This window comes from Thermomonas sp. (genome assembly GCF_041905325.1).
Lineage (GTDB): Bacteria > Pseudomonadota > Gammaproteobacteria > Xanthomonadales > Xanthomonadaceae > Thermomonas.
In genome coordinates, this window is record NZ_JAYRLK010000012.1 from 1 (window position 1) to 56426 (window position 56426).

Consider the following 56426-nt stretch of genomic DNA (forward strand, 5'->3'; position numbering starts at 1 on the left):
GCGTATACGGCGTTTTCGCCGTCTACTTCACGTTATGCTATAAGAGAATTTGGCTATCCCAACAAGGATAAGGTATGACCAATATAACGCTATCAGTTCAAAGATTAGTCGCATACAGAGAAGCAATAAAACAAATCAAAGATGGCAACTGTTCATTATCTTTTCCTAAAGATACTGATATAGAACCTATACTTGATTTTGAATCTGAGTTTATTCAGTTGGCTGCGTGGCTTGATGTTCGCTTTGATGAGTTCAATAAAATTCAAGAGATATCCACTGAAATCAACAAAGGCAGTGTACTTGATGATGTTCTAAATCGCATTTATGATACATTTCATATAATAATACCTTATGACAGAATCGGCTACGCATTAATATCTGATGATCATGAAAAAGTTATAGCTCATTGGACAAAAACCAATTATCCAGAAAAAACAAGAATAAAAAAAGGATACACTGCATCATTAGCGGGGAGTAGTTTGGAGAAAATTCTAACAACACAACAACCCCGCATTCTTAATGACCTACACTTATATTTAGCTAATAACCCAAAGTCTTTGTCCACTCAGTTGATAGTTTCTGAAGGTATTCAATCAAGTTTAACCTGTCCACTTATTGCAGATGATAAGCCTATTGGATTTATTTTCTTTTCTAGCAAAGAAAAGAACACATACATTGACGCTCACCAAAAGGTATTTATTAGTATTGCAAGGCAAATATCTGTTTTAGTCGAAAAAAGCCGCCTTTATCAGCATATTTATGACTTAAATAACCAGTTGATAACTGCGTTATCGCAACTCAAAGAGCAATCTTCTCGTGATGCACTTACTAGCATCTTTCATCGAGGTGCCATCATGGGATTTTTAAAAAACACTCTCGAAAAAGACGCAAGAAAAAATCAACCTACCACCGTAATACTTGCTGATATAGATCATTTCAAACATATAAATGACACATATGGTCATATCACTGGTGATACAGTTCTGAAAGAGGTAAGTAAAAGTTTAACTAGTCACTTAAGAAGTTATGACTGTGTTGGGCGTTACGGCGGTGAAGAATTTTTAATTATATTGGGTGAAACTAATACTACAGATGCGCTGCTAATTACAGAGCGTATTCGCCAAGCGATCTCTGAGCTCAAATTTGAGAGAGATAATGATAGATTCTCTCTCACCATGAGCTTTGGCGTTTCCTGTTCAGATAATATTTTACATAAAAAAACAGAAGAAACATTACTTCTAGAAGCAGATAGTGCTTTATATCATGCGAAGAATGACGGTAGAAATCGAGTGTGTATAGCATAACAAATAATTCAACCTCGTTCGCATTCGCTCACTGGACGGCACTACGTGCCGCCGGTTAATTAGAAGTTATGCCCCACGACAACGAATCCCAGCCCGCTGTCGCAAAGAGCGTTGAGGTTCTCGCGGCCGTAGGCCACAAGCGCAATCGGTGCCCCGGTGGATTCAACTCCGATTCGCAACAGTGACTGACAAGTCTTCGTTGAAGACGGCGATGGGGGTTTTGTATCCAAGCACCTTGCGTGGGCGGTTGTAAAGACGTTGCTCGACCCAGCGCAAGTAATCATCGGTGTGAGCTCAACTGCGTAACGCAACACCATCGATGATAAATGGGCTCAGGCGGTTTAGCCTGAGCGAATTCATTGCCAAGTGGAGTTGCCCATGGCCACAAGCCGCCTGAACCAGCGAAAACCCGGTCGAAAACCCGGGGCAGAGTCGACTTTGTAATAACACCCAAGACGCTCGCTTCTCTACAGCCTGCAATCCCGAAGAATCACAGGCTGCGGCACCGCTCCTTCCGGGCACAACGCCTCCACCACCGCCATCAGATCAAGCCATGCATCGGCGCCATCGCCCTCGGGCACAGCATGGAACGGCACGCCGGCTTCCGCCACCAGCACGGGTTCACGCGCATTCGCGGCAGGTCGCGTTGTGTTATCCGCCAACGAGTTCATCGAGCAACGCCTCGCGTTCGAAGATCGCAAAGTAGCGCCGCACCCGCGCCATGTCGAGCGAGCCGGCGTTGTTGCGCAGCAGCGAACGGATGTCGTCCAGATCGCGTCCCCGCGAGGGATCGTTGACCAGTGCCTGCAATTTGAACGCGATCAATCCTTCAGCGTCGATCACGCGCAGTCGCCCCAGTCCGGTTTCCCGGGTTTCGGCTGTAGCGAGCAAGCGCAGCGCCTCAGATCGATGGGCAAACAGCACATCCAACCCCTCGTCCCCGCGCAGATAATTTGCCGCATCGACGCTGCGGTGCAAGCAGCGATATCCCAGCCCAAGCAGCAGTCCGTGCAGGCGGTCAGCATCTTCGGCATCGACCAGGAAATCCACATCACGGGTAGCGCGCACCACCTTGTGCATGGCCAACGCCAAACCACCGATCAGAGCCGGTGGCGTTCGCAAATCGGCAAACGCGGCCAAAGCTTCACGAATCTGGGCGGCAAGACTGGGCATGGCTACATATTCCTTCGATACTCCCCACCCACCTCATACAACGCATGGCTGATCTGCCCCAGCGAGTGCGTCTTCACTGCCTCCACAAGCGATTCAAACACATTCCGCCGTTCGCGCGCGGTGGCCTGCAGTGACCTGAGCCCATCGGCCGCGAACTCGTTACGGTTGCCCTGGTAGCCCGCCACGTTCGCAATCTGCTGCCCCTTCTCCTCTTCCGTGGAGCGGATCAGCTCGATCTCGGTGACGATGTCGCCGCCGTGCTCCTTGGGCAGGAAGGTGTTGACGCCCACCAGCGGCAGGCTGCCGTCGTGCTTCTTGTGCTCGTAGTACAGGCTCTCTTCCTGGATCTTGCCGCGCTGGTACATGGTGTCCATGGCGCCCAGCACGCCGCCGCGCTCGCTGATGGCCTCGAACTCCTTGTAGACGGCCTCTTCCACGATGTCGGTGAGCTTGTCGACGATGAAGCTGCCCTGCCACGGGTTCTCGCAGAAGTTCAGCCCCAGCTCCTTGTTGATGATCATCTGGATGGCCACGGCGCGGCGCACGCTTTCTTCGGTGGGCGTTGTGATGGCTTCGTCGTAGGCGTTGGTGTGCAGGCTGTTGCAGTTGTCGAACAGCGCGTACAGCGCCTGCAGCGTGGTGCGGATGTCGTTGAACTGGATTTCCTGCGCGTGCAGCGATCGGCCGCTGGTCTGGATGTGGTACTTCATCATCTGGCTGCGCGGGCTGGCGCCGTAGCGCTCGCGCATGGCGCGGGCCCAGATGCGGCGCGCCACGCGGCCAATCACCGTGTACTCCGGGTCCATGCCGTTGCTGAAGAAGAAGCTCAGGTTGGGCGCGAAGTCGTCGATCTTCATCCCGCGCGCCAGGTAGTACTCCACGATGGTGAAGCCGTTGGACAGGGTGAAGGCCAGCTGGCTGATCGGGTTCGCCCCGGCTTCGGCGATGTGGTAGCCGGAGATGGACACCGAGTAGAAGTTGCGGACGGCGTGGTCCACGAAGTACTGCTGGATGTCGCCCATCATGCGCAGGGCGAACTCGGTGCTGAAGATGCAGGTGTTCTGCGCCTGGTCTTCCTTCAGGATGTCGGCCTGCACGGTGCCGCGCACGGTCTTCAGCGTCTCCGCCTTGATGCGCGCGTAGGTCTCGGCATCCACCAGCTGGTCGCCGGTCACGCCCAACAGGGCCAGGCCCAGGCCGTCGTTGCCCTGCGGCAGCGCACCGGAATACGCCGGGCGCTGGCGGCCTTCGAACAGCTGTTCGATCTTCTGCTGCGCCGCCTGCCAGCGGGCGTCGTCGGCCTTCAGGTATTTCTCCACCTGCTGGTCGATGGCGGTGTTCATGAACATCGCCAGGATGATCGGTGCCGGGCCGTTGATGGTCATCGACACGCTGGTGGTGGGCGCGCACAGGTCGAAGCCGGAGTACAGCTTCTTCATGTCGTCCAGCGTGGGGACGTTGACGCCGGAGTTGCCGATCTTGCCGTAGATGTCCGGGCGCGGCGCCGGGTCTTCGCCGTACAGGGTCACGCTGTCGAAGGCGGTGGACAGGCGCGCGGCCGGCTGGCCCAGGCTGAGGTAGTGGAAGCGGCGGTTAGTGCGCTCCGGCGTGCCCTCGCCGGCGAACATGCGGATGGGGTCTTCGCCGGTGCGGCGGTACGGGTACACGCCGCCGGTGTAGGGGTAGTAACCCGGCAGGTTTTCCTTCTGCAGGAACACCAGCAGCTCGCCCCAGGCCTTGTAGGTGGGCGCGGCGATCTTGGGGATCTGCTGGTGGCTGAGCGACTCGCGGTAGTTCTCCACCCGGATGGTCTTGTCGCGCACCTGGTATTCGTTGACCGGCTCGGTGATGGATTTGAGGCGCGCCGGCCAGTCACGCAGCAGCTTCAGCGCCTCGGAATCCAGCGACTGGATGGCGTCGTTATAGCGCTGGCGCAGGGTCTTCAGGCTGCGGTCGTCGCCCTCGGTGAGGGCTTCGGCCGGGTACAGGTCCAGCGCCTTGGGCAGCGCGGCGTCGCCCAGTTCCTTCAGCGCGTCCCACAGCGACTGCGCACGGTCGGCGATCTCCGCCTGCGACTCGATGCGGGCGTTGATCGCCCTGCCCTGCTCGGCGATTTCAGCCAAATACCGCACCCTCGCGCCGGGGATGAGGACGGTGGCGCGGGGTTCCTTCAGGGTGGTGTCCAGCGCCGGCTGCAGCACGTCGGCCGGCAGCGCCAGCTTCTCGCGCAGCAGGCGGCACAGGTTGGCGAACATCCAGTTCAGGCCGGGGTCGTTGAACTGGCTGGCGATGGTGGGATAGACCGGGACGTCCTCGTCCTTGGTCTGGAACGCCACGCGGTTGCGCTTCCACTGCTTGCGCACGTCGCGCAGGGCGTCTTCGGCGCCGCGCTTGTCAAACTTGTTGAGCACCACGAGTTCCGCGTAGTCCAGCATGTCGATCTTCTCGAGCTGGCTGGGCGCGCCGAAGTCGCTGGTCATCACGTACATCGGGAAGTCGACCAGGTCGACGATCTCCGAGTCGCTCTGGCCGATACCGGCGGTCTCCACGATCACCAGGTCGAACGCCAGCGAGCGCAGGTAGGCGATGCAGTCCTTCAGCACCACGTTGGTGGCCATGTGCTGGCGGCGGGTGGCCATGGAACGCATGAACACGCGCGGGGAGCGCAGCGAGTTCATGCGGATGCGGTCGCCCAGCAGCGCGCCGCCGGTGCGGCGGCGGGTGGGGTCCACCGAGATCACGGCGATGCGCATCTCCGGGAACTGCGCCAGGAAACGGTTCAGCAATTCATCGGTCACCGACGACTTGCCGGCGCCGCCGGTGCCGGTGATGCCCACCACCGGCGTCTTGCCGCCGGCCAGCTGCCACTGCTTGCGCAGGTGGGCCAGCTCGGACTCGGCCAGCGCGGATTCCTCGATGGCGGAGAGCATGCGGCCCACGTGGATCTCGGAGGCGGCATCGAAATGGGGGTCAGAGTCGCCTTTCCCACCGTTTTGACTGGCGCCCGACGGCCCGGAAACGGAAAGTCGACTCTGACCCCCATTTCGATCGCGGGCGGCGCCCGCGCGATGGATGACATCCTCGATCATCGCCACCAGCCCCATGTGCATGCCGTCGTTGGGGTGGTAGATGCGTTCGACGCCGTAGGCCTCCAGCTCGCGGATTTCCTCCGGGGTGATGGTGCCGCCGCCGCCGGCGAACACGCGGATGTGCGCGGCGTCGCGCTGCTTCAGCATGTCCACCATGTACTTCAGGTATTCCACGTGGCCGCCCTGGTAGGACGACAGCGCGATGGCGTCGGCGTCTTCCTGCAGCGCCGCGCGCACCACGTCTTCCACGCTGCGGTTGTGGCCCAGGTGGATGACTTCCGCGCCCTGCGCCTGGATCAGCCGGCGCATGATGTTGATGGCGGCGTCGTGGCCGTCGAACAGGCTGGCGGCGGTGACGAAGCGCAGGGGGGTGGCTTCGGGGTTCAGGTGGGTCATCGAGGGGGCCGGGCTGCTCATGCGACTGCATCCACAATTCTGGAAATGGCAATCGCCGATTGTAACGCGCAAGGTAGGATGCCCCCGACGCCTCCGTATCCAGCCGCCATGACCCGACGCCTGCCCACCTTGCTGGTTGCCGCCACGCTTGCCACCTGCACGCTTGCCGCCTGCACGCACGCACCCGCACGCCCGGCACCCCCGGTGCTGCTGCTGGGCGAAGTGCACGACAGTGCCGCCGGTCACGCCGCACGCGCGGCGTTGCTGCGCGGAAAGATCGAAGCCGGCTGGCGGCCCGCCATTGCGATGGAGCAGTTCGACACCGCCCAGCAGCCGGTGCTGGAAGCCGCCATGGCCGCGTGTGCCGATGCCGACTGCGTGCTCGCCCGGGTCGCGCCCGCCAAGGCAAGCTGGAACTGGGATTTCTACAAGCCGGTGATCCAGTTGGCGCTGGAGTTCAAGCTGCCGCTGCTGGCCGCCAACCTGTCGCGCGGCGATGCCTCGAAGGTGGTGAAGGACGGCTTTGCCGCCGCGCTGCCGGCCGAGTTGATCGCCCGCTACCGGCTGGACGCCCTGCCCGCCGCCGTGCTGGCCGCGCAGGAAACCGAGGTGCGCGACAGCCACTGCGGTGCGCTGCCGGAGCCGTTCGTCAGCCCCATGGCCAAGGCGCAGATCGCCCGCGACGTGGTGATGGCCGAGACCCTGCGCACCCACGCCGCCCGCGGCGTGGTGCTGATCGCCGGCAATGGCCATGTGCGGCGCGACATCGCGGTGCCCTATTGGCTGCGTCTGGCCGGTTTCAATCCGCGCAGCGTGGGGTTCCTCGAGCCGGCGACGGAGACGTCCGCATTCGATGAAACCCACCGCATCCCGGCCAGCGTGCGCCCCGATCCCTGCGCCGGCTTCAAGCCGCCGCAGGCGCGCGACTGACACGGCAAGCCGCAAACGATACGCACCCGTATTCAAGCGCCCCGCGGAGGTTGGCATTAGAATGCCGGCCCTGCATTGCCGGCCCTGCCGGGACGCAGGCCCGCTCGCCCCCATCCCGCCTGCCGCCGCCTCCGGTTTCCACCTCCGGTCGCGGCCGGAGTTTTCGCAATGATCTTCGAAACGCTCGACACCTACGGCCACGAACAGGTCGTGTTCTGCCACAACAAGGACGCCGGCCTGAAGGCGATCATCGCCATCCACAACACCGTGCTGGGCCCGGCACTGGGTGGCACCCGCATGTGGCCCTACCAGAGTGAAGCCGAAGCCCTGAACGACGTGCTGCGGCTGTCGCGCGGCATGACCTACAAGAACGCGGTGGCCGGCCTGAACATCGGCGGCGGCAAGGCGGTGATCATCGGTGACCCGGCCAAGGACAAGTCCGAGGCGCTGTTCCGTGCCTTCGGCCAATTCGTGGAATCGCTGGGCGGGCGTTACATCACCGCCGAAGACGTGGGCATCGACGTCAGCGACATGGAATATGTCTACCGCGAAACCCAATACGTGACCGGCGTGCACCAGGTCCACGGCGGTTCCGGCGACCCCTCGCCGTTCACCGCCTACGGTGCGCTGCAGGGCCTGATGGCCACGTTGAACAAGAAATTCGGCAACGAGGACGTGGGCAAGTATTCCTACGCCGTGCAGGGCCTGGGCCACGTCGGCATGGAATACGTGAAGCTGCTGAAGGAACGCGGTGCCAAGATCTTCGTCACCGACATCAACCCGTCGCTGGTGGAAAAGGCCACGTCGGAATACGGTGCCGAAGCCGTTGGCCTGAACGAAATCTACGACGTGCCGGCCGACGTGTATTCGCCCTGCGCGCTGGGCGGCACCGTCAACGAACAGACCCTGCCGCGCCTGAAATGCAAGGTGATCTGCGGTGCGGCCAACAACCAGTTGGCCAACAACGAGATCGGCGACGAAGTGACCCGGCGCGGCATCCTGTACGCGCCGGACTACGCAGTCAACGCCGGCGGCGTGATGAACGTGGCGCTGGAACTCGACGGTTACAACCGCGAGCGCGCCATGCGGATGATGCGCACCATCTACCACAACCTCACCCGCATCTACGAAATCGCCGACCGCGACGGCATCCCGACCTACCGCGCCGCCGACCGCCTGGCCGAAGAGCGCATCGAGAAGATCGGCAAGCTCAAGTTGCCGCTGGGCCGCAGCCAACCGCGCTTCCAGGGTCGCGTGCGCGGAAGTTGATGCGCCGCGCCGCCTTCCCCCGCGCGGGGAGGGCTTGAAGTACCGCCCCCTCCACCCTCACGAGCCCCCCCATGCGCCCATTCCCCCTTGGTGAAGACCTTGATGCCCTGCGCGACGCCGTTCGCCGCTTTGCCGAAACCGAAATCGCGCCGCGCGCGGCCAAGGCCGACGAAGACAACTGGTTCCCGCAGGAGCTGTGGCCGATGCTGGGCGAGATGGGCCTGCTGGGCATGACCATTCCGGGCGAGTACGGCGGCAGCGGGCTGGGCTACCTGGCCCATCTGGTGGCGATGGAAGAGATCAGCCGCGCCTCGGGTGCGATCGGCCTGTCCTACGGCGCGCATTCCAACCTCTGCGTCAACAACCTGTACGCCAACGGCAACGACGCGCAGCGGGCGAAATACCTGCCCAAGCTGTGCAGCGGCGAGTTCAAGGGCGCACTGGCGATGAGCGAACCGGGGGCCGGTTCCGACGTGGTGGGCTCGATGGCCTGCCGCGCCGAACTCAAGGGCGACGTGTGGGTGGCCAACGGCAACAAGATGTGGATCACCAACGGCCCCGAGGCCGACGTGCTGATCGTGTACATGCGCACCGCCAGCCGCGAGCTGGGCAGCAAGTGCATGACCGCCTTCATCGTCGAGAAGGGCATGAAGGGCTTCAGCACGGCGCAGAAGCTGGACAAGCTGGGCATGCGCGGCAGCAACACCTGCGAGCTGGTGTTCGAGAACTGCGAGATCCCGCAGGAGAACGTGCTGGGCGAGGTCAACAACGGCGTCAAGGTGCTGATGAGCGGCCTGAACACCGAGCGCCTGGTGCTGTCCGGCGGCCCCATCGGCCTGATGCAGGCGGCGCTGGACATCGCCCTGCCCTACGTGCGCGAGCGCCGCCAGTTCGGCCAGGCCATCGGCACCTTCGAGCTGATGCAGGCCAAGATCGCCGACATGTACACGGCGCTGCAGTCCAGCCGCGCGTTCGCCTACCAGGTCGCGCGCGACTATGACAATGGCCACAAGAGCCGCATCGACGCCGCCGCCTGCCTGCTGCATGCCTCCGAAGCGGCGGTGCAGGTGGCGCTGGAAGCGATCCAGTCGCTGGGCGGCAACGGCTACATCAACGAATTCGCGACCGGCCGCATCCTGCGCGATGCCAAGCTGTATGCAATCGGTGCCGGCACCAACGAGATCCGCCGCATGCTGATCGGCCGCGAGCTGTTCGCCGGCAATCACTGAGGCAGCGTCCCGGCGGCGGTAACGGCCGCTGCCGGCGCTGGGCGCACCACCCCGCCTGCAACCGGCAGGGTGTTCGCGCTCAGAACCGGTAGCTGGCCCACAGCGTGGCCAAGCCGGTCTTGCCCAGGGTGCCGCCGTACCGGCTCAGGTCGAAGCGGAACGTCGCGCGGTCCTGCCAGACCGCCGCCAGCCCCAGCCCGAGGGTTTGCCCGCGCGGTGCCAGCTGCATGCCCTGCAAGGGAGCCCATTGTTCCAACCCGACGTAGCTGGCCGCGAACGCCATTCCGTGCGTGGCCAGTGCTTGTTGCCATTCGGCCCGTGCATCGGCGCGCAGCACGGCAGTCCCCCAGCGCCATTCGCGTGCGGCCCGCAGCCCCGCCAGCATCTGCCAGCGGCTGGCGTCCCACGCATTCGCGCGCAGGCCGAAGCCGGTGGCCCCCGTTTCCGAGAATCCGGCATTGGCCACACGCATGTACTGGCTGCCCAGATAGGGGGTCAGTGCGATGCCGTGCAGCTGCACGCGCCCGCCCACCTCGGCATAACCCCCCAGGTAGTGGCCGGAAAGCTGCGTGGCCACCGCGTCTTGCATCTCACCCAGCAGCAGGTTGCGCTGCAGCTGCCGCTGGAACGCCCCGTGGGTGAACTGCGCCTGCCACTGCCACGGCCCCCGCATGCCGGCCGCGTACACCCGCACCTCGCGCTGGTGGCCACGGCTGCGGTCGCCGAATGCCCCCAGCCAGCTGCTCTGCTCCAGCTTGTGCATGGCGATGCCGGCCACCGCATCCGTGCCAACCCGCCAGTCGTTGCCGATCATTTCACCCGTGGAATCCAGCCCCACTGCATCCTGGCCCGCCTGCGCCAGTTGCCCATCGCTGGCCAGGTCGCGATACCAGCCACCCGCACGCGCCGGCGTTGCACGCAGGGTGTCGATCCGTTGCCCCAGCGCGCGCCGGCCGGCATCGGCGGCTTCCAGCGTCAAGGCCGTGGACGCCCCGTGCATTTCCCCCGCCAGGCTGCGCAGCGAACGCTCCGCCTGCGCCACGCTGCCGGCTTGCTGGAAGGCACCCGCGGCCTCGATGAAGCTGGCACCGATGCCACCCGGCACGCTGCCGCCCAGCTGCACGTCGATGGCCTGCATCGCCGCTTCCACGCGCACGGCGGTCGGCACGCTGATGCCCTCCAGCCCCATGCCCGCCACCGCCTTGGTGACGTCGATGCGATTGATGTTGAGGAAGACGTTGTTGGGGTCGTAGGCCAGCGCGGCATCCAGGAAGACGTTCGGTGCCGCCTTCAAGGACGAAAACGTGCCACTCACCCCGCCTGCGGCATTCAGCAGGGTTTCCCTGGCCGTGGTGGTGTAGCCGCTTTTCACCCCGAGGATGGAGAGGGTGCCGTTCAAGGTCGCGCTGCCGGACACGCGCAGCGCGCTGCCCAGCCACACGCCCAGATTGCCCGTGGAGGACTGGCTGAAGTTGCCGCCGATGCTGGCCGGCGTGCTCGCCCCGCTGAACAACCTGCCGCTGTTGGTGACATGGCCGGCAAGCGCACCACTGGCCCAGACCGTGGCACCGTCGGCGATGGTCAGGTTCGAACGCAGGCCCTTGCGCACGTCCAGCCCGCCCGCATTGACGACGGTGGCACCGGTGAACTTGCCGGCTTCAAGCAAGGTCAGCGTGCCGCTGCCGTTCTTGACCAGCCCGCCACTGCCGACGATTTCGTTGCGCCACACCGAGTTGCCGGAAAACGCCACGCTGAAATCGCCCCAGGCGAAATTGCTGGGCCCCATCGCCGCCTTGGTCACGTCCAGCAAGCCCCAGCCGAACACCGGGTCGACGCCTGCCGCGCCCAGGTCCCTGGCCCCGCCCAGCAGCGCCTGCCGGACCTGGTCGTTGCTGAAATACGGGAACGCCGACCACACCACCGCCGCCGCGCCGGCCACCTGCGGTGCCGCATACGAAGTGCCGCCCCCTTGGTACAGGGCATAGCTGGCATCGCCCACCTTGGCCTGCGGGTCGATGAAGATCACGTTGCCGGGTGCCACCAGGCAGTAATGCATCGCCGAACCGCATTTTTGCGAATACGCCGTCAGCTGCGTCGGATTGTTCGGGTCCAGCGCCCCCACCGTCAGCCAACCCTTTTCCAGTTGTGCATCACCTGCCAGCGTGGGCAGGCGTGCATTGTCCGAAGGCTCGCTCGCATAGCGCGGGTCGCCGCCGCTGTTGCCATTGGCGAACACGATGATGCCGCCGCGGGTCACCACGAAATCCTTCCAGGCGTTGGCCAGCTCGGTGGTCAGCGCCGGATCGTTCCAGTACAACCCGCCCCAGGAGTTGTTGATGATCTTCGCCCCGGCATCGGCCAGTTCGCCGTTGATGCCCTTGAAGAAATCCCCGTACCCCTCGCCGGCATGGATCTCGGTGCCCGCCCCGGAACCATCGTCCACCGGCGGCGTGTCGCTGATGATGCGCGACGAGGCGATGTTGGCACCCTGCGCCACGCCCCCGCCCCAGTTGCCGATGCCCTTGCCGGCCGCCATCTGCGCCACCGTGGTGCCGTGTCCCACCACGTCATCCACGCTGGTGTTGTTGGTGTTCGGATCGACGTGGATGAAGCTGGCGGTGACGCGCCCGCTGAGCGCCGGGTGGCTGCGGTTGACCCCCGTATCGATCAGGCCGATGGTCACCCCCCTGCCGATCAACCCCGCCCCCAGCGCGCCGGCGGCATTGGTGAGCTGCAAATGCTGGCTGTATTGCGGCAGCGTGGCCGGCGCGGCCAGCGTGGGCACGGCCGGCGGGTTGACCACCAGGCTGGCATCGTTGGCCACGGTGGGGGTGAACCCCGGGCCGGTAGGCGTGACCGGCGGCGGATCGGAACGCACGCTGCCCCCGCCACCACCACCGCACGCGGCCAGCGTCAGCGCGATCGCGCAGGGCAACAAGGCGACGGGGGACGAAGGCAGCAGGCGGCGCGAAGACGAAGGCGACATGGCGGGCTCCCGGCAGGCATCAGGCATTGCCTCCCGTTGTAGTCCGCACCGCTTGTTCATGCAATGCCTGCGGGCCTGTTTGCGGCGGCGCAGCATGCAGCCCCGATTCGCGCGATAATCGGGGCTTGCCGGCCTGCCCGGCCCCACATTTCCGGAGCTTCCCATGAGCGACGTCGTCATCGTCGGTGCCAAGCGCACCGCCATCGGTTCCTTCCTCGGCCAGTTCACCGGCACGCCCACGCCCGTGCTGGGCAGCGCCGCCATCGCCGGCGCACTGGCGCAATCGGGGCTGGCCGCCGAGCAGGTGGACGAGGTGATCATGGGCTGCGTGCTGCCGGCCGGCCTCGGCCAGGCACCCGCGCGCCAGGCTTCGCGCAGTGCCGGCATCCCCGATGCCGCCGGCTGCACCACCATCAACAAGGTCTGCGGCTCGGGCATGAAGGCGGTGATGCTGGCCCACGACATCATCAAGGCCGGCTCCGCCAAGGCGGTCGTCGCCGGCGGCATGGAGTCGATGACCAACGCCCCGCACCTGCTCAACGGCTCGCGCACCGGCGTGCGCTACGGCAGTGCCGAGTTCCTCGACCACATGGCCTACGACGGCCTCACCAACCCCTACGACGGCAAGGCGATGGGCATCTTCGGCGATGCCGCCTGCGCCAAGTACGGCTACGACCGCGCCACCGTCGACGCGTTCTCCGCCGAAAGCGCCCGCCGCGCGCAGGCCGCGCAGGCCGCCGGCGCGTTCGCCGCCGAGATCGTCCCGGTCACCGTCAAGACCCGCAAGGGCGAAGTGGTGGTCGACAAGGACGAGGAGCCCGGCAAGATTGATTTGGGCAAGATCCCCGAACTGCGCCCGGCATTCGGCAAGGACGGCGTGCTGACCGCCGCCTCGTCGTCGAAGATTTCCGATGGTGCCGCCGCGCTGCTGGTGATGTCGGCCGAGGCCGCGGCCGCCGCCGGGGCCAAGCCGCTGGCCCGGATCGTCGCCCACGCCACCCATTCGCAGGCACCGGAATGGTTCACCACCGCCCCGGTGGCGGCCGTGCAGTCGGTGCTGGCCAAGGCGGGCTGGAACGTGGCCGACGTGGACCTGTTCGAAGTCAACGAGGCGTTCGCCTGCGTGGCGATGGCGCCGATGAGCGACCTCGGCATCGCCCACGACAAGCTCAACGTCAACGGCGGCGCGCTGGCGCTGGGCCACCCGATCGGCTGCAGCGGCGCCCGCCTGCTGGTGACCCTGATCCATGCCTTGCAGGCTCGCGGCGGCAAGCGCGGTGTGGCTTCGCTGTGCATCGGCGGCGGCGAAGCGACGGCCGTGGCCATCGAGCTGACGTAAGCCGGGCTAACGCTGAATCGAAAAAAAATCGGCCAAACCCTTGACACTGGCCGCAGGCGCGGCATCATGTCAGGGCACGCAGTTTTGCGTTGCCAAGAATTCAAGACGAGGAAACCGCATCATGTCGATCAACAAGATCCTGCTGGCGATGGCACTGGGCCTGGCCCTGACCGCCTGCAGCAAGTCCGAGCCGGCTGCCGATACCGCTGCCAGCACCGAGGCCCCGGCCGCTGCCGATCAGGCCGCTGCGGACCAAGCTGCCGCCCAGGCTGCCGACGCCACCGCCCAGGCTCCTGCGGCCGAAGCACCGGCGGCTGATGCTGCTGCCGCTCCGGCTGATGCCGCTGCCACCCCGGCCGACGCCCAGAAGGCTGCGGACGACGCCGAAAAGGCTGCCACCTCGGCGGAAGCCAAGCCGGAAGCCAAGAAGTAATCGGATAGGCCAAGCACACTTGCCGATCCGATTGCTTGAAAGAATCGGAGACGCCGTCGGCAGGCCGACGGCGTTTTCGTGTCCCGGGCGACCGGGAAAGACGAAAGTCAGTGAACGACCCGCCGGCCCAAACCGGTTCGCTAAGCGCACTGGCGTTGCCTGATCCACATCCACGTTCCAATTCAGTCAACCCTCTCTGGAGATTTCCATGAACAACAAGCTTTTCGTGCTCCTCGCCGCTGGCGTCCTGGCCCTGTCGGCCTGCAAGAAGGAAGAAGCCCCGGCCGCCGACGCTGCTGCCCCGGCTGCTGACGCCGCTGCTGCTCCGGCCGACGCCGCTGCCGCTGCCCCGGCTGCCGACGCTGCTGCCGCTCCGGCCGCCGACGCCGCTGCCGCTCCGGCTGCCGACGCCGCTGCCGCTCCGGCTGCCGACGCCGCCGCTGCTCCGGCTGCCCCGGCTGCCGACGCTGCTGCTGCTCCGGCTGCCCCGGCTGCCGACGCTGCCAAGAAGTAATTCAAGGCACATCAGCTGCACCACAAGGCCCGCCAATGGCGGGCCTTGTTTTTTTCAGCAACTTCGAACGCCCCTAGCAACCGCAAAAAACCCCGCGCGGGGCGGGGTTCGAAAATCTTGCGGCACGCACTCACCGCATGACCACCTTCAGGTCACGGGCTTCACGCCCGCCGCCTGCGCCCCCTTGGCACCCTGCTGCACTTCATAGCTGACCCGCTGGCCTTCCTGCAGGCTGCGAAAGCCACTCGCGTCGATCGCGGAGAAATGCACGAACACGTCTGCACTGCCATCCTCGGGCGCGATGAAACCAAAACCCTTGGCGTCGTTGAACCACTTCACGGTGCCGTACTGCATGGTTGCGAAGACCTCTTGCGGATGTGTGGAAAAAGATACCGTCTGCATGGCGTGCGCCGCATGCGGCGACACCGCGCGAGTATGCAACAACCGGGCTGCGGTGCAATGCCCCGCCTCAATCCGCCAGCAGCGCATGCAGGATCCGCGGCACCCCGGCCATCGCCACGGCCACGTTGTCCAGGACGTCCTGCAAGGTGATGACTTCCTCCACGTCCGGCCCCGCCCCGGCCGCCCAGTTGGCCACGATGCACAGGCAGGCATAGTCCAGGCCCAGTTCGCGCGCCAGGCCGGCCTCGGGCATGCCGGTCATGCCCACCAGGTCGCAGCCATCGCGACGCATCCGCGCGATTTCGGCCCGGGTCTCCAGCCGCGGCCCCTGGGTGGCGCCATAGCAACCGCCATCCACCAGCGCAACGCCGGCCTGCGCGGCAGCGGCAACCACCTGCCGGCGCAACGCCGGGGTATAGGGGTCACCGAAATCCACATGCAGCACCTCGCTGCCCGGCTCTTCGCACAGGGTGGCGATGCGGCCCCAGGTGTAGTCGATCAACTGGTCCGGGCAGGCCAGCACACGCGGACCGCAGGCGGCACCGATGCCGCCGACGGTATTGAGCGCAAGCACCCGCCTCGCCCCCACTGCCCGCAGGGCGGCCAGGTTGGCGCGGTAGTTGATCTTGTGCGGCGGCAGCGAATGACCTTCGCCATGGCGGGCCAGGAACGCCACCCGCTTGCCGGCCAGGGTACCGATGCGAATCGGGCCGGAAGGCGTGCCGTAAGAGGTCTGCGGCTCCACCGTTTCGACATCCGCCAACGCCCCCAGCGCGTACACGCCGGTGCCCCCGATCACCGCCAGATCCAGCATGATGCCCTCCTGCATGGAATACGCCTCCGTCAGAACCCCAGCCGGGCTCCGGCACCCAGCAATGTCGCCACGCCCAGCACCGCGAACACGGCGGCGGCCACCGCATGCACCAGCCGCATCGGAATCTTCGCCGCCAACTTGTCACCCACGAACACCGCCGGCACGTCCGCGATCAACATGCCCAGCGTTGTGCCGGCGATCACCAGCAGCGGCGTCCCGTAATGCGCGGCCATCGCCACCGTGGCGATCTGGGTCTTGTCGCCCATCTCGGCCAGGAAGAAGGTCACCAGCGTGGCGCCGAACACGCCGAACCGCTGCGCCACCTGCGCCTCCTCTTCCTCGATCTTGTCGGGAATCAGCGTCCAGACCGCCATGCCGATGAACGACAGCCCCAGCACCCAGCGCAATGTCGACGGGCTGACGGTGGCCGTGATCCAGGCCCCGAGCGCACCGGCAAGCCCGTGGTTGAGCAAGGTGGCCACCAGGATGCCGAGGATGATCGGCAACGGCTTCTTGAAGCGGGCCGCCAGCAGGAACGCCAGCAACTGGGTCTTGTCGCCGATTTCGGCAAGCGCGACGACGCCGGTGGAGACGAGCAAAGCTTCCATGTGTGATCCCGGGCCGGGCAACGGAGAACCGAACGTGCACCCTCCCGACCCAATCGGAGGTGCCATTCACGATCATGCAACGCACCCGGCCGGGGGGCTCAATCCACGCGGAAATGCGCGCCCAGGCTGTCCTTGCGTTTCCACGCGGCGTCCAGCAACGCCGTCGCCAGCGTGGCCTGCCACCCCTGCAACCCGGCACAGGCCTGAAGTCCCTCCCGCAACCCGCTTTCCGTGCGCAACGGCCCCATCGCCTGCATCAGCCACGTCCGCACCGCCACCAACTCGGCATCTGCCAGTGCGGGCGGACGGTGCAGCAAACGGTAATGACCGCCATCCACCGCCTCCGCCGACAGCCCCCGCAACAACGCCCCCAGCCGACGCCCGAACACCACCCCTTCCAGCAGCGAATTGCTGGCCAGGCGGTTCGCGCCATGCACGCCGTTGCAGGCCACTTCGCCCACCGCGTACAGGCCCGGCAGCGAGCTGCGGCCATCGGCATCGACCGCGATCCCGCCCATGTGGAAGTGCGCCGCCGGCGTCACCGGGATCGGCTGCACGCGCGGGTCGATGCCATGGTCCATGCAGGCATGGAACACGGTCGGGAACTTGCGCGGGAAATCGGCACCGACCACGGCCGCATCCAGCAACGCGCCACCGTCGCGGCAGGCCTGCCAGACTTGCCGCGCCACGATGTCGCGCGGGGCCAGGTCGCCCAGCGGGTGCACGCCGGCCATCAGCGCGCGGCCCTTGCTGTCGCGCAGGGTGGCACCGGCGCCGCGCAGCGCCTCGGTCACCAGCGGCAGGCTGTGCAGGCCGGGCAAGGCCAGTGCGGTGGGGTGGAATTGCACGAACTCCAGGTCACGCAGGGCGGCACCCGCCGCCTGCGCCAGCGCCAGCCCGCTGCCATCGGCATCGGCCGGGTTGCTGGTCTGCGCGAACAGTCCACCGATGCCACCGGTGGCCAGCACCACGGCACGGCCATGCACCACCGTGCGGGTGCCGTCGGCTTCGGTCAGGCAGACACCGCAGGCGCGGCCGTCGCGCAATACCAGGCCGTCCACTTCGACACCGGCGCGCCGGGTGATGTGGCCGGCGGCGCGCGCGGTGGCCACCAACGCCTCCATCACCTTCGCCCCGGTGGCATCGCCCCCGGCGTGGACGATGCGGGGGCGGTCGTGCCCGCCTTCGCGCCCGAACTGCAGGCTGCCATCGGGTTCGCGGTCAAATGCCACGCCGATCTCCTGCAGCCATTGCACGGCATCGGCCGCGCAGGTGGTCAACAGGTCGACGATCGCCGCGTCGTTGTGGAAGCTGCCGGCCACGCAGGTGTCATGGGCATGCGCCTGCGCGGTGTCGCCGGGATCGATCGCCGCCGCGATGCCGCCCTGCGCCATCGCGCTGGCGGCACCGCGCGCACCGGGCGCACGGGTCAGCAACAGCACCGGCGCGGGCGCGGCCGCCAATGCGGTGGTCAATCCGGCAATGCCGCCGCCGACGACGAGGATGGGGTCCGCCGTGTTCACACCTTTTCGCCGCGCCCGACCGCCAGCATGCGATCCAGCGCGCGCCGCGCCTTCACGATCACGTCCGCCGGCACGTGGATTTCGTTGCGCATGTCGCGCAGGCAGGCATGGATGTTGGGCAGGGTGATGCGCTTCATGTGCGGGCACAGGTTGCAGGGCTTGATGAACTGCACCTGCGGGAACTGGTTGCGCAGGTTGTCGGCCATCGAGCACTCGGTGATCATCGCCACCCGCTCCGGCTTTTCCTTCTCCAGCCACTTGCCCATGGCACTGGTGGAGCCGACAAAATCGGCCTCGGCCAGCACCTCCGGTGCGCATTCCGGGTGCGCCACGATCTTCGCGTCGAAACGCTCGCGGGTGTGGCGGGCCTCCATCGCGGTGAATTTCTCGTGCACCTCGCACACGCCGTTCCACAGCACCAGCTCGATGTCGGTCTGGGTGGCCACCCACGACCCCAGGTAGCGGTCGGGCAGGAAAATGACCTTGCGCACGCCGAACTCCGCGGCAATCGCGTTGACCACCTGCACGGCATTGGCCGACGTGCAGCAGGCGTCGGATTCGGCCTTCACCGCCGCGCTGGTGTTGACGTAGCTGACCACCGGCGTGCCGGGATGCTGCGCACGCAGCGCGCGCACGTCGGCGGCGGTGATCGAGGAGGCCAGCGAGCAGCCGGCTTCCAGGTCCGGGATCAGCACGGTCTTGCCGGGCGCGAGGATCTTGGCGCTCTCGGCCATGAAGTGGACGCCGCACAGCACGATCAGGTCGCTGTCGCATTGGGCCGCGGCCTGCGCCAGCGCCAGTGAATCACCGGTGATGTCGGCCACGCCGTGGAAGATCTCCGGCGACTGGTAGCTGTGCGCCATGATCACCGCGCCGCGTTCGCGCTTGAGTTCCTCGATGGCGGCCACCCACGGCAAATGCAGCGGGACCTCCATGCAGGGCATCAACTGTTCAAGCTTTTCGACCAGTGGTGCGTAACGGGTTTCGAGTTCGGGGGACCAGGCCGGTACGGAGAATGCGTTCATTTCAGCTCAAGGGGGGAATACGCAATGCCCGCGCGGCGTGGCCGGCGCGGGCAGGTGCAGATTCTAGCGAAACTCAGGCTTTGGCGTGGTAGGCCGTGCGTGCGGCACTGGCGAAACGCGCGCCGCGATTGAGGGCGATGCGCAACCCCAGTGGCACTTTTTCCCACGGCAGGCGGTCCAGCAGGTTGCGCGCGGTCAGGCCCAGCTCGACATCGCCGGTCAGCACCAGCCGGCGCTGGAAAAACAGCGTGTCGGCATCTTCCAGCCGCCCCGCCAGCAGCAGCAGGTCGGTGGCGGTACCGCGCACGGTGGCTTCGGCGGGGGCATCGACCACCAGCAGGCGCTCACCCTGCAACTCCACCACCCAGCGCAGGCCCAGGTCCGACACTTCGATGCCCAGGCGGCGACCCGCCATGAACTCCAGCGCATCGCCCGCCAGCGGCCCGGCCAGCACCTTGGCCATGGCGCGCTCCAGCAGGCGGCCTTGCACCGCGGGCGGCACGACTTTCAGCAGCGGGGCGAGGCGACGCGGCGGCGGCAGCAGCCGCAGCAGGGAATGGGCCGGTGACGGCGTGGCGGTGGCGTGCGTGTGCATGGTGGCCGGCATCATGCGGCCTGCGTCGGCACCACCACCTTGATCCAAATCAGAATCCAGCCCCTGGGCGCGACAAGCCGCGCCGATGGCCACCCCCAGCACGCCGCTGGCGGTGCCCGGTGCCAGGCCCACGACGGCGGCCAGCGCCTCGGCACGGCGGCGGATGCGGGCTTCGCGCAGGCCATCGCGGCCCCGCATGCCGGCCTGCGCCTTCAACCGGCCGGCCAGCCGCGCCAGCCGCGCCCGCGCGGCCAGCAGCAACACCAAACCGTCATCGACACCGTCGATGGCCACGCGGACAGGGGTCAGGCCGGGGGCATGTTCAATCATGGCGGGCTCCAGTGTGCAGGGCTTGGGCGGCGGGCAGGACTTCGGCGGCATACAGCGCCGCCGCCTCCCGCGCATCGTAATCGGCATGCTTGCGTTTCTTCACGCCGTGGGCGGACAACAGCAGATGCCGATCTGCGGTCACGCCCGCCTGTGCAAGGCAGGCCGCCGCGCAGGCCAGCACGCAACCATCCAGCGCAAGGATGCGGCGTCGGCTGCGGGCGGTGCGCACCAGACCGGTCACGCCACCGCCCACGCCGGCGATGCAGGACATTTCCGCCACGCCTTCGCGGTCGAGCCGCAGCGCCAGGTGATTGGCCATCTGCGCGGCGCTGGAGCAGCCCGAACAGGCATACACCAACGGCAATTTTTCACTCATCGCATCCGCTCCCGCTGCCGTTCGAATTGGCGCGCCCGCCAGACCGCCGCGCATTGCACCAGCACGCCGGCCGCATGGGCCAGAAGCAGCGCCACGCCTGCGCCATTGGCGGGGATCACGCGCAGGCACGCCATGACCAGCGTCAAGCCGGCGGCAAGCTGCAAGCCCAACAACGCCCATTTGTCGCGCGCCGGCACCAGCGCATGCACGCCCGGCAAGTGCACGCCACGCCCACAGCGCCGCTGCAATTCGATCCAGCCAAGGAAGCCGGTGATTTCCAGTTGCATCCCGGTCACCAGCAGCGGCAAGCCGATGGCCAGCACCAGCACGCCCGCCTGCACGACGTGCGCATCGCCGGCCAGCATGCTGCCGGCAGCCGCCGCCAGCGCCAGCAGGCCGCAGCGCCAGAACAACGTCAGCGGCACCCTGCGCAACTTGCCCGCGCGCACTTGCAGCAACAGCCCCCCCAGCGCGAACGCCAGCAACAGCAGCCCGCCACCGATGCGCGCACCCGGCAGCACGCGCCCGGCCAGCGCCATCATCAGCATCGCCAGCAACAGTCCGTACAAGGCAACTTGCCATGCCCCCTGCATGCGCAGCGGGGCCGGCCTGGCCCCCTGGAACATCGGTGCCACCACCCGCGCCACCGCCGCCAGCAGGCCCAGCACCCAGCCCAGCACACCCCAGCCGGCATGCACATCGGTGAGCAGCGGCTGCGCGATGACGACCGTACCCGCCACCCCCAGCACCAGCAGCACGCCCAGCCCGGCGGTGACCAGCGCCGCCAGCAGAGCGCAGCCCATTCCCCAGCGCAGGAAACGCTGCCCGCCGGCCGCCCACAGCCCCGGCAACAGGATCGCCAGCAGCCACAGGAACGCGCCGCCCAGCACCACGCCACCCCAGTGCGGCGACACCAGCGCAGGCCAGCGCAGCGCGACCACCAACAGCGCCGCCCCCGCATTCAACAGTGCATGCAGCAGCGCCGCCGCCGCGTGCCCGTCGCGCACCCGCACCTGCACCGCCACCGGCAGGAATTGCAGCAGGCTGCCGAACATGGCATTGCCCAGCACCCCCAGCGTGAAGGCATGCGCCAGGGCCAGCGTGCCGCCACCCCAGCGCGATGCCAGCGCGCTGCCGTCGTCCAGCACCAGCAGCGCACCCGCCACCATGCCCCACAGCGACGCGGACAGCAGGAACCGACGCGGCATGGCCGGCGTCGGCGCCTGCTGCATCACCAGTTTGGTCATCGCAACCGGATCACCCGGCAGGGCACAGGATGCCGACCCACGCCCCGCCATCGGCACACGGTTCGGAACGCCAGCGCAGGCCACGCGCGTCCAGTGCTTCCAGCAACGGGGCCGGCAACAACGGGGTCAACACTTCCAGCGCCTGCCCCGGTTGCAGGGCATCGGCGGCCGCCAGCGCCCGAACCAGTGGTTCGGGTGCCGGCAGGTGACGCAAATCCAGCCGGATCACTGCGCCAGGGCGCGGTTGCCCTTCCATTCCACTTGCAGCCATAGCTTGGTGTTGTCACGCGAGAAGCGGTCGGCGCGATAGTCCGCCACTTTCAACATGCCGTTCAAGCCCCCCGGCAACGGGAAGCCCAGCGAAGCATTCCACTCGCTGCCGTAATGCAAGCTGCCGACATCGGCGCGGTAGTCGTGCCACGACACCGCCCAGTTGAGCTTGCCGGCCGCCTTGCCGCTGCCGAATTTGCCGCCGACGCCGAGATAGCGATCTTCCATGCCCTTGGCCGGGGTTGTCAGGAACTGGTCATCCCAGCCATTGAATGCGTGCAGGGTGGCCAGCGGCGTCTGCAGCGCCACCACGCCATTGCTGCCCAGGTGCTCCCAGCCGGCACGGAAGGTGGTCTTGCCCTGCGTCCAGGTGGGCTCCAGCAGCCAGTAATTCACGCTGAAACGGGCCGGATTGCGGGCATGGTCGGTTTGCCGCGCGTATTCGGCCGACCAGCCGAAGCCCTGCCCGTCCGCAGCCACCGCGCCGGTCCAGCGCAGGCCGTAGGTCGCGCTGGACGCGCTGGCCACGTCGCGGTCGTCGTGCAGGTAGGCGTAGCCGGCCCACTGCTGGCGGCCGCGCTTCCACGCCACGTTGACCAGATGGGTGTCGAGGCGGCGCTCGCGCGCCAGCCTGTTCAGCGCCTTGTCGCCGGCCGCACGATGCACCTTGTCGAGCCAGTAATAGCTCAAGGTCAGATCCTTGACCGGCTTCCATTGCGCGGCAACGGCGTCGAAGGTCTGTTCGTTCTGGCGCCAACCCACATTCCCCACCCAGCGCTGGTTGTCCAGCAGGATGCGCTGGCGACCCACGGTCACGCCCCCCTGCGCATTCTTCCAGCCCACCCAGACCTGGTTGAGTTCGGCACCGGTGGGATCCATCACCAGCGGGTATTGGGTCTTGCCATTGGCACCGCTGTTGTAATTGCCGAAGCCGGCCACGCCCTCGCCTTCCAGCAGGACCGTCCAGCCCGCCGCCGGGGCCAACCGCAAGCCGGCGCGCAGGCGCGCGGTGGTAGCATCGGCATCGCGGGCAAACCCGTCGTCGCCGACCATTTCGCTGCGCGCGCGCAGGTCCCATTCAAACGAAGCTTTCGGGGCATCGGCGGCGCGCAGTGCCGGCGTGCCGGCAAGCAGGGCCATTGCAACGGCGGAAAAAAGCAGGGTGCGCTTGGACATGGTGGAGTCCTCCTGGAAAGTTGTGCATAGGCTAGGCCCGCGCGGCATGCCGACGTTGATGCAGGTCAAGATTCATACCCGCCTTCCCGGCGGTTGACCCAAATCAAGCCAGTGCGTCGGCACGCGTTGCCGCCCGTACAATTTGACCTGCGTCAACGAGCGCCGGCACGCCCCGGGCCGATGCTTGCGGCAACGCAAGACACCATCACTCCGACGAGGAAGACCCACCATGAAACCCGCAGTCCGGTATGCCACCCTTGCCCTGGCCGTCGCGGCCACGTTGGGGTTGTCCGCCTGCCGCATCGAGCAGCCGAACCCGGCTCCGAACGGTGCCGTGCCGCACGAAGAAACCGGCGGTTCCGCCAAGGGCGATTTCGGCCCGCCGGTGGGCGAGCCGATCCAGGCCGTGCTCACCTCGCCGCCGCTGGTGCCGCCGGCCACCGGCCGCAGCACGCCGGCCAAGGTGATCGTGTCGCTGGATGTGATTGAAAAGGAAATGCCGATTTCCGAAGGCGTGACCTACACCTTCTGGACCTTCGGCGGCACCGTGCCGGGCAGCTTCATCCGCGTCCGCCAGGGCGACACCGTGGAGTTCCACCTGCGCAACATGCCGGACAGCAAGATGCCGCACAACATCGACCTGCACGGGGTCACCGGCCCCGGCGGCGGCGCGGCCTCCAGCTTCACCGCGCCCGGCCACGTCAGCCGCTTCAGCTTCAAAGCGCTCAACGCCGGCCTGTACGTCTACCACTGCGCCACCGCGCCGGTGGGCATGCACATCGCCAACGGCATGTATGGCCTGATTTTGGTCGAGCCACCGGAAGGGCTGCCGAAAGTCGACCGCGAGTACTACGTGATGCAGGGTGATTTCTACACCGCCGGCAAATACCGCGAGAAAGGCCATCAACCGTTCGATATGGAAAAAGCCATCGACGAGCACCCCACCTACGTGCTGTTCAACGGCATGGAGGGCGCGCTGACCGGCGACAAGGCCCTGACCGCCAAGACCGGCGAAAAGGTGCGCCTGTACGTGGGCAACGGCGGCCCCAACCTGGTGTCCAGCTTCCACGTCATCGGCGAGATCTTCGACAAGGTCTGGTACGAAGGCGGCACCCGCTTCCAGGAGAACGTGCAGACCACGCTGATCCCGTCGGGTGGCGCGGCGATGATGGAGTTCCACATGGAAGTGCCGGGCAGCTACGTGCTGGTCGACCACAGCATCTTCCGCGCCTTCAACAAGGGCGCGCTGGCGATCCTCAAGGCCGAGGGCCCCGAGCGCAAGGACATCTACTCCGGCAAGGAAGTGGACGCGGTCTACCTGGGTGACCAGACCGCCGGCACCAGCCGTGCGCCGGTGGCCGCCGCCGCTGCCGCGTTCAAGGCCGGCACCCTGACCAAGGACGACCAGATCGCCGCCGGCAAGGTGCTGTTCGCCGGCACCTGCTCCACCTGCCACCAGCCGGACGGCAAGGGCATGGAAGGCGTGTTCCCGCCGCTGGCCGGCTCCGACTTCATCCGCGCCAATCCCAAGCGGGTGCCCGAAATCATCACCCATGGCCTGGTGGGCCCGGTGAAGGTCAACGGCAAGGACTACAACTCCAACATGCCGCCGATGGCGCAATTGACCGACGACGAAGTGGCCAACATCGCCACTTACGTGCTCAACAGCTGGGGCAACCCGGGAGGTCAGGTCAGTCGCGAGGATGCGGCCAAGGCCCGTGCCGCCAAGCCGGCCAGCGCCTCGGCGGGGCACTGAGGCCATGCGCCGCGCCCTGCTCGCCTTGCTGCTGGCCCTGCCCGTCGCCGGCCTGATGGCCGGGGCGGCAGTGTCCGGCCGTTACGCGGGGCTGCGGGGCGGCGTCTTCAAGTCGGTGCTTCGCTATGAGGACGCCAAGAACGGCGTGCGCATCCAGCCTTTCGCGCTGATGCGCACGCCGGTCACCAATGCGCAGTTCCTGGAGTTCGTGAAACGCCATCCGCAATGGCAGAAGGGCAAGGTGCCGGGCGTGTTCGCCGAACCGCGCTACCTGCAACATTGGGCCGGCCCCACGACCCTGGGCGGCAATGCCCTGCCCGACCGTCCGGTGGTGTGGGTCAGCTGGTTCGCGGCCGAAGCCTATTGCAAATCACTGGATGCACGCCTGCCCAGCTGGAACGAATGGGAATACGCGGCGGCGGCCGATGAAACCCGCCTTGACGCCCGCAGCGACCCGGCCTGGCGCGAGCGCATCCTCGGCTGGTACGCACGATCTTCGAAGGAAGCGCTGCCACGCGTCGGCCTGCAAGCCCCCAACGTCTACGGCGTGCAGGACCTGCACGGGCTGGTGTGGGAATGGACCGAGGACGCGTCCTCGCTGATGGTGGACGGCGACAACCGCAACCAGGGCGACCCCGACAAGGGCAAGTTCTGCGGTGCCGGGGCGCTGTCGATGGACGACCGTGAAAACTACGCGGTGCTGATGCGGGTGGCGATGCTGTCTTCGCTGGAAGGCCGCGACGCCACCGCCAACCTGGGTTTCCGTTGCGCAAGGAGCGCCCGATGAACACCGTTCTCCGCTGCATCGCCATGGCCTGCCTGCTCGCCTTCACCGCCCTTGCCAATGCCGCGCAACCGGCATCGGCCCTGCCCGGGGATTCCATCTACCAGCTGCCGCTGCCGCTCACCGACGCCAGCGGCCAGGCCCGCGACTGGCGCAGCCTGCGCGGCAAACCGCGGCTGGTGTCGATGTTCTACACATCGTGCCAATTCATCTGCCCGCTGATCATCGAATCCGGCAAGGCGATCGAACGCCAGCTCACCCCCGCCCAGCAAGCCCACCTGGGCATCGTGCTGATCAGCATGGACCCGCCTCGCGACACCCCGGCGGCACTGCGCAAGGTGATGGAACAACGCAAGCTGGACGCGGCGCGCTGGACGCTGGCGGCCCCCCGCCCCGATGACGTGCGCGCGGTGGCCGGGGTGCTGGATATCCGCTACCGGCAACTGGCCGACGGCAATTTCAACCACAGCAGCGTGCTGATCCTGGTGGACGCCGACGGCCGCATCCTGGCCCGCAGCGAAAAGATCGGCACCAAGCCCGACCCGGACTTCGTGGCGGCGGTACGCAAGGCCACCGGCGGCTGAATCGCCACCGGGGTCATGCCCAAAGCCACAGCCCCAGCGCGAAGGCCAGCACCATCGCCATCACCCCGGGCAACAGGCGTCGCAGGTACGTGCGCCCGCCGTTCACTCCCGCCAGCAACAGCTTGACGGCCGAATTCGCCGTCACCGCCAGGGCCATTCCCGGCAGGACCCCGTCGATGGCGACGCGCCCCGATGCCACCAGTTGCGCCGCCGACGCCGCCGCCGCATGCGCATCGGCCAGCCCCGACACCGCCAGCACGACATCCAGCGCCACGTCGCCCAGCCACGCCTGCAACCCGGCCGCCGCCAACATCACCGTGGCCAGGACCGCCACGAACAGCAACGCCTGCTTCGGCTCGAACGCCCTGCCCGCGGTCGCAACCGCATCGCCCGGCACATGCCGCACCGCACGCGCGGCCAGCAGGGAAAACACCACCACCGTCGCCCCGGACAGCAGCAACGCCGGCCACACCCTGGCCAGCAGCGGCGGCGACACCACCCCCACCACCAGCGCCAATTGCGCCACCGTGCTGACGTTCGACAGCATGCCGGCGCCGGCACAGGCACCGGCCAAGGCCGGTTCCCGGCGCGCCCGCGCACCCATCCCGGCGATGGTGGCGGAACTGGACGCAAAGCCACCCGCCAACCCCGCCAGCAGCAAGCCGGTGCGCGCTCCGAAGGCGCGCTGGGCGACATGGCCGCAGGCACTGATGGCCATCACGATCACCGCCAGCAACCACAATTTCCGGAAATTGAGCACATGCCAGGGATCCACCGCCTGGTCCGGCAACAGCGGCAACACGATGGTGGCCGCCGCCGCCAGCAGCAGGGCGTCGTGCAGCTCCTGGTCGGTCAATACGCCCTGCACGAAGCGGTGCGCCCGCGACTTCGCCGCCAACAGCACCGCCACCACCACCCCCAGGCCCGCCGCCAAGGCCAACGCACGCATCGCCAGCACGCCCAGCAGGAAGACCACCAACATCGCCATTTCGGTGGTCAGTCCCGGGTCCTGGTTGCGGCTGGCCCGATAACTGGCCAGCACCAGCAAGCCCACGAACGCCCCGGCCAGGGCGATGCCGATGCCGCCGATCAGTTCGGCCACCGCGCCGGCCATGCCCAGCAACGCGAAGGTGCGCACCCCGGCCACGCTGGCCTCTCCGTTGACGCGCCTGCGCTCGCGCTCCACGCCCACCAGCAGGCCCAGCCCCACGGCCACTGCCAGTCCCTGCCACGTGTCCCAATCGGTCATGCCGGCAGCTTTGCCGAAAACCATCCCGACGGGCAAGCCCGCCGGTTGCCGACTCAGGCGCGGCTGCGCTTGTGCGGATGCGGGCCGATGCCGTCTTCGCAACCGCTGGCGGCGACTTTCAGGGCATGGGCATCCAGGATCCGCACCCGCCGGCCATGCACTTCGATGACCCCGTCTTCGTGCAGGCGGCTGAAACCGCGGCTGACGGTTTCCAGCACCAGCCCGAGATAACGCGCGATCTCGTCGCGGCTCATCGGCAGGTGGAAGTCGTCGGCCGGGCGACCGATCCGGCGGTAGCGATCGCTCAGGCCGTGCACGAACAGGGCGATGCGCTCGCTGGCCTGACGCCGCGACAGCACGTCGACGTGGTCATGGTCGCGGTCGGCACTCTGGCCGATCACCCGCAACAACTGATGTTGCAGACTGGGCACCTGCGCCGCGATCGACGCCAGGTGCGCATACGGCAGTTCGCAGACACGGGCATCCCCCAGCGCCACTGCCTCGCAGCGATGCAGGCCGGTGCCCACGGCATCCAGGCCGAACAGCTCGCCCGGCAAGTGGAACCCCAGCACGTGCTCCTCCCCGCCAGCGCTCACCACCACGGTCTTGAACGTGCCCTCGCTGGCCACGTAGATCGCGCGCAGCGGGTCGCCGGTGCGGAACAGACTTTCCCCCTTCGCCAACGGCCGACGCCGCTGCACCACGGCCTCCAAGCGCGAGATGTCATCGGCATCCACCCCTGCCGGCAGGCACAGCATCTGCAACGAACATTCCGCACAAGTGCGACGCAGGCGCGCCAGGTCCAGCGGAATGGGGTCAGTCATGATCTGCACAAATTGGGGGAGCCACGGTTACAATTATGAGCGATTTCGCCGCACTTTTCCCCGCCGCGTGCCTGTGCATGCTTGCGATGGCGTACGCGACGAATTTTTCTTGATCCAGATCAAGCCTTGAAAACAATGCCTGGCGTAGCCTCACGAAGCTTTTACCTTGGAGAACCGTATGCAAGCCTCACCCGGCACATACAACGATAAAGTCGTCCACCAGTTCGCGGTGGCCACCGTGATCTGGGGCATCGTCGGCATGGCGGTCGGCGTGCTCTGTGCCGCCCAGCTGTACTGGCCCGCCCTGAATTTCGACATCCCGTACCTGACCTACAGCCGGATCCGCCCGCTGCATACCAACGGCATGATCTTCGCGTTCGGCGGTTCGGTGCTGTTCGCCACCTCGTTGTACGTGGTGCAGCGCACCTGCCATGTGCGGCTGATCTCCGACAAGCTGGCGCAGTTCGTGTTCTGGGGCTGGCAGGCGGCCATGCTGGGTGCGGTCATCACCCTGCCGCTGGGCATCACCCAGAGCAAGGAATACGCCGAGCTGGAATGGCCGCTGGACGTGCTGATCGCGATCGTCTGGGTGGCCTACGGCTGGCTGTTCTTCGGCACCCTGGCCAAGCGCCGCACCAAGCACATCTACGTGGCCAACTGGTTCTACGGCGCCTACGTGATCGCGGTGGCGCTGCTGCACATCGTCAACAACCTGGTGATGCCGGCCGGGCTTTGGAAGTCCTACTCGGTCTACAGCGGCGCGGTCGACGCGATGGCGCAGTGGTGGTACGGCCACAACGGCGTGGCGTTCCTGCTCACCGTCGGCTACCTGGCGATGATGTACTACTTCGTGCCGAAGCAGGCGCAGCGCCCGATCTACTCCTACCGCCTGTCGATCGTGCACTTCTGGGCGCTGATCTCGATCTACATGTGGGCCGGCCCGCACCACCTGCACTACACCGCCCTGCCCGATTGGGCGCAGTCGGTGGGCATGGTGTTCTCGGTGATCCTGCTGGCACCCAGCTGGGGCGGCGCGATGAACGGCATCCTCACGCTGTCCGGCGTGTGGCACAAGCTGCGCACCGATCCCATCCTGAAGTTCCTGATCGTGGCGATCAGCTTCTACATGATCGCGACCTTCGAAGGCCCGCTGCTGTCGATCAAGACGGTGAATTCGCTGAGCCACTACACCGACTGGACCATCGGCCACGTGCACGCCGGCACCCTGGGCTGGGTGGCGATGATCTCGATCGGCTCGCTGTACAGCCTGTATCCGCGCCTGCTGGGCCTTCCGGGCATGTACTCGACCAAGCTGATCGACACCCATTTCTGGATGCACACCATCGGCGTGGTGTTCTACATCGTCTCGATGTGGATCGCCGGCATCACCCAGGGCCTGATGTGGCGCGCCACCAACCCCGACGGCACGCTGACCTACAGCTTCGTCGAAGGCCTGGTCGCCACCTATCCCTACTACCTGGGACGCCTGCTGGGTGGCAGCCTGATCCTGACCGGCATGTGCCTGATGGGCTGGCACATGTGGAAGACCTGGCAGCAATCGCAGGGTGTCGCCGTACATCCGATCCTGCCCCCCGACGCCGCCGAAGCGCGGGCTTGAGGACCAGACCATGGCACTTGCTCACGAAAAAATCGAAAAGAACGTCGGCCTGCTGGCCATCTTTGCCGCCATCGCCGTCTCCCTGGGCGGGCTGGCGGAGATCGTGCCGATGATGTTCCAGGCCGAGGCCATCCAGCCGCTGCCGGGCGTCAAGCCCTACCCGGCGCTGGAACTGGCCGGACGCGACGTCTATGTCCGCGAAGGCTGCTACAACTGCCACTCGCAGATGGTGCGCACGCTGCGCTTCGAAACCGAGCGCTACGGCCACTATTCGATGGCCGGCGAATCCGTGTATGACCGCCCGTTCCAGTGGGGCTCCAAGCGCACCGGCCCGGATCTGGCCCGTGTCGGTGGCCGCTATTCCGACGACTGGCATCGCGTGCACTTGAACAACCCGCGCGACGTGGTGCCGGAGTCGAACATGCCGGCGTTCCCGTGGCTGGCCAAGAACAAGGTCGACGGGCCCACCATCCAGTTGCACATGCAGGCACTGCAGCGCCTGGGCGACCCCTACTCCGATGCCGAGATCAAGGCCGCCCCGGCCGCCGTGGCCGGCAAGACCGAACTGGATGCAGTGGTGGCCTACCTGCAAGGCCTGGGCAAGCACGCACCGCGAGGGAGCTGATCAAGATGATTTCCGGAATCGTGACCACCGTGCTGATGCTGTTGTTCGTGGCGGTTTGGATCTGGGCCTGGCAGCCACGCCTGCGGGCCGGCTTCGACGCCACCGCCCGCCTTGCCGTGGACGACACCCTGCCCGAAGGCGAAGCCATCGCCAGCACCAACCCGAGGAAGCCCGCATGACCACCGCATGGAACTGGTACGTCATCGCCCTGATCCTGTTCAATTTGCTGGGTATCACCTGGCTGCTGTGGTGGACATCCAAGCGCCGCCCCGGCGACCCCAAGCCGGAGGAAACCAGCCACTACTGGGATGGCGACATCACCGAGTACAACAAGCCGATGCCGCGCTGGTGGATCAACGGCTTCTACATCGCCATCGTGTTCGGTTTCGGCTACCTGTTCTGGTACGGCGGCTTCGGTACCTACCAGGGCTTCGGGCACTGGAGTTCGAAAGGCGAGCACGACCAGGAAGCGGCTGTTGCCAATGCCCGGCTGGAACAAACCTTCGCCCCGTACAAGGGCCAGGCCATCGACGTGCTGGCGCAGAACCCGCAGGCGGTCAAGCTGGGGCGCTCGATCTTCGCCAACACCTGCTCCACCTGCCATGGTTCCTCGGCAAAGGGCGCGATCGGCTACCCCAACCTCACCGACCAGATCTGGCATTGGGGCGGCAGCCCGGATCAAATCCTGCACACCGTGCTGAACGGCCGTGAAGGCGTGATGCCGGCGTGGGGCAAGACGCTGGAAGGCATGGGCGGCCCGGATGCGGTGGATTACGTGATTGCCTACGTGCGCACCCTGGGCGAAAAGGAAGGTGCCGCACGCACCGACTTCGCCGCCGCGCGCGGCAAGACCCTGTACGAAGGCATCTGCGTGGCCTGCCACGGCAAGGACGGCAAGGGTGACCAGAAGGTCGGCGCGCCAGACCTGACCGACAGCTACTGGCTGTATGGCGACAGCCGTGAGCAACTGCACGAAACCATCGCCAACGGTCGTCACGGCGTGATGCCGGCTTGGGGTACAGTATTGGGTGATACGCGTTCGCGTTTGGTGGCCGCTTATGTCTGGTCACTGTCGCACCCACCCCAATCCGGTACTACAACGGCGCAATGACCGACTTCACCACACCCAGCTTCGACCACCCGCCGCGCCCCTTGGCGCAGCGGATTGGGGCCATCCTCTGGCCCAGCTTCTTCGCAGCCGGGGTGGCGACGATGGTGTTCTTCGCCTTCATCGACCCGTTGGAGCTGCGGGACATGACGTTCCCGCAGCTGGATATCACCCGTGGCCTGGGCTACACCATCGGGTTCTTCACTTTCTGGCTGGCGACGGCGTCGTCCAGCCTCTTCACCTGGATCCTGCTGCGGCCCGCCAGCCGCTTCAACGGACCCAAAACCAGGTAGCAGTGCAGTGAACAAACGCATCGACATCGATCTGCTGGATTCCGGCGGCGATTCCGTGTATGTGAGCGAGCGCAAGGTCTATCCGCGCGATGTGTCCGGGCGCTTCGACCGTCTGCGCAAGCTGGCGGTGTTCTGGCTGCTGGGCATGTACTACGTGTTCCCGTGGCTGTCGTGGAATGGCCGGCAGGCGGTGCTGTTCGATCTGCCGGCGCGCAAGTTCCACGTCTGGGGGCTGACCTTCTGGCCGCAGGATTTCAGCCTGCTGGCCATGCTGCTGATGATCCTGGCCTTCACCCTGTTCTTCACCACCGCACTGGCCGGTCGCCTGTGGTGCGGCTATGCCTGCCCGCAGACGGTGTGGACCGAGTGCTTCCTGTGGATGGAGCGCTGGACCGAGGGCGACCGTGCCAAGCGGATGAAACTGGATGCCGGCCCATGGAACCGCGAGAAGTTCCTGCGCAAGGGCAGCAAGCACACCCTCTGGCTGGTCTTCGCGCTGTGGACCGGGTTCACCTTCGTCGGTTTCTTCACCCCCATCCACAGCCTGGCCGCACGCTTGCCGGCGCTGGACTGGAACGGCTGGGAAACCTTCTGGGTGCTGTTCTACTCGCTGGCCACCTGGGGCAACGCCGGCATCCTGCGCGAGCAGGTGTGCAAGTACATGTGTCCGTACGCGCGCTTCCAGAGCGCGATGTTCGACCGCGACACCCTGATCATCGCCTACGACCCGATGCGTGGCGAACCGCGCGGGCCGCGCAGGAAGGGCCTGGCCAGCGTACTGTCGCGCGCACGCGGCCTGCTGGACGTGCGCACCGCCTACGACTACGTGTTCCGCGCCAGCCAGCATCCCAGCGCCGCCGCGTCCCGCTTGCAGGCCGCCGGCACGGTGACGCTGGCCGACGTCGGCACCGAAGCCGCACCGCTGCCGAAATTCGAGCAGGAGGAACTGGGCGACTGCATCGACTGCACCCTGTGCGTGCAGGTCTGCCCGGTCGGCATCGACATTCGCAACGGCCTGCAATACGAGTGCATCGCCTGCGGTGCCTGCATCGATGCCTGCGACGACGTGATGGACAAGATGGGGATGCCGCATGGGCTGATCCGCTACACCACCCAGCACGCACTGGACGGACAGGCCGTGCACGTGGTGCGCCCGCGCATTCTCGTCTACAGCCTGCTGCTGGCGGCGCTGGTATCGGCCTGGGTGTGGGGGGTGTTCCACCGCAGCCCGCTGATCGCCGACGTGCTGCGCGACCGCAATGCGCTTTACCAGCAGCAAGGCGACCACATCGCCAATGGCTACACCCTGAAGCTGGTCAACAAGACCGATGCCGACCACGTCTACAAGGTGAGCATCGACGGCACCGGCACGCTGGCGCTGACGCTCAAGGGCGGTCCGCTGCAAGTGCGGGTACCGGCAGGCCAGGTGGTGGCACAGGCGGTGGAAGTGGGCAGCGACGCCCCCGTCACCGGCCGCCATGACCTGCGTTTCGTGATCGAAGCCAGCGACGGCAGCAGCAAGGCGCAGGTGGACAGCACGTTCTTCGGGCCGATGTGAACCAACGCGCCCGGCATCGTTCAAACCCGTGCCCGCCCCCCGTGGCCGGGCAGCCAAAGGAATCCCGATGGAACAGAAAACCTCCCCGTGGCGGCAGCCCATCGTCTGGTTGATGGTGTTGCTGGTGGGCGCCGTGGTCGTCGGCAGCGTCGTCATGTACGTGGTTGCCAACAAGGACGGCCCGATGGACGCGGTGCCGGACAAGGTGCAACGCACCGGCGAAGCGCAGCATGCCGACCTCGGCCCGGATGCCCGGGCGGCGGCGATGAAGCTGGGCGCGATTGCACGCTACGACGAAGAACACGGTTTCGTGGAAGTGCTGCCGGTCAATGGCGGTTTCGACCACAGCGCATCGCTGCAACTGAAACTGCACCACCCTACCCGCGAAGCCGAAGATCAAACCCTGGTGCTGCCCCCGCATGAAACCGGCTGGCGGCTGGATGCCAAGCTGGCGGTCGATCACGACTGGCTGCTGCAATTGCAGCCGGCCAACGGCGAGCCATGGCGGCTGCGCGGGCGGATGCCGAAGGGCCAGTTGGCCGCGCAACTGCGCCCGGCGGTGGACGCCAGCCAGCCCTGACCGCCTTGGCCAGCCCCGCCGCCGATGCCTGCCATCACTGCGGCGAAGCACTGCCGCCGGCACCGCTGTGCGTGGAGATCGACGGCCAGGCGCATCAATTCTGTTGCGAAGGTTGCGCGGCGGCCTCGCGCTGGATCGTCGATGCCCACCTGCAGGATTACTACCGCCTGCGTGACCAGCCCGCCGGGCGGGTGGACGCCGACGCACCGGCACTGGCGGCGTGGGACCGCGAAGAGCTGCTGGCCGGCCACGCCCACGCCATCGCCGGTGGCCGTGAAATCACCGTGCTCACCGACGGCATGCGCTGCGCCGCCTGCGCCTGGCTGATCGACCGCGCCCTGAGCCGCGAAACCGGCGTGCTGGATTCCACCGCCAATGCCATCACCGGGCGCATCCGCATCCAGTGGGATCCGGCACGCACGCCGCTGTCGAAGCCACTGGCGCGGCTGGCCGCGCTCGGCTACCGGCCCTACCTGGCCACCGGCGAAGCCCGCGAGGCGGCACGCCGGCGTGCCCGCAATCGCGACTTGCTGCGCATTGGCCTGGCCGGCATCGGCGCGATGCAGGCGATGATGTTCGCCGAGGCGCTGTACCTCGATACCCGCGGCCAGATGCCCTTGCCCACTCGCGATTTTTTCCGCTGGATCACCTTCATGGTGTCCACCCCGGTGGTGTTCTGGGCCGGCTGGCCCTTCATCGTCGGTGCCTGGAACGAACTGCGCGGCCGCCGGCTGGGCATGGACGTGCTGATCGCCGGCTCCACCGTGCTGGCGTGGGCGGTCAGCGTGATCGAAACCGTGCGCGGCGGGCAGCATGTCTGGTACGACGCGGCGGTGATGTTCATCTTCCTGCTGCTGGTCGCACGCCAGTTGGAGCAACGCGCCCGCAATATCGCCAGTGCCCAGGTGGATGCGCTGGCGCGGGCACGGCCGGCGTTCGCCACCCGCGAATTGGCCGACGGCCAGCGCGAATCGGTGCCGATCGACGCGCTGGCCATCGACGACATCGTCCGGGTCGCAGTGGGCGAACCGGTGCCGGCCGATGGCGTGCTGCTGGACGCCGACGCGCACTTCGAGGAATCCCTGCTCACCGGCGAAGCCACGCCGGTGGCCAAGCAGGCGGGCGATGCCGTGTTCGCCGGCACCGCCTGCCGCGAGCACGCTGCCCGCATCCGCGTCACCCAGGTGGGCAGTGGCACCCGGTTGGCGGAACTGGTGCGGCTGGTGGAAACCGCGCAGGCCCATCGCCCGGCGCTGGCCCGCGGCGCGGAACGCATCGCCGGCTGGTTCGTGGCCGCGCTGCTGCTGGCGGCCACCGGCGTCTACCTGTGGTGGCGGGTGCATGAGCCCGCGCGCGCCTTCGAGACCTTGCTGGCGCTGCTGGTCATCAGCTGCCCGTGTGCGCTGTCGCTGGCGGTGCCGGCGGCCCTGGCGGCCGCGCATGGCGCGCTGGCGAAGATCGGCGTGCTGTCGGTGCGCGCGGACGGGCTGGACCGGCTGGCGCGCGTCACCGACGTGGTGTTCGACAAGACCGGCACCCTCAGCGACGGCAAGCCGCAATTGCAGCAGCTGACGCAATGCCACGGCCTGGACACCGACCACGCCCTGCGCATCGCCGCCGCACTGGAGCGTGACAGTCGCCACCCGCTCGCCAGCGCCTTCCTGCGGGTGCCGGACGTGCCTCAGGCCAGCGGCGTGCGTGCACACGCCGGGCACGGGGTGGAAGGCGTGGTGGACGGTCGCCACTGGCGCATCGGCACCGCCGCGTTTGCATTCGATGGCACGGACGATGGCGGCGTGTGGCTGGCCAGCGCCGACGGTGCGCGGGCACGCTTCCAGTTCGTCGAACAACCGCGTGCGGATGCCGTTGCGGCCTTGCACGCCCTGCGCACGCAAGGCATCGCCCTGCACCTGGCCAGCGGCGATGCTGCAGGCGCGGTGCAACGTTTCGCCCACGCGATGGGCATTCAAGACGCGCACGCCCGGCAAACTCCAGCCGACAAACTGGCGCTGGTGCGCGGCCTGCAACAACAAGGCCGGGTGGTGGCGATGGTGGGGGATGGCTTGAACGATGCCCCGGTGCTGGCCGGTGCCGATGTCTCGCTGGCGATCGGCGACGGTGCCGCGCTGGCGCAGCGTTCGGCGGATCTGGTGCTGGCCGGCAGTGCGCTGGCCACGATCCCCGCCACCGTGGCCATCGCCCGCCGCACGCGTCGCATCATCCGCCAGAATCTGGGCTGGGCGCTGGGCTACAACCTGCTGGCACTGCCCTTGGCCGCCAGCGGCCATGTCACCCCGTGGCTGGCCGCGCTGGGCATGGCCCTCTCATCATTGGCCGTGACCGCCAATGCCCTGCGCCTGACCCGCGTTCCCCGCCGCTGAGGCCGCGCCATGAACATCCTGCTGTTCCTGATCCCCATCAGTCTGGTCATGATCGGCGCGGCCGCCCTGTTGTTTGCGTGGGCGGTCAAGCACGGCCAGTTCGAAGACCTGGACACCCCCGCGCTGGACATCCTGCGCGAAGACCCGCCACCGCTGCGCGAGCCGCCCCAACCCGCCGCCAGCACGGCCCCCGACGATGCCGGTTGACCTGCTCGTCCTCGGCGCGGCGCTGCTCACCGGCGTGTTGGGCGGGGCGCACTGCGTGGCGATGTGCGGCGGCATCGCCACCGGCTTTTCCACCCATTCGCGCGGCCTGTGGCCGGCGCTGCAACCCAACCTGGGCCGGGTACTGGGCTATGTGCTGGCCGGCGCGCTGGTGGGCGGCGTAGGCGGCGGCTTGCTGGGCTTGGCGCGATTGCCGTGGCTGCCGCAGGCGATGCGCGCGGCGGTGGGCTTGGTGCTGATCCTCGCCGGCCTGCGCATGCTGGACCGCGGCAACAAACTGCCGCGCTTCTTCGGCGGCCCCGGCAACCGCCTGTGGCAGCTGCTGCGCCCGCTGCAACGCCGTCTGCTGCCGGCCAACACCACCCCGCGGCGCGTGCTGCTGGGCATGCTGTGGGGTTGGATGCCCTGCGGCCTGTCCACCACCCTGCTGGCCGCTGCGTGGTTGTCGGCGAGTGCCGTGCATGGCGCGCTGACCATGGCCGCATTCGGGCTGGGCACCTTGCCGGTGATGGTGTCGCTGACCTGGGCCGGGCAGCGCATCGGCCAGCGTTTGCAACGCGGCCCCTTCCGCATCGGTGCCGGGCTGCTGGTGATCGCCGCCGGCGCGTTGACCGTCGCCGCCCCGTGGCTGCTGCATCTGCCCGCCCTGCACGGACTGCTCGCCGCACTGGGCTGCCGCAGCCTGCCAGGCTGAACCGACCTCACCGGCGAACCCGCTGCGCATGCGCCGTGTGACAAACACACGCCTGCTCCCCCACAATCGAGGCTACCGCCGGGGAGACGGGGAACACGATGGGTGACGGGGATTCGCTGCACGCAGGCAGCAGATTCGGACCGTTCGAATTGCTGCAACTACTGGGCGAAGGCAGCCACGGGATGGTATGGCTGGCGCGGCAATCGCACCCCAGGCGCAAGGTCGCGCTGAAGATCCTCAAGGGCACGCTGGCCGATCCGCAACTGGAATCCCGCTTCTTCCGCGAAGTGGAATTGCTGGCGATGCTGGAACACCCCGGCATCGCCCGCTTGTACGAGTCCGGCAGCGTGGCCACCGCCACCGGCAACGTGCACTGGCTGGCGATGGAATACGTGGAGGGCCGCACCCTGCAAGACTGGGCCAGCAGCCGTCCCGCCCCGCGCCACTGCGTGGCATTGCTGGTGCAGTTGTGCCAGGCGGTGCACTTCGCGCATACCCGCGGCGTGGTGCATCGCGACATCAAGCCCTCCAACATCCTGGTGGATGCGGACAACCATCCGCACATCATCGATTTCGGCATTGCCGCCGCACTGGACCGCAGTGACCTGACCCGGATGACGGTGGCCGGCAGCGTGCTGGGCACCCTGCCCTACATGAGCCCGCAACAACTGGACGGCAGCCAGCCCAGTGATCCGCGCTGGGACGTCTATGCCCTCGGTGCGATTGCCTACGAACTGCTGGGCGGGCAATTGCCGCACCCGGGGCTGACCACGGCGGTGTCGCTGCTGGCGGCAATGAAAATCCTCGACGCCGCGCCGCCGGTGCCGCTGGGCCGCATTTCCCGCGAGAACCGCGGCGATCTGGAAACCGTGGTGATGAAGGCCATCGCCCGCGAACAGGACGACCGCTACGGCTCCGCCGCCGAATTCGCCAATGACCTGCAACGCTGGCAGCAGGGGCTGCCGGTCTCCGCCTCGCCACCGGGCACCTTCCACCTGCTGCGCCTGTTCGTGCGCCGGCACCGCGCACTGGCCTGGTCAGGCGCGGCGATCGCCGCCACCCTGATGCTGGCCACCGTGGTGTCGGTGCACATGGCGATGGCCGAAGCCGACGCGCGCCGCACGGCCGAACTGCGGCTGGCCGAACGCGACAGCGTCAACAGCTTCCTTACCGATATGCTGCTGTCGGCCGACCCGGAACTGGGGGCCGGCAGCGACATCCGCGTGCGCGAATGGCTGGTGGGCACCAATGCCGGCTACCAGAGCCGCGTCGCCACCCTGCCCGCCGAGGTGCGCCTGCCGCTGGCCAAGACGCTGGGTGCAGCCTTGCTGCACATGGGCGAGCCGGACCGCGCGCAACCACGCCTGAACGAAGCCAGGCAGCTGGCCGCCCGCCTCTATGGCCCGGAATCCCCCGCCACCCTAGCCATTGCCATCGATGCCGCACAGGCCGCAGGTGCCAGCCAATCCCGGGCCGCCATCACCACCTTGCGTGCCCTGCAAGCCCAGGCCGGGAAGCAGGGAAATGCCCAGCAGGAAGTGGATGCCGGCATCTCGCTGACTTCATTGCTGGAAGCCAACGGGGACGTCGAGGCCGCCTTCAAGGTGGCCACCTCCACCTTGGCACGCGCACGCGCCAGCCTGCCTGAAAATGCCCCTTCGCGGGTGTCGGCGATGCACAACCAGGCCTCGATGCTCAAGCTTCGTGGCGACTTCGCCGAAGCCGCGCCGCTGGCACGCGAGGTCTACCGGAAGCGTTTGGCCATGCTCGGCCCGAACCATCCCCTGACCCTGTATTCGCACAACCAGCTCGGCAGCATCCTGGAGCGCCTGGGCGACACCGCGCAAGCCGAAGCAATCTATCGCGAGACCCTGGCCGCCCGTCGCGCGGCACTGGGCAACGAGAGCCCCAGCACGCTGGCCACCCTCAACAACCTCAGCGGGTTGCTGATCCAGCGCGGTGCCCTGCAAGACGCGATGCCGTTGCTCGATGAACTCATCCAAGGCACGCGCGAACGCTTCGGCCCGAATGGCGCGCAAACCCTGATGGCGATGAACCAGCGCGCCTATGCACTGGAAGACCTCGGCCAGCTCGATGCGGCGGAAGCACAGCTGCGGGAAATCGTGGCGATCCAGCAAGCGCAAGGCGGACCGATGCACCCCGAGCGGCTGGCACCGCGCAGCAACCTGGCGATGCTGCTGTCCAAGCGCGGCAAGCACACCGACGCCATCGCCACCATGCGCGCGGTGGTGGCCGATGCCGGCACCGCGCTTGGCGAGCAGCACCCCTACGTCGGCATCTTCCGCAGCAATTACGGCGAAATCCTGGCCAATGCCGGGCAGCCCGCTGCCGCCCGCGTGGAGCTGCAAAAAGCCCAAGCCATCCTGGAAGCCAAGCTGGGCCCCGACCACGCCCGCACCCGCAAGAACGCCGCGCGCCTGGCTGCGCTGGGAGCCCATGCATGAAGCACTGGTTCGTCCGGCCCCGGCCCGCCACGAACGCGCAAGCCCCGGCGGTGGCAGAGCTGCACCAGCAATTGGCCGTGGTGCAAGCGGTGGAACTGGAACGCAAGCGCATCTTCGATGACCTGCACGACGACATCGGCAGCGCACTGCTCACCCTGCTGCACCGCGTTCCCGCCAGCGAGCAGCAACTGGTGCGGGAAATCCTCCAGGACCTGCGCGGCATCCTCGCCCGCGAACGCGGCGTGGAAGGCACCTTGCTGGAAGTGCTGGCGCAACTGCGCGACGAAACCGAACAGCGCCTGCTCACCCGCGCCATCGAATTGCAATGGCAACAAGCCGATGACCTGCCGGACCCGCCGCTCGACCGCGCGCAGGCCATGCACCTGTTCCGCATCGGCCGCGAATCGGTCACCAATGCCCTGCGCCATGCCGCACCGGCACGCCTGCGCATCGTGGTGGACCGGGTGGGCGGCGACCTGATCTTCGAAGTCACCGATGATGGCCGCTTCGACCCGGCGCGCATCGGCGACGGGCGCGGCACCCGCAGCATGCGTTCGCGCGCGGACGAGCTGCACGGCGACATCCATTGGCAGCAGGGCACCTTGGGCGGCACCAAGGTCCACCTGCGGTTCCCGCTGCCCGCCGCCCCCGCAACCACGGGATGCCCACCCGCCTCCACGCCAGCGACACTCCCGCCATGAGCCCGATGCCCACCTGCGCACTGCTGCTGGAAGACCTGGCCGATGTCGCCGCCTGGTTGCAAGCCCTGTTGCTTGATCGTTTCCCGGGCATCACCGTGGCCCATGCCGCCAGCCTGGCCGAAGCTCATCGCCTGCTGGATGCCGGCCTGCAGCCGCAGCTGGCGCTGGTGGACCTGGGCCTGCCGGATGGCGACGGCACCCAGTTGATCCGCCCGCTGGCGCAGCAGCATCCGGCCTGCACGATCGTCGTCACCACCCTGTTCGGCGACGATGCCCACGTGTTCCCGGCCCTGCGTGCCGGGGCCCAGGGCTACCTGCTCAAGGATCAACCGGAAGACCGGCTGGCGGCCGCACTGGACGGCATCCTGCGCGGCGAGCCGCCGCTGTCGCCAGCCATCGCCCAGCGCCTGCTGCGCGAATTCCACCTGCCGGGAGACGCCGCCACCGATGCCGAGGCCCTGACCGCACGCGAACGCGACGTGCTGGTCCTGGTCAGCAAGGGCTGCCGCCTGCCGGAATTGGCGGAAAAGCTGCAGATCAGCCGGCACACCGTGTCCGACCACCTGAAAAACATCTACCGCAAGCTCAACGTCAACAGCCGCGCCGAAGCCACGCTGGAGGCCGCGCGCATGGGCCTGGTGCGGCCCTGACACCGCCACGAGGGCACAGGCTTGGCCTGCGCCCTCGCCACGATGCATCCGTCTCAGCCGGCGGGCTTGCTGGCGGGCTTGGCCGCGGGCTTGCTGTCAGGCCTGGCGGCGGGTTTGGCCGTTGCAACCGTGGCTGGTGCGGCAGCCGGCTCGCACTTGCTGAACTTGCCATTGGCATCGCGGCAGGCCTTCTTCGCTGGGGCCGCCACCGCTGCCGGACAGGCAATGAACTTGCCCTTGGCATCACGGCACTGGGCCCGCTTGCCTGCTGTCGCGGGCTTGGCGGCCGCAGCCGGCATCGGTTTCGTGGGGGATGCAGGAACACCCGCAACGGCTTGCGCGGCAAACAGCACCAGGCCAGCCAGGGCAACGGATTGCAGAAGCGTCTTCATGGGAACTCCGGAGGCGATGGAAGAAGGGGGCCACATCGGCCAACGCCATCGTGCTACGGCCCGGCCTGCCGCGAAATGGTCGCAACATGACGATTCCGTCATCTTCCTGCAAGCGCGTCCCGGTTGCATCAGCGGTCGCTCCCGCATTCTGTGGTAAATAAAAGGCAATCAGCGAAGCAGCGCCCATTCCCGGAAATCTGTCGATGCCGCTTGGATCCGCTTTTCCACATCCCGGACAACCCGACGCACCCCTGCCGCAACGCGTCCTGCTGGTGGAAAACTCGCGCGCCTACACCTCGATGCTGCGCGAAGCCATCGAACAACGCGTGGAGCTGCCGGTCAGCGTGGCCAGCAGCCTCGCCGAAGCGCGCGCCTTGCTGGATGCGCAGGATGACTGGTTCCTGGTCCTGACCGGCATGGTGCTGGCCGACGGCGACCGCGACCAGATCCTCGACTTCTTCAATGCCCGCAACCTGTCCACCATCGTGGTCAGCGGCGTCTACGACGAGGAACTGCGCAAACGCGCCCTGCAGCAGCAAATCATCGACTACGTGCTGAAAAGCACGCCCGACAGCATCGACTACCTGGTCTGGCTGGTGCAGCGGCTGGAGCGCAACCGCCGGATCAGCGCGCTGGTGGTGGATGACCAACTGTCCTCGCGCTCCTTCATTTCCTCGCTGCTGGCGGTGCAGGGCTACCGCGTGGCCAGCGTGGCCGACGGCAACTCCGCGCTGCGCACGGTGGAGGCGGATCCCAGCATCCGCCTGTGCATCGTCGACCAGGAAATGCCGACCATGGACGGCATCGAACTGACCCGCCGCCTGCGCCAGCTGCGCGCACGCGACCGCATGGCGGTGATCGGCGTCTCCGGCAGCACCGATGCCTCGCTGATCCCGCGCTTTCTCAAGAGCGGTGCCAACGACTTCCTGCGCAAGCCGTTTTCGCGCGAGGAATTCTTCTGCCGCGTGTCACAGAACGTCGAACAGCTGGAATTGATCGGTACCTTGCAGGACCTGGCCACCCGCGACTTCCTCACCGGCCTGCCCAACCGTCGCAGCTTCCTCGAACAAAGCGAAAGACTCCTCGCCCAGAGCAAAAGCGACGACATCACCGTGTCGATCCTCGACATCGACCACTTCAAGCACGTCAACGACAGTTACGGCCACGAGGCCGGCGACCAGGCGCTGCGCGCCATGGCCCAGACCCTGCTTGCACACACTCGCCCCGGCGACTACAGCGGCCGTTTCGGCGGCGAGGAATTCTGCATGCTGGTGCATGGCCTCGATGCCGAAGCTGCGCACCAGCACCTGGAGGCGTTGCGCAAGGCGGTGGAGGCCATGTGCATCGACATCAGCGGCAGGCCCTTGAAGATCACCATCAGCATCGGTGCCTGCCGCCGCTCGGTGGAATTTTCCACCCTGCACAAACTGCTGGGCGAAGCCGACCGCCACCTGTACCTGGCCAAGGCCGGCGGCCGCAACCAGGTACGCGGGTTCGATCCGGAATAGATCAGACCTCCGTCACCGCCGCCGCGTGCACGCCCGCCACCGCGCGGCCCGACGGATCGGCCATGGTCGCAAAGCTGGCGTCCCATGCAATCGCCGCCGGTGACGAACAGGCGATCGACTTCCCACCCGGCACCGTTTCCGCCGCTGCCGGCGATGGGTAAATCCGCTCGAACAGCGTGCGATAGAAATAGGCTTCCTTGGTCTGCGGCGGATTCACCGGAAAGCGCTTGTCGGCGGCCGCCAACTCGCGATCGCTCACCTGCGCCTCGGCGTGCGCCTTCAGCCCGTCGATCCAGCCATAGCCCACGCCATCGCTGAACTGCTCCTTCTGCCGCCACAGGATTTCCGGTGGCAGGTAGCCCTCGAACGCCGCGCGCAGCACGCCTTTCTCCATCCGCTGCGGGCCGCCATCGCCCTTGCGCACCATCTTGTGCGCGGCGTCCATGCGCATTGCCACGTCCAGGAACTCGCGGTCCAGGAACGGCACCCGCGGCTCCACCCCCCAGGCCATCATCGACTTGTTGGCGCGCAGGCAGTCGTAGTTGCACAGCGCATCGAGCTTGCGCACCAGTTCCGCGTGGAACTCGCGCGCATTGGGCGCCTTGTGGAAGTACAGGTAGCCGCCGAACACCTCGTCGCTGCCCTCGCCGGAGAGCACCATCTTCACCCCCATCGCCTTGATCCGGCGGGCCAGCAGGAACATCGGCGTCGAAGCGCGGATGGTGGTGACGTCATAGCTTTCGATGTGCCGGATCACTTCCGGCAGCGCGTCGAGCCCTTCCTCGAAGGTGTATTCGAAGCCGTGGTGAACCGTGCCCAGCATGTCCGCCGCCACCTTCGCCGCAGCGAGGTCGGGCGAGCCCTTCAGGCCGATGGCGAAGCTGTGCAGGCGCGGCCACCACGCCTCGGACCGGTCGCCGTCCTCGATCCGGTGGCGGGCGTAGCGCGCCGCCACCGCCGCCACCAGCGACGAATCCAGGCCGCCCGACAGCAGCACGCCATAGGGCACGTCGGTCATCAACTGGCGATGCACGGCCGCCTCGAACGCTTCGCGCAGTTCGGCCAGCGGCACCTCGACGCCTGCCACCGCGTCGTAGTCGCGCCACGGGCGCGCGTAGTACTGCGTCAGTGCGCCGGTCGCGGTGTCGTACCAATGCCCGGGCGGGAACTGCGCCACGTCGGCGCAATCGTCGGCCAGCGCCTTCATCTCCGACGCCACCCGCAGCCGCCCCTGCGCATCGTGGCCCCAGTACAGCGGCACCACGCCGATGGGGTCGCGGGCGATGATCGCGCGGCCTTTTTCGCGGTCCCAAAGTGCGAACGCGAAGATGCCGTTGAGGCGATTGAGGAAGGAGGCTGGTTCATCCTCGCGGTACAGCGCGTTGATGACCTCGCAATCGGATTCGGTCTGGAACGCATAGGGTTGCTGCAACCCCTTCTTCAGCGCGCGGTGGTTGTAGATCTCGCCGTTCACCGCCAGCGCCAGGCCGCCGTCCTCCGACAGCAACGGCTGCGCACCGCCGGCCGGATCGACGATCGCCAATCGCTCGTGGACCAGCAACGCGCCGGCATCGAGGTACACGCCACTCCAATCCGGGCCACGGTGGCGCTGGCGGGCGGAGCGTTCCAGCGCCTCGCGGCGCAGTGACCGGCTTTCATCGAGGGATTGCAGGCCGAAGATCCCGAAGATCGAACACATGGCGAAGTCCTGAAGGGCGTGGGGAAGGGGAAAACGAAAAAGCCCGCCTCTTGCGAGGCGGGCTTTGCTGGTATCCGGCTGTCTTGCCTTGCCTATGCGCGGGCCCGCAGCCGCGCACGAATGTTCGTGCCGCGATTGTTGCGGTTGCGATTGTTGGTGTTGGCGAAGGCGGCGTGCATGGGTTGATCGTGCACCAACTCCCTGCCATCGTGCAAGTGACGGTTTTGCATGCAACTTCATCCACGCAAGGTTCGGACACACGATGCGCGCAGCGTTCAAGCGGTTTGCCGGGGTGTTGCTGCTGGGGGTTGGCACCACGCTGGCCGGCGGCTGGTGGCTGCTGCATGGCAGCTTGCCGCAGCTGGAGGGGCAGGTGCGCCTGCCGGGGCTGTCGGCTGCCGTCAGCCTCAGCCGCGATGCCAACGGCACCGTCACGATCGATGCCGCCAACGAATCCGACGCCCTGCGTGCACTGGGCTACGTGCACGCGCAGGAACGTTATTTCGAAATGGACCTGATGCGCCGCAGCGCCGCCGGTGAACTGGCGGCACTGGTCGGCCCGAAGGCGCTGGAGGTGGACAAGCAGCACCGCCTGCACCGCCTGCGGGCACGGGTGCAACAGCAACTACCCGCGATCGCCGGCGACAAGCGTGCCCAGCTGGATGCGTACGTGGCCGGCGTGAATGCCGGCCTGGCCGCGCTGCGGGTGCGTCCGTGGCCCTACCTGCTGCTGCGCGAAACGCCGCAGCCGTGGCGTGCCGAAGACACCCCGTTGGCGGCCTTCGCGATGTATTTCGACCTGCAAGGCGGCGAAGACAAGAGCGAGCTGGCGCTATGGCGCATGCAGCCGCATGTGCCGCCGGCGTTGTACGCGCTGCTGGCCCACGACGGTAGCCGTTGGGATGCACCGCTGGAAGGGGCCGCACGCGGCGATGCGGTGCTGCCCGGGCCGGACGCGGTGAACCTGCGCAGCTTGGCCGATGACCATCAGGGCCGCGCCAGCCCGGAAGCCAAAGGCAGCCCCGGCAGCAACAACTTCGCGGTGGCCGGCACCCTTACCCGCGACGGCCGCGCCATCCTCGCCGACGACATGCACCTGACCCTGCGTGCGCCCAACATCTGGTTCCGCGCACGCCTGCGCTACCCCGACCCCCGCGCTCCCGGCGGGCGCGTGGACGTGCAAGGCGTCACCCTGCCCGGCCTGCCGCTGGTCGTCGCCGGCAGCAACGGGCACCTGGCCTGGGGCTTCACCAACAGCTACATCGACACGATGGACTGGAAGCTGGAACAACCCTGCGGCGCACCCGCCGCGCAAGGCTGCGCCGCAGTCACCCGGCATCGGGAACGTCTTGATGTTGCCCACGGCAAGCCGGTCGATTTCCCGGTGGACGAAACCGCCTGGGGCCCGATCGCCGAACGCCAGCCCGATGGCCGCGTGCTCAGCCTGCGTTGGTCGGCGCAGCTACCCGGTGCGATCAACCTGGGGCTGTCGAAATTCGCCGCCGCCGGCACGCTGGGGGACGCGTTGAACATCGCGCAAACCATCGGCATGCCCACCCAGAACCTGCTGCTGGGCGATGCGCACGGCAACATCGTCTGGCGGCTGCTGGGGCCGGTTCCGCAACGCGCAGCCAGCTGCACGCTGGCTGCCAGTGTGGAAGATCCACGCAAAGAAGATTGCCCGCCGTGGTCGCAATCGGCACGCGACAACCCGTTGCTGCGCTCGCCCACGCACGACCGCCTGTGGACCGCCAATGCCCGCGTGCTGGACGGTGCGGCGCTGGCGAAGGTGGGCGATGGCGGCTACACGTTGGGCGCACGCCAAGCACAGATTCGCGACGATTTGCAGGCCCGCAACCGCTTCAACGAACGTGACCTGCTGGACATCCAGCTGGATGACCGCGCCGTCCTGCTGACGCCGTGGCAACACCTGCTGCAAGACCGCGCCGCCGCCGGCAGGACACCGGCCATGCAAGCACTGGCACGCGCCGCAAGCAGGTGGGACGGCCGCGCCGCGGTGGATTCGGTGAGTTACCGCATCGTGCGCGCATGGCGGCTGGCGGTGCACAAGCGGATTGCCGATGGCCTCACCGCACCGGCGCGGGTCGCGCTGGGCAAGGACTTCATCATGCCCGACCTGCCACAGTTGGAAGGCATCGTCTGGCCACTGGTGACGCAACGCCCGGACAACCTGCTGCCGCGCCGGTTCGCCAGCTGGGGCGCGCTGTTCGAAGACGCGGCCACCGACGTCCGCAACGACCTGCAAGCGCACGGCCCGTTGCCGCAGCGCACCTGGGGCGAACGCAATACCGCCGCCATCTGCCACCCGTTGGCCGCCGCCATCCCCTTCGCCAAACCGTGGCTGTGCATGCCCGCCGAGCCATTGGCCGGCGACGGCAACATGCCACGCGTCACCGGGCCTTCTTTCGGCGCATCCGAGCGCATGGTGGTGTCCCCCGGCCACGAAGCCGACGGCTATTTCCACATGCCCGGCGGGCAAAGCGGCCACCCGCTCTCGCCGTTCTGGGGTGCCGGCCATGCAGCCTGGGTGCAGGGCAAACCCACGCCGTTCCTGCCTGGCCCGGTGCGCCACACGCTGATCCTGGCTCCGCCCGCCCGCTGACCCCGGATACGGTGTCCTCAGGCAGGTGGGCGGAACGCGTTTTTCCATTCGCGCAGTACGCCGAAGACCTCGGCATCGCCCACCAACGGCCTGCCCGCACGGGCCTGCGCCGCCGCCCGCACCGCCGGTTCCGCGCAGCGCAGGAACGGGTTGCAGGCACGCTCGTCGGCCATGCGGGTGGGCAGGCTGGGCCGGCCATCGGCCCGCAACGCCCTGGCGTTGGCGCTACATGCCAGCAGGGCGGGGTTGTCCGGCTCCACCGCCAGCGCGAAAGCGGCATTGGCCAGCGTGTATTCGTGCGCGCAACAGATCCGCAGATCGCCCGGCAGCGCAGCCAGCCGCATCAGTGACGCATGCATCTGTGCCGGCGTGCCTTCGAACATCCGCCCGCAGCCGAGACTGAACAGGGTGTCGCCGCAGAACAACAGGCCTTCGCCGTGATAGGCCACATGGCTGCGGGTATGCCCGGGAACCGCCAGCACATGGAATCGCCAAGGGCCGATGGCGAGGCTGTCACCCTCCGCAACCCGCTGGCTGGCCACGGGAATGCGCGCATCCTGCGGCGCGTGCACCGGCGTGCCGGGCCACCGTCGCAGCAACGCCTCCACCCCGCCGATGTGATCGCCGTGGTGGTGGGTGACAAGGATGGCGTGGGGAGGCGGAGAATCGCCCAGCGCCTCCAGCACCGGCGTCGCGTCACCCGGATCGACCACCAGGGCGCGGCCCGTCGGATCGCGCAGCAACCAGATGTAGTTGTCATCGAAAGCGGGGATCGGCAGCAGTTCCATGTTTCCGGCGGTGACGGCGCGCGGGCTTTCCCGCAAAATCACGACCATGCCGTCACCCGCCTTCCCGCGTCAACCCGAACCCGCCGCCGTGGCCTGGTTCACCAGCGCTGCGGGCCAGGCCCTGCTGGCCAGCGAAGCCGGTTGCGTGGCCGATGCCCTGCACCAGCGTCCCGGGCAGCCACTGCTGTGGCTGGGGCCGCACGCCACGCCGCTGCCCGGGGGAGCCACCACCGGGGTGCTGCTGCGCCTGCATCCTGCACCCGCCGCCGGCTACACCGGCGGGCTGCGCTGCGGGTTGCCATTGCCGCTGGCCAATGACTGCTGCGCCACCATCGTGGTGCAACACGCCGGCGACATCGACGCCACTGCGGCGAGCCTGCTGGAAGAGTGCACGCGGGTCCTGCTGCCGGGTGGCTGGGTGTGGCTGCTGGCGCTCAACCCGCTGTCGCCCTACCGGCTGCGCTGGCGCGGGCAAGGCCTGTCCGCGCGCGAACCGATCACCTGGCGTCGCCGCCTGCGCGCGGCGGGCCTGGCGCCGGAAGCCGTGTCGCAGGGCGTGGGGCCGCGCTGGGACATCGCCGCTGCGGCCGGGGAACAGGACGGTGCCGGCCTGCGCGCGGCCTTTCTGCTGCGCGCCCAGAAGCGGGTACACCCACTGACCCCGTTGCGCCAACCACGCCCGCTTGGTTGGCAAACCGGAACCCCGGCATGACTCCGGCACGCAAGCAGGTGGACGTGCATACCGATGGTGCCTGCCTGGGGAATCCCGGGCCGGGGGGCTGGGCCGCCCTGCTGCGCTGGCGCGGCATCGAGCGCGAACTGGCCGGCGGCGAGGCCGCCACCACCAACAACCGGATGGAATTGATGGCCGCCATCGCCGCACTGGAAACCCTCAAGGAACCCTGCGACGTGGTGCTGACCACCGACTCGCAATACGTCCGCCAGGGCATCACCGAGTGGATGGCCGGCTGGCTGCGCCGCGGCTGGAAAACCGCCGGCGGCGAGCCGGTCAAGAACCGCGACCTGTGGGAACGCCTGCATGCCGCAGCGGCACGGCATGTGGTGGACTGGCGCTGGGTCAAAGGCCATGCCGGGCATCCCGACAACGAGCGCGTGGACCAGTTGGCGCGCGCACAGGCCCTCATTTGCAAGGAACAGGCAGGCTGATGCGGCAAGTCATTCTCGATACCGAAACCACCGGCCTGGAATGGCGCAAGGGTAACCGGGTGGTGGAAATCGGCTGCGTGGAACTGCTGGAGCGTCGCCCCAGCGGGCGCACTTTCCACTGCTACCTGAACCCGGACCGGGAGTTCGAGCAGGGCGCGCAGGAAGTCACCGGGCTGACCCTGGAATTCCTGGCCGACAAGCCGCGCTTTGCCGACGTCGCCGATGAATTCCTCGCCTTCATCGACGGCGCCGAGCTCGTCATCCACAACGCCGCGTTCGACCTGGGCTTCCTCGATGCCGAACTGGCCCGGCTGGAAGGCCGCGGCAGCATCCTCGAGCGCTGCACGGTGGAAGACACCCTGCTGATGGCGCGCAAGCGCTATCCCGGGCAGCGCAATTCGCTGGATGCCTTGTGCAAGCGACTGGGCGTGGACAACTCGCAACGCCAGCTGCACGGCGCATTGCTGGATGCGCAGATCCTGATGGACGTGTACCTGGCGCTGACCTCCGGCCAGGGTGAAATCGGCTTCGACGCCGGGCCCGCGCAGCAGACGGCCGCGGCGCAGGTGGCGATGGCGGTGCCGGTGGGCGATGCCGGCCAGCGTCCGCGCGTGCGCATCGGCGACGACGAAGCCCGCGCGCATGCCGAGCGGCTGGCGGGCTTGCAGAAAAAAGCCGGCCGTTGCCTGTGGCTGGAGCTGGAAGCGGAAAACGCCTGACGCCGCGCCGTCAGTGGCGGCGTACCAGGATCACCGTCACGTTGTCGGAACCACCGCCGTCCAGGGCCGCCGCCACCAGCCCATCCACGCATTCCTGCGCGCTGCACTCGTGGTGCGCCAGCACCTGCGCAATCTGGCGATCCTCCACTTCCTCGGTCAGTCCGTCGCTGCACAGCAGCAACTGCATTCCGGTGCGCAATTCGCCGGTCAGGGTTTCCACGTTCAACTGCTCGGGCGCGGTGACGCCCAACGCCTGCGTGACCACGTTGCGATGCGGGTGGCTGCGCGCCTGGTCGGCACTGATGGCCCCTTGGGCGATCAACTCCTGCACGTAACTGTGGTCGTGCGAAATCTGCGTGAGCGCGCCATCACGCCACAGATACACCCGGCTGTCGCCCACCCAGGCCACCTCGAAGCGGGCACCATTGACCCTTGCGACCACCACGGTGGTGCCCATCGGCAGGCTGTCGCCGCGACGCCGCGAGCAGCGGATGATCTCCTCATCCGCCACCCGGATCGCCCCGGCCAGCGTATTGCCGGCGCGAATCTCGCGGACGATGGCCTCGCGTGCCAGCGCGCTGGCCACCTCGCCGTACTCGTGGCCGCCCATGCCGTCGGCCACCAGCCACAGCCCCAGGTCGCTGTCGCCGTAGTAGGTGTCCTCGTTCAACTCGCGCCGCAAGCCGACGTGGGTCAGGTGTCCGAATTCGATCATGCGTGCGGCGGGCGTCCGGGGCTTGTAGGGGAAAACGGGATCATGCACGCAAACCGGACGTTGCCACAGGGTGCCGCACGTGAGGGTTCATGGTGCACCCGGGAAGCGCGCCCGGCTTGTGTCGAAAGTGGGGGGTGGGTTGACGCACGTCGCGAATCACGGGTGACTCAGAAATGCGAAACGCCCCTTGCGGGGCGCTTTGCGTAGCTGGCGGAGAGGGAGGGATTCGAACCCTCGGTAGGCTATAAACCTACGCCTGATTTCGAGTCAGGTACATTCAACCGCTCTGCCACCTCTCCGGAAGTGGGCTGCGAATGATACCGGGGCGCGAAGATCGCGGCAAGACGCGCCGCGATCAGGGTGCTGCGCAGCCGTCACACACGCGCTCGACCCGGTACCCCCGGGCCCGCAGCTTTTCCACCAGCCCGTCGCTGCCGAGCAGGTGCAGCGCACCGACCACCACCAGCGTGTTGGTTTTCCTGTCCTCGGCCAGTCGCTTTTCCACCTTGGGCAACCAGGCGTCGTTGCGCGCCACGTCCAGCAGGCGATAGCTCTCGGGGGTCTTGCGTGCCATCTCCGCGCGCATGTCGGTATCCAGCCGGGTCACGTCGCCGGCACGCCACCAGTCGTGCATGTCCTGCAATTGGCGCACGGCCTTGCGCGGGTCGTCGAGGAACTCCTCCAGCCCCTGCGCCTGCTCCGCGTAGGGCGCGCTGTCCATCGCCTGCAATTGTTCGTCGATGGTTTCCAGCCCCGCCGCCGGCTTGCCGGCCTTGCCGGCGCGCTCCATCAGCTGGCGGTCCAGCCCCAGTTCCGGGCGGAAGCCCATCGCCTGGGTCACCCCCAGCAGCAGCCCCAGGTTCACCGCCCACGGCTCGCTGTGCTCCACCGCTTGCAGGGTGCCGCCGCTGGCGGACAACAGGGTCCCCAGCTTGTCCAGCGTGGCCTTGGGCAGCACCGTGCTCAGGGTTTTGCCATTGTCGTACCCCATGTATTTCTGCATCGCCACCACGGTCTCCGGCGCGGTCATCGCCGCCGGGTCCACCTCGAACAGCAACGCGGCACTGTCGTCGAAGGCACGGTCCACTTCGGCCGGCAGCGGGTAGTCGTCCTGCTTGAGCAGGTGGAACGCGCCCAGCAGGTACACCGCGCTGTCGGCATCCGACACTTTCCACAGCAAGGCGTGGCGGGTCGCCGCAGGGGCCGTCGCACTCGTCGTGCTCGACGTGCTGGCAGGCGCGGGGGCGGCCTGGCCGGCCCGGGTGGCGGGGACCAGCAGTGCGGTCAATGCGATGGCCAGCAGTAGCGATTTCATGGTGTCGTCCTTGGCGTTGGATGAAAGGTTGTCAGGGTTTGCGATAGGCCTTCTCGCCTGCCTCCACGCGCAGGTCCAACCGGTTTTCCGGTGGCGGCAACGGACAGGTGGCGAACGGCGTGAACGCGCACGGCGGATTGTAGGCGCGGTTGAAATCCAGCAGCACGCGGCCCTTGGCGTCGGGTTTGGCGGCATCGAGGAAGCGCCCGGCGCCGTAGCTGCCGTGGCCGCTGGTGCGGTCGGCGAACACCAGGAACAGCCCGCCCTCGCCCTCGTCCAGTGCCTCGATGCGATACGCCCTGCCGTCACGGGTGAATTCCACCGCACCGGGGTTGGGGATGTCCTGCACCACGCCGATGATGTTGCCGATCGGCAAGGTCTTGCCGGCGGGATGCGGCACGAAGCGCGCCACCACCTGCCAGCCGCGCCCGCCCGGCCAGTATTGCAGGCCGGTGAAACGCAGGCGGCTGTCGGCATCGGCATGGCGCACCCGCAGCAACAGGGTGTCGCCGCGCCGGATCACCGTGGCCAGGCCCTTGCCGGCATCGAAGCCGATGACATCCGGCCCGCCAGCATCGGCATCGCTGCGCACGTTGCCACCCCGGCCCGGCACCCCATTGAGGGTGACATCGGCATCGGCGCGAAAGGCGACCCGGCCCTGCTGCACGGTGAACAAGCCCAGATGCGGTGGCCCCATGCGCAGGCGGATGCCGTTGTCGACACCGCTGCCCACGCGGTGCACGCCGGGCTCCAGGCGTTCCAGCCCGATCAGGCTGGTCCAGCCATCGGGCTTGGTCAGCTCGGCAAGGCGTTGCGCACGCCATGCGGCCTGCGCGGTCTGGTAGTTCGCCAAGGCCCGTGCCCGTGCGGCACGCTCGGCGGCGCTGGGGCCGGCATCGCGCCCGCAAGCAACCAGCAGAGCCACGCCGGCCAGCAACGTGGCCGTCCGCATCAACGTCCGCGCAGGAACCATTTGTCCATCTCCGCCAGCGAGAAGCGCGTCCAGGTGGGACGGCCGTGGTTGCATTGCCCGGAGCGCTCGGTGGCTTCCATCTCGCGCAGCAGGGCGTTCATCTCGGGAATCGTGAGCCGGCGGTTGGCGCGCACCGCGCCGTGGCAGGCCATGGTCGCCAGCAGTTCATCGCGGGTCTCGGCGATGCGCCGCGTGGTGCCGTGCTCGCGCAGGTCGGTGAGCACATCGCGCAACAGCGCCTCCACGTCGCCGTGCGCCAACAGCGCCGGCACGCTGCGCAGCAGCAGCGACTGCGGGCCGCTGCGTTGTACCTCGAAGCCCAGCTGCGCCAGCGTCTCCGCTTCGCGCTCGGCCACGTCGGCCTCGCGCTCGGACACGGCGAGACTGCTGGGCACCAGCAGCGGCTGCGTGCGCAGGCCGGCACCGTCATGCGCGGCCTTCAGCTTCTCGTAGCCGATGCGCTCGTGCGCGGCGTGCATGTCGACCACGATGAGGCCGTCGGCGTCCTCGGCCAGGATGTAGATGCCGTGCAGCTGGGCGACGGCGAAGCCCAGCGGCGGCATGCCGCCGGGCGCGTCGTCGGGCATCTGCATGACCGGTGCCGATGGCAGCGATGCCATCTCGTCGCGCGGTGCGTACAGCGCGGCGTAGGCCGCGGGCGCATCGGCGACCCGCAGGCCCATCGCCTGCTGCTGCGGCGCGGCGGGCATCGCCCAGCGCGGCGCCTCCCCGCCGCCGGCCGCCATCGGCGGCGTGGGCGCGGCGACGCTGCCGGCACGGGTGTCGGCCAGCGCGGCGTGCAGGGTGCGATAGACGAAATCGTGGACCAGGCGCGATTCGCGGAAGCGCACCTCGTGCTTGGCCGGGTGCACGTTGACGTCGACGCCGCGCGGGTCCAGCTCCAGGAACAGCACGTAGGCCGGGTGGCGGCCGTGGAACAGCACGTCGCTGTAGGCCTGCCGCACCGCGTGGGCGACGTTGCGGTCGCGCACGCTGCGGCCGTTGACGTACAGGTACTGCTGGTCGGCGCTGGCGCGGTTGTAGGCCGGCTGCGCGATCCAGCCGTGCAGGCGCATGCCGGCGCCGGCGTGGTCGACGCGCAGCGCGTTGCGCGCGAACTCCTCGCCCAGCGCCTCGTGCAGGCGCACTTCCGAGAGCAGATCGCCCTCGCCCTTCCAGCGCCGCGACGGTTTGCCATTGTGGGTGACGCGCAGCTCCACGTCGGGCCGCGCCAATGCCAGCGTGCGCAGCCAGTCCTCGATGTGCGACAGCTCGGTGCGCTCGGCGCGCAGGAACTTGCGCCGCGCCGGCACGTTGAAGAACAGGTCGCGCACCTCGACGGTGGTGCCGTGCGGATGCGCGTTCGGCGCGACTTCGCCCAGCTTGCCGCCGTCGATGCGCAGCTCGGCGCCGTGCTGGGCCTCGCGCCGCCGCGAGGCGAGCCGGAAGCGGCTGACCGACGCCACCGACGGCAGCGCCTCGCCGCGGAAGCCCAGCGTGGCCACCGCTTCCAGGTCGTCGATGGAGGCGATCTTGCTGGTGGCGTGGCGGCTCACCGCCAGCGGCAGCTCCTCCGGCGCGATGCCGCCGCCGTCGTCGCGGATGCGGATCAGGCGGATGCCGCCTTCCTCCAGGTCGATGTCGATGCGTTTGGCACCGGCGTCCAGCGCGTTTTCGACCAGTTCCTTGACCACCGAAGCGGGCCGCTCGACGACTTCGCCGGCGGCGATCTGGTTGATGAGGACTTCGGGAAGCTGGCGGATATTCACCCGCGCAGTGTAACGGCTGGCCGTCAGCGGCTGCCGCCGATGCCGGTGCGCGCGGGCGCATCCGCAGCCGCTGGCTGCGCGGCCTGTGCGCGCGCCGCGTACAAGGTGCCCGGCGGCGGCTGGCGCGAGAAGTAGGTGTCGATGCCATCGAGGATCGCGGCGGCCAGCGTGCGCTGGAAGGCGGGATCGGTCAGGCGCTTTTCTTCATCCGGATTGGAAATGAAGGCGGTTTCCACCAGCATCGCCGGCATCTTGTCGGAGGTACGCAGCACCGCGAAATTGGCACGCTCGATGTCGGGCTTGTGGTTGTTGCCCACCCGCTTGAGCCCGCCCAGTACATGGTCGGCGGCATCTTCGGACGCCTTCATGTTGCCGCTCTGGGTGAGATCCAGCAGCACCGAGGTCAGGGTGTTGTCGGAGACCCGCACACGCCCGCCACCAATCACGTCGGCGGCGTTTTCCTTGTCGGCCAGCCAGCGCGCGCGCTGCGAGGACGCCCCGCGGGTGGACAACACGTAGACCGAAGAGCCGCGCGCGCTGCGGTTTTCGGCGGCATCGGCATGAATCGACAGGAAAATGTCGGCCTTGTTGGCGCTGGCGCGACGGGCGCGGTATTCCAGCGGGATGAACACGTCGGTATCGCGGGTCAGGTACGCACGCAGGCCGGGGGTGGCATTGACCTGCCGCGCCAGTTCACGGGCGATGGCCAGCGTGACGTCCTTCTCGCGGGCACCGTTCAGCCCGTGCGCGCCGGGGTCCTGGCCACCGTGGCCGGCGTCGATGGCCACCACCAGTGGGCGCATGCCGGGCTGCAATGCCGGACGTGCCGCCCGCGGCACCACGGCGGGCAGTGCGGGAGCCGGGGTCGGCACCGCCGGGCCTGCGCCCGTCGAGGCGTGCGGGTCCGCTGCCACCAAAGCCGGGGCCGGTTTGCGGGCGATCTCGGCAATCGGGTCCGGAGACGGCGGCGGCGGGGTGGCCGGCACCACCGCAACCTTCGCCGTGGCCGGGTTGTCGCCGGGCCATTCCAGTACCAGGGTGTAACCACTGGCGGTGGTTTCCAGCGTGGTGGGAATGGCCTGCACCTTGGCGGCCAGATCGAACACCACCCGCACCGTGCCCGGCACGGGCTGGCCGGTGCGCACGCCCTTCACCATGCCGGCGCTGGCCGGCAACGCCAGGCCATGTGCCAACTGGGTGCCGGGAAAGTCCACCGCCAACCGCTCGGGGTTCGCCAGCGGGATCAGGCGATAAGGGCCGGCCTTGTCGAGATGCAGTTCCGCGCGCGTGCCGGTGGCGCTGGTTTCGATACGCAACTGCTTGATTTCAGATGCATTTGCAGCCCGTGGCGCAAGCGCAGCCACCAGCCAGACGGCCAGCGGGCAAATGCTGTGGCGGAGCCCCGGGAAGCGCATGACCGGGAGTAAATCACCACTTGCGCGAATTCGCAAGCATTTTTCCCTTTTGAATCCGTGGCCTGCGCCACTTTCCTCAACCGGAAGAAAACAGTTTCCCGCAACTTACACGCCCATCCCTTCCAGCCACTGTCGGCCCACCGGGGTCCGTGGCGCGAGCACGCACTGCCTTCCGGCTCCGGCCACCGCCAAGCGGATGTCGAGGTCGGCCATGGGCAGC

General features: G+C 67.4%; 53 protein-coding genes, 1 tRNA gene and 1 pseudogene (1 of these 55 running past the window's edge). 28 read left to right on the forward strand and 27 right to left on the reverse strand.

The genetic code is table 11. The features are described 5' to 3' along the window. The first annotated feature begins 74 nt into the window (after positions 1 to 74). The gene (locus ACE3OK_RS11165; protein ID WP_374249621.1) at positions 75 to 1304 is read left to right on the forward strand and encodes a diguanylate cyclase; all 1230 of its coding nucleotides are present in this window, start codon (positions 75 to 77) and stop codon (positions 1302 to 1304) included. 162 nt (positions 1305 to 1466) lie between these two features. On the opposite strand, the pseudogene ACE3OK_RS11170 reads toward ACE3OK_RS11165, so the two are convergent. The 4 genes and pseudogenes from ACE3OK_RS11170 to ACE3OK_RS11185 form a co-directional block, all read right to left on the reverse strand. Next, positions 1467 to 1592 (reverse strand): annotated as a pseudogene (locus ACE3OK_RS11170) (IS30 family transposase); the annotation flags it as partial. Between the two features lie 179 nt (positions 1593 to 1771). Next, positions 1772 to 1975, reverse strand: a complete 204-nt coding sequence (locus ACE3OK_RS11175; RefSeq protein WP_374249622.1) for a hypothetical protein — start codon at positions 1973 to 1975, stop codon at positions 1772 to 1774. Further along, positions 1956 to 2477, reverse strand: coding sequence for a hypothetical protein (locus tag ACE3OK_RS11180; protein WP_374249623.1), 522 nt, complete (start codon positions 2475 to 2477; stop codon positions 1956 to 1958). Before ACE3OK_RS11180 ends, ACE3OK_RS11175 begins: the two co-directional genes overlap by 20 nt. A gap of 2 nt (positions 2478 to 2479) precedes the next feature. Next, positions 2480 to 5983, reverse strand: coding sequence for a methylmalonyl-CoA mutase family protein (locus ACE3OK_RS11185; RefSeq protein WP_374249624.1), 3504 nt, complete (start codon positions 5981 to 5983; stop codon positions 2480 to 2482). Positions 5984 to 6070: 87 nt separating this feature from the next. Here ACE3OK_RS11185 and ACE3OK_RS11190 point away from each other — a divergent pair, with 87 nt between their 5' ends. The 3 genes from ACE3OK_RS11190 (at position 6071) to ACE3OK_RS11200 (ending at position 9390) form a co-directional block, all read left to right on the forward strand. After that, positions 6071 to 6892, forward strand: coding sequence for a ChaN family lipoprotein (locus tag ACE3OK_RS11190; protein ID WP_374249625.1), 822 nt, complete (start codon positions 6071 to 6073; stop codon positions 6890 to 6892). Between the two features lie 168 nt (positions 6893 to 7060). Next, complete coding sequence (locus ACE3OK_RS11195) at positions 7061 to 8161, forward strand: Glu/Leu/Phe/Val dehydrogenase dimerization domain-containing protein (RefSeq protein WP_374249626.1); 1101 nt, start codon at positions 7061 to 7063, stop codon at positions 8159 to 8161. A gap of 71 nt (positions 8162 to 8232) precedes the next feature. Continuing rightward, positions 8233 to 9390, forward strand: a complete 1158-nt coding sequence (locus tag ACE3OK_RS11200; protein WP_374249627.1) for an isovaleryl-CoA dehydrogenase — start codon at positions 8233 to 8235, stop codon at positions 9388 to 9390. A gap of 79 nt (positions 9391 to 9469) precedes the next feature. Here ACE3OK_RS11200 and ACE3OK_RS11205 read toward each other — a convergent pair whose 3' ends face one another. After that, a complete protein-coding gene (locus tag ACE3OK_RS11205; protein WP_374249628.1) occupies positions 9470 to 12376 on the reverse strand; it encodes a S8 family serine peptidase in 2907 nt (968 codons plus the stop codon). Positions 12377 to 12539: 163 nt separating this feature from the next. On the opposite strand from ACE3OK_RS11205, the gene ACE3OK_RS11210 reads away from it, so the two are divergent. From ACE3OK_RS11210 to ACE3OK_RS11220, 3 genes are all read left to right on the forward strand, one after another. Continuing rightward, positions 12540 to 13715 (forward strand): acetyl-CoA C-acyltransferase, encoded by a 1176-nt coding sequence (locus ACE3OK_RS11210; RefSeq protein WP_374249629.1) that lies wholly within the window; start codon positions 12540 to 12542, stop codon positions 13713 to 13715. A gap of 121 nt (positions 13716 to 13836) precedes the next feature. Further along, entirely contained in the window at positions 13837 to 14148 is a 312-nt protein-coding gene (locus ACE3OK_RS11215; RefSeq protein ID WP_374249630.1) for a hypothetical protein, read from the forward strand. A 208-nt stretch (positions 14149 to 14356) separates the two neighbouring features. Further along, positions 14357 to 14662, forward strand: a complete 306-nt coding sequence (locus ACE3OK_RS11220; protein ID WP_374249631.1) for a hypothetical protein — start codon at positions 14357 to 14359, stop codon at positions 14660 to 14662. Between the two features lie 147 nt (positions 14663 to 14809). Here ACE3OK_RS11220 and ACE3OK_RS11225 read toward each other — a convergent pair whose 3' ends face one another. The 10 genes from ACE3OK_RS11225 to ACE3OK_RS11270 form a co-directional block, all read right to left on the reverse strand. Next, a complete protein-coding gene (locus tag ACE3OK_RS11225; protein WP_374249673.1) occupies positions 14810 to 15016 on the reverse strand; it encodes a cold-shock protein in 207 nt (68 codons plus the stop codon). A 115-nt stretch (positions 15017 to 15131) separates the two neighbouring features. Then, positions 15132 to 15893 carry an S-methyl-5'-thioinosine phosphorylase gene (locus ACE3OK_RS11230; protein WP_374249632.1) on the reverse strand — a complete coding sequence of 254 codons (762 nt, stop codon included), beginning with the start codon at positions 15891 to 15893 and terminating at the stop codon, positions 15132 to 15134. Between the two features lie 14 nt (positions 15894 to 15907). After that, positions 15908 to 16486, reverse strand: coding sequence for a TMEM165/GDT1 family protein (locus ACE3OK_RS11235; RefSeq protein WP_374249633.1), 579 nt, complete (start codon positions 16484 to 16486; stop codon positions 15908 to 15910). A 98-nt stretch (positions 16487 to 16584) separates the two neighbouring features. Continuing rightward, positions 16585 to 18009 (reverse strand): L-aspartate oxidase, encoded by a 1425-nt coding sequence (locus tag ACE3OK_RS11240; RefSeq protein ID WP_374249634.1) that lies wholly within the window; start codon positions 18007 to 18009, stop codon positions 16585 to 16587. Next, positions 18006 to 19034, reverse strand: coding sequence for a quinolinate synthase NadA (nadA, locus tag ACE3OK_RS11245; protein ID WP_374249635.1), 1029 nt, complete (start codon positions 19032 to 19034; stop codon positions 18006 to 18008). The genes ACE3OK_RS11240 and nadA overlap by 4 nt, the downstream gene beginning before the upstream one ends. 73 nt (positions 19035 to 19107) lie before the next feature. Further along, positions 19108 to 19959, reverse strand: a complete 852-nt coding sequence (locus ACE3OK_RS11250) for an SCP2 domain-containing protein (protein ID WP_374249636.1) — start codon at positions 19957 to 19959, stop codon at positions 19108 to 19110. After that, the gene (locus tag ACE3OK_RS11255; RefSeq protein ID WP_374249637.1) at positions 19952 to 20335 is read right to left on the reverse strand and encodes a putative zinc-binding protein; all 384 of its coding nucleotides are present in this window, start codon (positions 20333 to 20335) and stop codon (positions 19952 to 19954) included. Before ACE3OK_RS11255 ends, ACE3OK_RS11250 begins: the two co-directional genes overlap by 8 nt. Beyond that, positions 20332 to 21582 carry a hypothetical protein gene (locus ACE3OK_RS11260; RefSeq protein ID WP_374249638.1) on the reverse strand — a complete coding sequence of 417 codons (1251 nt, stop codon included), beginning with the start codon at positions 21580 to 21582 and terminating at the stop codon, positions 20332 to 20334. The genes ACE3OK_RS11255 and ACE3OK_RS11260 overlap by 4 nt, the downstream gene beginning before the upstream one ends. Positions 21583 to 21592: 10 nt before the next feature. Continuing rightward, the gene (locus tag ACE3OK_RS11265) at positions 21593 to 21811 is read right to left on the reverse strand and encodes a DUF2249 domain-containing protein (RefSeq protein WP_374249639.1); all 219 of its coding nucleotides are present in this window, start codon (positions 21809 to 21811) and stop codon (positions 21593 to 21595) included. After that, on the reverse strand, positions 21808 to 23028 hold the full coding sequence (locus ACE3OK_RS11270) for an alginate export family protein (protein WP_374249640.1): 1221 nt from the start codon (positions 23026 to 23028) through the stop codon (positions 21808 to 21810). Before ACE3OK_RS11270 ends, ACE3OK_RS11265 begins: the two co-directional genes overlap by 4 nt. Positions 23029 to 23257: 229 nt before the next feature. On the opposite strand from ACE3OK_RS11270, the gene nirK reads away from it, so the two are divergent. From nirK to ACE3OK_RS11285, 3 genes are read left to right on the forward strand one after another with little or no spacing between them, the layout of a single operon-like run. Further along, positions 23258 to 24784 carry a copper-containing nitrite reductase gene (gene nirK, locus ACE3OK_RS11275; protein ID WP_374249641.1) on the forward strand — a complete coding sequence of 509 codons (1527 nt, stop codon included), beginning with the start codon at positions 23258 to 23260 and terminating at the stop codon, positions 24782 to 24784. A gap of 4 nt (positions 24785 to 24788) precedes the next feature. After that, positions 24789 to 25571, forward strand: a complete 783-nt coding sequence (locus ACE3OK_RS11280; RefSeq protein WP_374249642.1) for a formylglycine-generating enzyme family protein — start codon at positions 24789 to 24791, stop codon at positions 25569 to 25571. Then, entirely contained in the window at positions 25568 to 26152 is a 585-nt protein-coding gene (locus ACE3OK_RS11285) for an SCO family protein (RefSeq protein WP_374249643.1), read from the forward strand. The genes ACE3OK_RS11280 and ACE3OK_RS11285 overlap by 4 nt, the downstream gene beginning before the upstream one ends. A 13-nt stretch (positions 26153 to 26165) precedes the next feature. Here ACE3OK_RS11285 and ACE3OK_RS11290 read toward each other — a convergent pair whose 3' ends face one another. After that, a complete protein-coding gene (locus ACE3OK_RS11290; RefSeq protein ID WP_374249644.1) occupies positions 26166 to 27401 on the reverse strand; it encodes an MgtC/SapB family protein in 1236 nt (411 codons plus the stop codon). Positions 27402 to 27454: 53 nt separating this feature from the next. Continuing rightward, complete coding sequence (locus tag ACE3OK_RS11295) at positions 27455 to 28225, reverse strand: helix-turn-helix domain-containing protein (protein ID WP_374249645.1); 771 nt, start codon at positions 28223 to 28225, stop codon at positions 27455 to 27457. A 178-nt stretch (positions 28226 to 28403) separates the two neighbouring features. Between ACE3OK_RS11295 and ccoN the strand changes: the two genes are divergently transcribed. The 13 genes from ccoN to ACE3OK_RS11360 all read left to right on the forward strand — a co-directional run bounded on the left by ccoN (position 28404) and on the right by ACE3OK_RS11360 (position 41123). After that, positions 28404 to 29843, forward strand: a complete 1440-nt coding sequence (gene ccoN / locus ACE3OK_RS11300) for a cytochrome-c oxidase, cbb3-type subunit I (protein ID WP_374249646.1) — start codon at positions 28404 to 28406, stop codon at positions 29841 to 29843. A 10-nt stretch (positions 29844 to 29853) separates the two neighbouring features. Continuing rightward, positions 29854 to 30468 (forward strand): cytochrome-c oxidase, cbb3-type subunit II, encoded by a 615-nt coding sequence (gene ccoO / locus ACE3OK_RS11305; protein ID WP_374249647.1) that lies wholly within the window; start codon positions 29854 to 29856, stop codon positions 30466 to 30468. A 5-nt stretch (positions 30469 to 30473) separates the two neighbouring features. Continuing rightward, a complete protein-coding gene (locus ACE3OK_RS11310; protein WP_374249648.1) occupies positions 30474 to 30647 on the forward strand; it encodes a cbb3-type cytochrome oxidase subunit 3 in 174 nt (57 codons plus the stop codon). Next, positions 30644 to 31579, forward strand: a complete 936-nt coding sequence (gene ccoP / locus ACE3OK_RS11315; protein WP_374249649.1) for a cytochrome-c oxidase, cbb3-type subunit III — start codon at positions 30644 to 30646, stop codon at positions 31577 to 31579. The genes ACE3OK_RS11310 and ccoP overlap by 4 nt, the downstream gene beginning before the upstream one ends. Beyond that, the gene (locus tag ACE3OK_RS11320; RefSeq protein WP_374249650.1) at positions 31576 to 31869 is read left to right on the forward strand and encodes a hypothetical protein; all 294 of its coding nucleotides are present in this window, start codon (positions 31576 to 31578) and stop codon (positions 31867 to 31869) included. Before ccoP ends, ACE3OK_RS11320 begins: the two co-directional genes overlap by 4 nt. A gap of 7 nt (positions 31870 to 31876) precedes the next feature. Beyond that, positions 31877 to 33427: a 4Fe-4S dicluster domain-containing protein gene (locus ACE3OK_RS11325; RefSeq protein ID WP_374249651.1), complete on the forward strand. Its 1551-nt coding sequence runs from the start codon at positions 31877 to 31879 to the stop codon at positions 33425 to 33427. A 67-nt stretch (positions 33428 to 33494) separates the two neighbouring features. Further along, on the forward strand, positions 33495 to 34007 hold the full coding sequence (locus tag ACE3OK_RS11330; RefSeq protein ID WP_374249652.1) for a FixH family protein: 513 nt from the start codon (positions 33495 to 33497) through the stop codon (positions 34005 to 34007). Between the two features lie 5 nt (positions 34008 to 34012). Continuing rightward, complete coding sequence (locus ACE3OK_RS11335) at positions 34013 to 36388, forward strand: heavy metal translocating P-type ATPase (protein WP_374249653.1); 2376 nt, start codon at positions 34013 to 34015, stop codon at positions 36386 to 36388. A gap of 9 nt (positions 36389 to 36397) precedes the next feature. Next, positions 36398 to 36595 (forward strand): cbb3-type cytochrome oxidase assembly protein CcoS, encoded by a 198-nt coding sequence (gene ccoS, locus ACE3OK_RS11340; RefSeq protein WP_374249654.1) that lies wholly within the window; start codon positions 36398 to 36400, stop codon positions 36593 to 36595. Continuing rightward, complete coding sequence (locus tag ACE3OK_RS11345) at positions 36585 to 37307, forward strand: sulfite exporter TauE/SafE family protein (protein ID WP_374249655.1); 723 nt, start codon at positions 36585 to 36587, stop codon at positions 37305 to 37307. The genes ccoS and ACE3OK_RS11345 overlap by 11 nt, the downstream gene beginning before the upstream one ends. Before the next feature lie 98 nt (positions 37308 to 37405). Then, positions 37406 to 39772, forward strand: coding sequence for a tetratricopeptide repeat protein (locus tag ACE3OK_RS11350; protein WP_374249656.1), 2367 nt, complete (start codon positions 37406 to 37408; stop codon positions 39770 to 39772). Next, positions 39769 to 40473 carry a sensor histidine kinase gene (locus tag ACE3OK_RS11355; protein ID WP_374249657.1) on the forward strand — a complete coding sequence of 235 codons (705 nt, stop codon included), beginning with the start codon at positions 39769 to 39771 and terminating at the stop codon, positions 40471 to 40473. Before ACE3OK_RS11350 ends, ACE3OK_RS11355 begins: the two co-directional genes overlap by 4 nt. Continuing rightward, positions 40470 to 41123 carry a response regulator gene (locus tag ACE3OK_RS11360; RefSeq protein WP_374249658.1) on the forward strand — a complete coding sequence of 218 codons (654 nt, stop codon included), beginning with the start codon at positions 40470 to 40472 and terminating at the stop codon, positions 41121 to 41123. Before ACE3OK_RS11355 ends, ACE3OK_RS11360 begins: the two co-directional genes overlap by 4 nt. Positions 41124 to 41176: 53 nt before the next feature. Here the strand turns inward: ACE3OK_RS11360 and ACE3OK_RS11365 are convergent, their stop codons facing one another. Further along, a complete protein-coding gene (locus ACE3OK_RS11365; RefSeq protein WP_374249659.1) occupies positions 41177 to 41515 on the reverse strand; it encodes a hypothetical protein in 339 nt (112 codons plus the stop codon). Between the two features lie 203 nt (positions 41516 to 41718). Here ACE3OK_RS11365 and ACE3OK_RS11370 point away from each other — a divergent pair, with 203 nt between their 5' ends. Then, a complete protein-coding gene (locus ACE3OK_RS11370) occupies positions 41719 to 43023 on the forward strand; it encodes a diguanylate cyclase (RefSeq protein WP_374249660.1) in 1305 nt (434 codons plus the stop codon). 1 nt (position 43024) lies between these two features. On the opposite strand, the gene asnB is transcribed toward ACE3OK_RS11370, so the two are convergent. Continuing rightward, complete coding sequence (asnB, locus tag ACE3OK_RS11375; RefSeq protein ID WP_374249661.1) at positions 43025 to 44722, reverse strand: asparagine synthase B; 1698 nt, start codon at positions 44720 to 44722, stop codon at positions 43025 to 43027. A 262-nt stretch (positions 44723 to 44984) separates the two neighbouring features. On the opposite strand from asnB, the gene ACE3OK_RS11380 reads away from it, so the two are divergent. Further along, on the forward strand, positions 44985 to 47345 hold the full coding sequence (locus ACE3OK_RS11380; protein ID WP_374249662.1) for a penicillin acylase family protein: 2361 nt from the start codon (positions 44985 to 44987) through the stop codon (positions 47343 to 47345). 17 nt (positions 47346 to 47362) lie between these two features. Here the strand turns inward: ACE3OK_RS11380 and gloB are convergent, their stop codons facing one another. Further along, positions 47363 to 48133 (reverse strand): hydroxyacylglutathione hydrolase, encoded by a 771-nt coding sequence (gene gloB / locus ACE3OK_RS11385; protein WP_374249663.1) that lies wholly within the window; start codon positions 48131 to 48133, stop codon positions 47363 to 47365. Positions 48134 to 48179: 46 nt separating this feature from the next. On the opposite strand from gloB, the gene ACE3OK_RS11390 reads away from it, so the two are divergent. From ACE3OK_RS11390 to dnaQ, 3 genes are read left to right on the forward strand one after another with little or no spacing between them, the layout of a single operon-like run. Beyond that, positions 48180 to 48845, forward strand: coding sequence for a hypothetical protein (locus ACE3OK_RS11390; RefSeq protein ID WP_374249664.1), 666 nt, complete (start codon positions 48180 to 48182; stop codon positions 48843 to 48845). Further along, a complete protein-coding gene (gene rnhA, locus ACE3OK_RS11395; protein ID WP_374249665.1) occupies positions 48842 to 49300 on the forward strand; it encodes a ribonuclease HI in 459 nt (152 codons plus the stop codon). Before ACE3OK_RS11390 ends, rnhA begins: the two co-directional genes overlap by 4 nt. Continuing rightward, on the forward strand, positions 49300 to 50019 hold the full coding sequence (dnaQ, locus tag ACE3OK_RS11400) for a DNA polymerase III subunit epsilon (RefSeq protein WP_374249666.1): 720 nt from the start codon (positions 49300 to 49302) through the stop codon (positions 50017 to 50019). Before rnhA ends, dnaQ begins: the two co-directional genes overlap by 1 nt. 10 nt (positions 50020 to 50029) lie before the next feature. On the opposite strand, the gene ACE3OK_RS11405 is transcribed toward dnaQ, so the two are convergent. The 7 genes from ACE3OK_RS11405 to tsaE form a co-directional block, all read right to left on the reverse strand. Next, complete coding sequence (locus tag ACE3OK_RS11405; RefSeq protein ID WP_374249667.1) at positions 50030 to 50734, reverse strand: PP2C family serine/threonine-protein phosphatase; 705 nt, start codon at positions 50732 to 50734, stop codon at positions 50030 to 50032. A gap of 208 nt (positions 50735 to 50942) precedes the next feature. Continuing rightward, a tRNA-Ser gene (locus ACE3OK_RS11410) sits at positions 50943 to 51033 on the reverse strand. 56 nt (positions 51034 to 51089) lie between these two features. Then, positions 51090 to 52049, reverse strand: coding sequence for a TraB/GumN family protein (locus ACE3OK_RS11415; protein WP_374249668.1), 960 nt, complete (start codon positions 52047 to 52049; stop codon positions 51090 to 51092). A gap of 31 nt (positions 52050 to 52080) precedes the next feature. Further along, positions 52081 to 53001: a DUF1684 domain-containing protein gene (locus ACE3OK_RS11420; protein WP_374249669.1), complete on the reverse strand. Its 921-nt coding sequence runs from the start codon at positions 52999 to 53001 to the stop codon at positions 52081 to 52083. Beyond that, entirely contained in the window at positions 53001 to 54791 is a 1791-nt protein-coding gene (mutL, locus tag ACE3OK_RS11425; RefSeq protein WP_374249670.1) for a DNA mismatch repair endonuclease MutL, read from the reverse strand. Before mutL ends, ACE3OK_RS11420 begins: the two co-directional genes overlap by 1 nt. 23 nt (positions 54792 to 54814) lie before the next feature. Next, the gene (locus ACE3OK_RS11430; protein WP_374249671.1) at positions 54815 to 56206 is read right to left on the reverse strand and encodes an N-acetylmuramoyl-L-alanine amidase; all 1392 of its coding nucleotides are present in this window, start codon (positions 56204 to 56206) and stop codon (positions 54815 to 54817) included. Positions 56207 to 56311: 105 nt separating this feature from the next. Continuing rightward, positions 56312 to 56426 carry the 3' portion of a tRNA (adenosine(37)-N6)-threonylcarbamoyltransferase complex ATPase subunit type 1 TsaE gene (gene tsaE / locus ACE3OK_RS11435; protein ID WP_374249672.1) on the reverse strand. It continues 338 nt past the right edge of the window, so 115 of the gene's 453 nt are visible here — the last part of the coding sequence; its start codon lies off the right edge, out of view — the gene reads right to left on this strand; it ends in the stop codon at positions 56312 to 56314.

Coding starts and splice junctions, on each gene's coding strand:
- ACE3OK_RS11165 (WP_374249621.1), top strand. CDS start 75: ATGACCAATATAACGCTATCAGTTCAAAGATTAGTCGCATACAGAGAA.
- ACE3OK_RS11175 (WP_374249622.1), bottom strand. CDS start 1,975: ATGAACTCGTTGGCGGATAACACAACGCGACCTGCCGCGAATGCGCGT.
- ACE3OK_RS11180 (WP_374249623.1), bottom strand. CDS start 2,477: ATGCCCAGTCTTGCCGCCCAGATTCGTGAAGCTTTGGCCGCGTTTGCC.
- ACE3OK_RS11185 (WP_374249624.1), bottom strand. CDS start 5,983: ATGAGCAGCCCGGCCCCCTCGATGACCCACCTGAACCCCGAAGCCACC.
- ACE3OK_RS11190 (WP_374249625.1), top strand. CDS start 6,071: ATGACCCGACGCCTGCCCACCTTGCTGGTTGCCGCCACGCTTGCCACC.
- ACE3OK_RS11195 (WP_374249626.1), top strand. CDS start 7,061: ATGATCTTCGAAACGCTCGACACCTACGGCCACGAACAGGTCGTGTTC.
- ACE3OK_RS11200 (WP_374249627.1), top strand. CDS start 8,233: ATGCGCCCATTCCCCCTTGGTGAAGACCTTGATGCCCTGCGCGACGCC.
- ACE3OK_RS11205 (WP_374249628.1), bottom strand. CDS start 12,376: ATGTCGCCTTCGTCTTCGCGCCGCCTGCTGCCTTCGTCCCCCGTCGCC.
- ACE3OK_RS11210 (WP_374249629.1), top strand. CDS start 12,540: ATGAGCGACGTCGTCATCGTCGGTGCCAAGCGCACCGCCATCGGTTCC.
- ACE3OK_RS11215 (WP_374249630.1), top strand. CDS start 13,837: ATGTCGATCAACAAGATCCTGCTGGCGATGGCACTGGGCCTGGCCCTG.
- ACE3OK_RS11220 (WP_374249631.1), top strand. CDS start 14,357: ATGAACAACAAGCTTTTCGTGCTCCTCGCCGCTGGCGTCCTGGCCCTG.
- ACE3OK_RS11225 (WP_374249673.1), bottom strand. CDS start 15,016: ATGCAGTACGGCACCGTGAAGTGGTTCAACGACGCCAAGGGTTTTGGT.
- ACE3OK_RS11230 (WP_374249632.1), bottom strand. CDS start 15,893: ATGCAGGAGGGCATCATGCTGGATCTGGCGGTGATCGGGGGCACCGGC.
- ACE3OK_RS11235 (WP_374249633.1), bottom strand. CDS start 16,486: ATGGAAGCTTTGCTCGTCTCCACCGGCGTCGTCGCGCTTGCCGAAATC.
- nadA (WP_374249635.1), bottom strand. CDS start 19,034: ATGAACGCATTCTCCGTACCGGCCTGGTCCCCCGAACTCGAAACCCGT.
- ACE3OK_RS11250 (WP_374249636.1), bottom strand. CDS start 19,959: ATGATTGAACATGCCCCCGGCCTGACCCCTGTCCGCGTGGCCATCGAC.
- ACE3OK_RS11255 (WP_374249637.1), bottom strand. CDS start 20,335: ATGAGTGAAAAATTGCCGTTGGTGTATGCCTGTTCGGGCTGCTCCAGC.
- ACE3OK_RS11260 (WP_374249638.1), bottom strand. CDS start 21,582: ATGACCAAACTGGTGATGCAGCAGGCGCCGACGCCGGCCATGCCGCGT.
- ACE3OK_RS11270 (WP_374249640.1), bottom strand. CDS start 23,028: ATGTCCAAGCGCACCCTGCTTTTTTCCGCCGTTGCAATGGCCCTGCTT.
- nirK (WP_374249641.1), top strand. CDS start 23,258: ATGAAACCCGCAGTCCGGTATGCCACCCTTGCCCTGGCCGTCGCGGCC.
- ACE3OK_RS11280 (WP_374249642.1), top strand. CDS start 24,789: ATGCGCCGCGCCCTGCTCGCCTTGCTGCTGGCCCTGCCCGTCGCCGGC.
- ACE3OK_RS11285 (WP_374249643.1), top strand. CDS start 25,568: ATGAACACCGTTCTCCGCTGCATCGCCATGGCCTGCCTGCTCGCCTTC.
- ACE3OK_RS11290 (WP_374249644.1), bottom strand. CDS start 27,401: ATGACCGATTGGGACACGTGGCAGGGACTGGCAGTGGCCGTGGGGCTG.
- ACE3OK_RS11295 (WP_374249645.1), bottom strand. CDS start 28,225: ATGACTGACCCCATTCCGCTGGACCTGGCGCGCCTGCGTCGCACTTGT.
- ccoN (WP_374249646.1), top strand. CDS start 28,404: ATGCAAGCCTCACCCGGCACATACAACGATAAAGTCGTCCACCAGTTC.
- ccoO (WP_374249647.1), top strand. CDS start 29,854: ATGGCACTTGCTCACGAAAAAATCGAAAAGAACGTCGGCCTGCTGGCC.
- ACE3OK_RS11310 (WP_374249648.1), top strand. CDS start 30,474: ATGATTTCCGGAATCGTGACCACCGTGCTGATGCTGTTGTTCGTGGCG.
- ccoP (WP_374249649.1), top strand. CDS start 30,644: ATGACCACCGCATGGAACTGGTACGTCATCGCCCTGATCCTGTTCAAT.
- ACE3OK_RS11320 (WP_374249650.1), top strand. CDS start 31,576: ATGACCGACTTCACCACACCCAGCTTCGACCACCCGCCGCGCCCCTTG.
- ACE3OK_RS11330 (WP_374249652.1), top strand. CDS start 33,495: ATGGAACAGAAAACCTCCCCGTGGCGGCAGCCCATCGTCTGGTTGATG.
- ccoS (WP_374249654.1), top strand. CDS start 36,398: ATGAACATCCTGCTGTTCCTGATCCCCATCAGTCTGGTCATGATCGGC.
- ACE3OK_RS11345 (WP_374249655.1), top strand. CDS start 36,585: ATGCCGGTTGACCTGCTCGTCCTCGGCGCGGCGCTGCTCACCGGCGTG.
- ACE3OK_RS11350 (WP_374249656.1), top strand. CDS start 37,406: ATGGGTGACGGGGATTCGCTGCACGCAGGCAGCAGATTCGGACCGTTC.
- ACE3OK_RS11355 (WP_374249657.1), top strand. CDS start 39,769: ATGAAGCACTGGTTCGTCCGGCCCCGGCCCGCCACGAACGCGCAAGCC.
- ACE3OK_RS11360 (WP_374249658.1), top strand. CDS start 40,470: ATGAGCCCGATGCCCACCTGCGCACTGCTGCTGGAAGACCTGGCCGAT.
- ACE3OK_RS11365 (WP_374249659.1), bottom strand. CDS start 41,515: ATGAAGACGCTTCTGCAATCCGTTGCCCTGGCTGGCCTGGTGCTGTTT.
- ACE3OK_RS11370 (WP_374249660.1), top strand. CDS start 41,719: ATGCCGCTTGGATCCGCTTTTCCACATCCCGGACAACCCGACGCACCC.
- asnB (WP_374249661.1), bottom strand. CDS start 44,722: ATGTGTTCGATCTTCGGGATCTTCGGCCTGCAATCCCTCGATGAAAGC.
- ACE3OK_RS11380 (WP_374249662.1), top strand. CDS start 44,985: ATGCGCGCAGCGTTCAAGCGGTTTGCCGGGGTGTTGCTGCTGGGGGTT.
- gloB (WP_374249663.1), bottom strand. CDS start 48,133: ATGGAACTGCTGCCGATCCCCGCTTTCGATGACAACTACATCTGGTTG.
- ACE3OK_RS11390 (WP_374249664.1), top strand. CDS start 48,180: ATGCCGTCACCCGCCTTCCCGCGTCAACCCGAACCCGCCGCCGTGGCC.
- rnhA (WP_374249665.1), top strand. CDS start 48,842: ATGACTCCGGCACGCAAGCAGGTGGACGTGCATACCGATGGTGCCTGC.
- dnaQ (WP_374249666.1), top strand. CDS start 49,300: ATGCGGCAAGTCATTCTCGATACCGAAACCACCGGCCTGGAATGGCGC.
- ACE3OK_RS11405 (WP_374249667.1), bottom strand. CDS start 50,734: ATGATCGAATTCGGACACCTGACCCACGTCGGCTTGCGGCGCGAGTTG.
- ACE3OK_RS11415 (WP_374249668.1), bottom strand. CDS start 52,049: ATGAAATCGCTACTGCTGGCCATCGCATTGACCGCACTGCTGGTCCCC.
- ACE3OK_RS11420 (WP_374249669.1), bottom strand. CDS start 53,001: ATGCGGACGGCCACGTTGCTGGCCGGCGTGGCTCTGCTGGTTGCTTGC.
- ACE3OK_RS11430 (WP_374249671.1), bottom strand. CDS start 56,206: ATGCGCTTCCCGGGGCTCCGCCACAGCATTTGCCCGCTGGCCGTCTGG.